We start from the raw sequence: 55857 nt of genomic DNA, 5'->3' as shown, positions 1-55857 counted from the left end.
GGTGTGGATCTCGTTGCGGGCCCGGCTCAGGGTCTGCTGGGCCGTGCTTATGTGGTGGGTCGCCGTCTCAGACTCCTGAGCCGCCTGTTCCGCATAACCCGCCACGCTGACCGCCGTGGTGCTCATCTGATGCATGGCGCTGACCACGCTCTCCAGCTCCAGGCTCTGCTCATCCAGGCTGCTGCGCATGGTGTCGGCCGTCTGCTTCATGCCGCTGGCCTGCTGGTGCACCTGCTGGCCGATCTGCTTGCTGCCCTGCACCATGCCGCGCAGCTTGCCGAGGAAGGCGTTGAGGTGGCCGCCCAGTTCGATCAGCTCCTGGTGGGTGTCTATCTTCATCTGCTGGGTCAGGTCTCCCTCGTGACTGGCGAGGTGAGACACATGGCGGCTGATGAGGGAGAGGGGGGCCGTGATGCTCTGGATGAACCAGATGAGCAACGCCAGCGCCAGCAGGGTGACGACGACGATGGCGATCAACTGCTGCTGCTGGGTGGCCTGCAGCAGGTCGCCCAGCTGGTTGCTGATTGTGTTGGCCTGGCTGAGGGCCAGCGCCTTGGGCACCTTGATCATCAGCCACCACTGGCTGTCGGCGGCATCGATCCTGACCGGTTGCTGCAGGATGAAGTCGCTCTCCGTGCTCTGTGCCTGGCCGGTAGGGGCCGTGAGGCCGGCTTCCGTCAACGGCCGTCCCAGCTTGTCGGCGTGGCGGTTGCTGCCGACGATGAGCCCCATCTTGCTGACCAGGGTGACCTCGGCCTGGTTGTCGTAAAGGCTCTTGCCGAGGCTCTCGGCCAGTTGCTGGAAGATGGGGAGGTTCATGTCGACGCCGGTGATGCCGACAAATTTGCCCGCCTTCAGGATGGGCACCGTCAGGCTGGTCATCAGCATCTGGTTGCCTGGGCTGATTTCGTAGAGATAGGGCTCCATCAGGCAGGGGCGCAGGGTGTCGCGGCCGCACAGGTACCATTCGCTGTTGCGAATGCCGAACTCGTTGACCGAGGTGTCGTATTTGGCGGCACTGCTGGCGGCATCCACCGGCTGCTGGGTGATCTGGCCCCCCTGATCCCGGGTAAAGTAAATCTCCAGGCTGCCCTTGCTGGCGACGGAGTGGGAGGCGCCAGCCATCCAGCTGGCATCCTGACCGTCATACCCGTCGGGCTCAAACTGGGCGTAGATGGAGCTGATACCGCCGGCCTGCTGCAGACGGCTGCGAAGCAGCATTTCGACCTGGGGGCGGCTCAGCAGCCCGTCAGGTTGTGCCATGCCGCCCTCCAGCTGGGCTGCCATGCCCAGCGGCACCTGATAGGACTGTTGCAGCAGGGCGGCTATCTGCACCGCATAGCGCTCGGCTTGAAATTGCAGGGTTCGGGATACCTCCTGCTCCAGCGCCTGGCGGGTCTGGCTCACTATGTCGTTGCGCAGGGAGTTCAGCGAGGAGGATTGCATCAGGGTCATGGCGAGGCCGCTGGCGATAAACAGACCCATGGTGAGCAGCAGCAGCTTGGTTTTGAGTGAACGTTGTTTCATCCGACAACTCCTTTGGCAAGAATGACAACGAATGACATGAGTATATTCGGACGCTTGCACGGCACCTGATTTGTTGATGGGTTTGTGCACGGCTTCTGGTTATAATTTTTGCCTTTCCAAGCGTTGATGGAACAGTCGCAATGAGCAATGCACTGAACAATGTCCCGCCGGTAGTCGAGATGGACTATCCGTTTCCGGCCAAGCCCCTTCCCCTGAGCGCCGAGCAGAAGACGACCCTGATCGCAGACATCAAGGCACTGCTCAAGGAGCGCAAGGCGGTGCTGGTCGCCCACTACTACACGGATCCCGAGATCCAGGCGTTGGCGGAGGAGACCGGCGGTTTCGTCGGTGACTCCCTCGAGATGGCCCGCTTTGGCCGCGATCATGAGGCGCAGACCCTGATCGTCGCCGGGGTGCGCTTCATGGGGGAGACCTCCAAGATCCTGAGCCCCCACAAGCGGGTGCTGATGCCGACCCTGGAGGCCGAGTGTTCCCTCGATCTGGGCTGCCCCATCGAGCAGTTCTCTGCCTTCTGTGACGCCCATCCCGATCACATCGTGGTGGTCTATGCCAATACCTCGGCGGCGGTCAAGGCGCGGGCTGACTGGGTGGTCACCTCCAGCATCGCGCTGGAGATCGTCGAGCACCTGGACAGCCAGGGTCACAAGATCATCTGGGGCCCGGACCGTCACCTGGGGGCCTATATCGAGAAGAAGACGGGCGCCGAGATGCTGCGCTGGCAGGGGCACTGCATCGTCCACGATGAGTTCAAGGCCCGCGCCCTGCGCGAGTTGAAGGAGCAGAATCCGGATGCCGCCGTGCTGGTGCACCCGGAGTCCCCTGCCTCGGTGATCGAACTGGCCGATGCGGTGGGATCCACCAGCCAGCTGATCAAGGCGGCCAGGGAGCTGCCCCAGCAGAAGCTCATCGTGGCGACCGATCGCGGCATCTTCTACAAGATGCAGCAGGCCTGCCCGGAGAAGGAGATGGTGGAAGCGCCGACCGGTGGCGATGGTGCTACCTGCCGCAGCTGTGCCCACTGCCCCTGGATGGCGATGAACGGTCTGGTGGCCATCAAGGAAGCCCTGACCGATGGCGCTGAGCGCCACGAGATCCATGTGGATGAGGCACTGCGGGTGAAGGCTCTGATCCCGCTCGACCGCATGCTTAACTTCGCCGCCGAGCTCAAGCTCAAGACCCAGGGCAACGCCTGATCGTCTCTGATGGCAAGATGCAAAGAGGGCTCCCGCGGGAGCCCTCTTTATTTATCCGTCAGCCGAATCGTCAGATGATGACGGTGGAGAAGCTGTGCCCTTCATCCGGCGCAACGGTCACGCCTGCCTCGCTGGCGATGGCCGCTTCGACGCACAGCATGGTGCGATAGCCGTCATCGCTCATGTCGGCCATGGCACTCGCCCCTTCCAGCCAGGGAGTCCAGACCACCACGCTGTCGTGGTTGCCGCTGACTACCCGGGTCTGACGCTCGCCATCCTGAATGCTGACCTGGGCGTCTGGCTGCCAGTAGACCCTATCCAGCGGCCCGTTCAGGGTCAAGGCGCCCTGCTGCTGGCCATTCTGGCCAGTCAGCTTGTCGGCATAGGGCTCGCCAAGGCCGCTGACGCTCACTGCCTCCGGTGAGCTTATCTGCAGGTAGGTGTGCAGGGCTCCGCCGTAGACAAGGGGCTCTTTACCTGTGTTGCGGGTAGTCAGTACCAGGGCCAGCTCCTTGCCCACCAGCACATCCAGCTCCAGCTCGAAGGCGTGGGGCCAGAGCTGACGAGTGGTCTCGTTGTCGCGCAGAGACAGATGGACGAGCGTACCGTCGCCGTGATCGGAGACGCCGTCCAGCGTCCACAGGCTGGTGCGGGCAAAGCCGTGGGAGGGTTTGCCGCTACCGACGCGGGCCGGCGCCGGGCCAAACCAGGGCCAGCAGAGAGGAATGCCGCCGCGAATGGGTTTGCTGCCATCCAGCACTGCCTTGTCGCTGAGCCAGATGGAGGCGGGTTCATCGTGGCGCTGGTAGCTCAGCACGTGGGCGCCAAACAGGCTGATTTCTGCCCTGGCGTAGCCGTTGTCGATGGTCAGCAGCGGCTGGCCTGCCGGGTGGTGGCTGAGGGTACAGTGGGCAGTCAGAGTGCGTGTCGGTTGCATGAGGACTCCTGTGCTCGCGCACATTCAGAAGAGAGGGGTGGAATAATCCCGGTCCAGAATACAAAAAGGCGGCCCATGGCCGCCTTTTTCAAGCTACTTGATTGCTTATCCCAAATTACTTGGAGATGTGAGCGATCAGGTCCAGAACCTTGCTGGAGTAGCCCATTTCGTTGTCGTACCAGGATACAACTTTAACGAACTTGTCGGTCAGCTGGATACCAGCCTTGGCGTCGAATACGGAGGTCTGACGCTCGCCCAGGAAGTCGGTGGAAACCACTTCGTCTTCGGTGTAGCCCAGCACGCCCTTCATGGCGCCTTCGGAAGCAGCTTTCATCGCTTCGCAGATTTCTGCGTAGGTGGCCGCTTTCTTCAGGTTGACGGTCAGGTCAACAACGGATACGTCCGGAGTCGGAACACGGAAAGCCATACCGGTCAGCAGGCCTTTCAGTTCCGGGATAACGACGCCAACAGCCTTGGCAGCACCGGTAGAGGACGGGATGATGTTCTGAGCCGCGCCGCGGCCACCGCGCCAGTCTTTGGCAGACGGACCATCAACGGTCTTCTGGGTAGCGGTGGTAGCGTGAACGGTGGTCATCAGACCGGATTCGATACCGAAGGTGTCGTTCAGTACTTTGGCGATCGGAGCCAGGCAGTTGGTGGTGCAGGAAGCGTTGGAAACGATGTCCTGGCCAGCGTAGGTAGCGTGGTTAACGCCCATTACGAACATCGGGGTAGCGTCTTTGGACGGACCGGTCAGTACAACTTTCTTGGCGCCGGCAGCGATGTGCTTGCGAGCAGTCTCGTCGGTCAGGAACAGACCGGTAGCTTCGGCAACAACGTCAACACCGATGGCATCCCATTTCAGGTTGGCCGGGTCACGTTCAGCGGTAACACGTACGGTTTTGCCGTTGACAACCAGGTTGCCGTCTTTGACTTCAACGGTGCCCTTGAAGCGGCCGTGAGTGGAGTCGTACTTCAGCATGTAAGCCATGTAGTCAACGTCGATCAGATCGTTGATACCAACAACTTCGATGTCGTTGCGCTCGCAAGCCAGACGGAAGACGAAGCGACCGATGCGGCCAAAACCGTTAATACCTACTTTGATAGTCATAATTGGTTACCTAACTGTTCAGTAGTCAAAGAAAATTCCGCTTGTAAATTTACTAGAACTCCCCCGCGAGTCAACCAACAATCTGTCTGAAATTGCGCTATATCATGAAAAACTGTGAAATTTATTTTCTGTTTATGTAACTGACTACCAGCTTTTGGCGAAATAACTATCGATTGAACCGGCGTGGCAGTTATCAACAATAGTGCCTACTCGGTCACACAACCAGCCAGACAGATGTGTAAAAATGTGCGCGGTTTAGCATGGCCCATAGAGCCACTGTTCAAGTACCACCCATAAAAATTAATCAAAATAGTATAGATAGAATCCACAGCGGGAATTCTCAAACTATGACCACCCTGATTGAACAGCTGGCTGCCGCTAAAGGTATCGCCAGCGAGTATGTTGATGCCTGGGGCCACCCGGCTCAGGTATCCGAAGAGAGCAAGGCCGCCATGCTGGGCGCCATGGGTTACCGCGTCGATGACGAGGCCGCCCTGACCGAGCAGCTTGAGCAGGAACACCGCCAGCACTGGCTGCGTGCGCTGGATCCCGTGATGGTGGTCCGCAGCGGCGAGCCCATTACCCTCGAAGTCCGTCTGCCCATCGAATTCGTCAACGACGCCCTCACCTGGCAGCTCAAGCTGGAGCAGGGCGGCCTGTTGTCCGGTCAGCTTGCCCCCATCGACGGTGAGCTGGTCGGCGTGGCCGAATTCGAAGAGATGGAGTGCCAGGCCTATCGCGTGGCCCTGGATGTGCAGCCAGAGCTGGGTTATCACGATCTGATCCTGCTGGAGGAGGGCAACGACGAGCCGCTCGCCACCATGCGCCTCATCGTCGCGCCCAAGGCGTGCTACAAGCAGCCTCCCATCGCCAATGGCCGCAAGGTGTGGGGCCCGAGCGTGCAGCTCTACTGCCTGCGCAGCCGCCACAACTGGGGCATCGGTGATTTCAGCGATCTGGGTCAGCTGGTCGAGAAGATGGCCGCCTGGGGCGCCCACTTCGTCGGCCTCAACCCGATCCATGCCCTCTATCCGGCCAACCCGGAGAGCGCCAGCCCTTACAGCCCCTCGTCCCGACGCTGGCTCAACGTGGCCTATATCGATGTGGAGGCCGTGCCCGAATTCCAAGGGAACGCAGGCCTCAAGGCGGGAGTGGCAAGCCCCGCTTTCCAGCAGCATCTGAGCGAGCTGCGTGCCAAGGGCAACGTGGATTACACCGGCGTCATCGAGACCAAGCTCGGCATGCTGCGTCAGGTGTTCGATCAGGCCAGCTTGAGTGCCGAGCGTCAGGCCGCCTTCGATGCGTTCGTCGCCGCCGGCGGCGACAGCCTGCAACAACAGGCCGCCTTCGATGCCCTGCAAGCCCACTTCTATGCCAAAGGCGAAAATGCCTGGGGCTGGCCGGTGTGGCCGGAGCCGTTTCGCGACTACCACAATCCTGAAGTGGCGGCCTGGATGGCCGAGCACCGCCAGGATGTGAATTTCTATCTCTATCTGCAGTTCCTGGCCGACGAACAGCTGGCCCGGGCCGACGCCCGTGCCAAGGCGGCGGGCATGGTAATGGGGATCTACCGCGACCTGGCGGTGGGTGTCTCCGAAGGTTCCACCGAGATCTGGGCCAACCGGGATCTCTACTGCCCGAAAGCCTCGGTCGGTGCGCCGCCCGATATTCTGGGCCCGCTCGGCCAGAACTGGGGCCTGCCCCCCATGAACCCGAACCAGCTGTTCGAAGCGGCTTACCAGCCCATGGTGGATCTGTTCCGCGCCAACATGCGTTCCTGCGGCGCCCTGCGCATCGACCACGTGATGGCCTTGCTGCGCCTGTGGTGGGTGCCGCCCGGAGAGTCCGCCGCCAAAGGCGCCTACATCTATTACCCGGTCAACGACCTGCTCGGCATCCTGGCCCTCGAGTCCCACCGCAATCAGTGTCTGCTGATCGGCGAGGATCTCGGTACCGTGCCGGAGGGGATCGATGTGACCCTGAAAGAGAACGGCGTCCACTCCTACAAGGTGTTCTTCTTCGAACGTTCCAAGGCCGATGGCGGCTTCATCTCCCCGGCGCACTATGCCGAGCAGGCGATGTCGGCGCTGACTACCCACGACATGCCGACCCTCAAGGGCTTCTGGCATTGCGACGATCTGGCGCTGGGGCGCGAGCTGGGCTTGTATCCGGATGAAGACGTACTCAAGACCCTGTATGCTGATCGCCACCAGGCCAAGCAGCGCATTCTCGACAGCCTGCACGGCCACGGGGTGATCTCCGGCAACATCAGCCACGACGTGAACTGGGTCGGCATGAACACCGAGCTCAACCACGGTCTGCAACTGCACATGTCCCGCGGCAGCTGCGCCCTGTTCAGCACCCAGCTGGAGGATTGGCTGGAGATGGACAAGCCGGTCAACGTGCCGGGCACCAGTTACGAGTACCCGAACTGGCGCCGCAAGCTCTCCACCGATCTGGAGGATATTTTTGCCAATGAGGCGCTCAAGGCGCTGGCAGGCAAGATGAGCCAGGCCCGTGACGAGGCCAGTCGTTGAGCCACTGCCGACAAAACGTGACTCACTTACATCCGCTTCGGCCCAGGCCGGAGCGGATGCTCAGCTATGAAAGGAAATCTCGATGCTCGTTGAACGTTTGGTTGCAGCCCGCTGTTCCGATCCCTTCTCCCACTTAGGCCTGCAGGCCAACCCGGATGGGCCCGGCCTCAAGCTGACCGTCTGGTTACCCGATGCCCAGGCCGTAAGGGTCAGGGATCTCAAGTCGGGCAAGATTGTTGCCACCCTGGCGCCCACCGATGATTCGGGCCTCTTTGAAACTGTTTTCACCCGCCGTAAAAATCCCTTCCCCTACCAGTTGCTTGCCGACTACCCAGATACCACCGTCGAGGTCATCGACCCTTATCAGTTCCAGGATGCGGGCTGGGCCGGGTTGGCAGAGCTCACCTACCAGCCGGAAAACCTCTACCACACGCTCGGTGCCCAACTGCGCACCGTGGAGCATCTGGACCAGCGAGTGGAAGGGGTGCGCTTTGCGGTCTATGCGCCGAGCGCCACCGCGGTGAGCCTGATCGGCGATTTCAACTTCTGGGATGGCCGTCGTCACCCGATGCAGCGCAGCCAGTGCGGTCACTGGGTGCTGTTCGTGCCGGGCCTCAAGGCGGGGGATCGCTACAAGTTCGAACTGAAAGACCCCATGGGCAACCGGCTGCCGCACAAGAGCGACCCGGTGGGTTTCTACTGCGAGCAGTACCCCTCGTTCGCCTCCGTGGTCTATGACCACGACCAGTACCAGTGGCAGGATGCCGCCTGGCGCGAGAGCCAGCTGAACGACAAGCGGGAGCAGCCGCTCTCCATCTACGAGCTGCACGTCGGCTCCTGGAAGCGCCACCCCAACGGTGACAGCCTGAGCTGGCGCGAGCTGGCGGTGGAGCTGGTCGATTACGTCAAAGAGATGGAATACACCCACATCGAGCTGCTGCCGGTCTCCGAGCACCCGTTCAGCGGCTCCTGGGGCTACCAGCCGGTGGGCATGTTCTCCCCCACCAGTCGCTACGGCAGTGCCGACGACTTCAAGTACTTCGTGGACCAGTGCCACCAGGCCGGGATCGGCGTGATTCTGGATTGGGTGCCCGCCCACTTCCCGTCCGATGCCCACGGTCTGGCTCGCTTCGACGGCACCCCGCTCTACGAGTACGAAGATCCGCGCCGCGGCTGGCATCCGGACTGGAACTCCTACATCTATGACTTCGGTCGCAATACGGTGCGCCAGTTCCTGGTGGCCAGCGCCCTGTTCTGGCTCGACAAATTCCACGTCGACGGCCTGCGGGTAGATGCGGTGGCCTCCATGCTCTATCTGGACTATTCCCGCAACGAGGGGGAGTGGGTACCCAACGTCGATGGCGGCAACCACAACTACGAGGCGATCAGCCTGCTCAAGTGGACCAACGAGGAGGTATACGGCAAGTACCCCCACGCCATGACCATCGCCGAGGAGTCCACCGCCTTTGCCGGGGTCTCCCGTCCCACCTTCCTGGGCGGTCTGGGTTTTGGCTTCAAGTGGAATATGGGCTGGATGCACGACACCCTCACCTACATGCAGAAGGAGCCTATTCACCGTCGCTACCACCACAACGACATGACCTTCTCCATGGTGTACCACTATGACGAGAACTTCATTCTGTCGCTCTCCCACGATGAGGTGGTGCACGGCAAGCACTCCATGCTCTACAAGATGCCGGGGGACGAGTGGCAGCAGGCGGCCAACCTGCGCGCCTACATGGGCTTCATGTATGCTCATCCCGGCAAGAAGCTCAACTTCATGGGCACCGAGATCGCCCAGAGCAACGAGTGGAATCACGATGCCCAGCTGCCCTGGCACCTGCTGCAGTATCCCAAGCATGGCGGCCAGCAGCGACTGATCCACGACCTCAACCACCTCTACCGTCATGAAGCTGCCTTGTATCAGGCGGACTATGAGCAGAACGGCTTCCGCTGGCTGGATCACAACGACGCCGACAACAGCATCTTCGCCTGGCTGCGGGCCGACAAGCAGGGAGCCAACCCGCTGGTGGTGGCCTGCAACTTCACCCCGGTGCCGCGTATCGGTTATCGCCTCGGGGTGCCTGCGGCCGGTCACTACCGGGTGGTGCTCAACACCGACAGCGAGCATTACTGGGGCAGCAACTATGATGTGGGTCTGGTCTTTGTCGCCGAGCCGACCCCCTGGCAGGGGATGGCGCACAGCATAGTGCTGGACTTGCCGCCGCTCGCAACCTTGTTCATCAAACAGGAGCCTTGATGTTTGCAATGGAAAAGGGGCAGGACTACCCGCTGGGAGTGCTGCTCGACAAGACGGGTTGTCACTTCTGCGTCTGGGCGCCGCAATCGGACAAGGTGGAGCTCTGCCTGTTCGACGAGCAGGAGCGGGAGCTGGCTCGTCTCGAGCTGCCCGGCCGGCGCGGCCAGTACCGCTTCGGCTATGTGCGCGGGGTTAGGGCCGGCCAGCGTTACGGCTACCGGGTGCACGGCATCTCCCAGGAGGGGATGCTGTTCGACCCGGACAAGCTGCTGATCGACCCCTATGCCAAGGCACTCAGCCGCCCCACCTATTGGGACGATGCCCTCTATCAGGGGGACAGCGCGGCCATGGTGGCCAAATCGGTGGTGGTGGATGATGCCTTCGACTGGCAGGGGGTGGGCAAGCCCGCCATCGAGCCAGCCCGCACCGTCATCTACGAGGCCCACGTCAAGGGCCTCACCCGCCAGCATCAGGGGGTGCCGAGCGAGCTGCGCGGCACCTATCTGGGGATCTGCCACCCGCTCATCATCGAACATCTCAAGTCCCTCGGCGTTAGCGCGGTGCAGCTGATGCCGGTGGCGGCCTTCATGTCCGAGCCCAGGCTCGAGCAGCTGGGGCTCACCAACTACTGGGGTTACAACCCCATCGCCTTCTTCGCCCCCGAGCCGCGCTATGCGGCGCAGGAGGCGGTGACCGAGTTCAAGACCATGGTGCGCGAGCTGCACAGAGCCGGGCTCGAGGTGATCCTGGACGTGGTCTACAACCACACCGCGGAGGCGGGCTTCGACGGTCCAGTGCTCTCCTTCAAGGGCTTTGACAACGCCGGTTACTACGCCTTCGAGGCGGGGGCCCACGGCCCCGATTACACTCGCCACGCCAACGTCACCGGTTGCGGCAACAGCGTCAATCTGGATCACCCCAACAGCCTGCGGCTGGTGCTCGATGCCCTGCGCTACTGGGTCACCGAGATGCAGGTGGACGGCTTTCGCTTCGATCTGGCGGTCACCCTGGCGCGCGAGGCGGGGGAGTTTGACCCCATGGGGGCCTTCTTCAAGGCCATGATGGCGGATCCCGTGCTGGCGCGAGTCAAGCTCATCGCCGAGCCCTGGGATATCGGCCCGTTCGGTTATCGGCTCGGCCAGTTTCCGAGCCAGTGGCTGGAGATCAACGACCGCTACCGCGACACGGTGCGCGCCTTCTGGCGCGGCGATGCGGGCAAGATGGGGGACTTTGCCACCCGGCTGGTGGGCTCACGGGATCTGTTCCCGAAGAACTGGCGCTCCCCCCATACCAGCGTCAACTACCTCTGCTATCACGACGGCTTCACCCTGGAGGATCTGGTCTCCTACAACCAGCGCCACAACCAGGCCAACGGCGAGGACAACCGGGACGGCCACGGCAACAACCTCTCCTGCAACCACGGCGTCGAGGGGCCGACGCTCGACCCCAGGGTGAACAACCTGCGCCAGCAGCAGAAGCGCAACCTGATCGCCACCCTGCTGCTCTCCCAGGGCACACCGCACTTCCTCGCCGGCGACGAGATGGGCCGCAGCCAGCTTGGCAACAACAACGCCTACTGCCAGGACAACCAGATCAGCTGGGTCAACTGGCAGTGGCGACCGGAGGACGAGCGGCTGCTTGCCTTCACCCAGCAGATGATGGCGCTGCGGGCGGAGTCCACCGTCTTCTCCAACCTGCAGCTGAGCGACGACAGCTGGAATGGCGCCCCCAGCAGCTGCCACCAGGTCAACTGGTATCACCCGGACGGTCATCAGCTCACCGATCAGGACTGGCACGCCCCCATGGGGCAGGCGTTTGCCATGGACATCGGGATGATTGGTTGCTGCGGGGAGCGCTGGTTCGTGCTGTTCAACGCCAGCGACTACGACATCCAGTTTCGCTTGCCGCCGCCGGGGGATGGCATGGAGTGGATCCAGACCATCGACACCGCCACCAATGACGGCTTGCCGTTCCTGCCCGACGACATCAAGCGGCAGGTGGCGGTGGGCCGGGCCCACTCCCTCAAGCTGCTGGAGCGGGTGGCCCTGAGTGCGGTGGCGCTGGCGGAGGAAGAGGCGCTGGCCACTGCGGATGTTGCCGCCGTGTTGCCAACGGGATCACAGTTCCCGCTGGCGGGGTAGAGTGCGGCGCCCTGACTGGGTATGCTGGGCACCGTTATCAGTGGTGAGGAGTCGGAATGAGCAGTAACAACCCCGAACAATGGCGCGACAAGCTGAGCGCCGAGCAGTTTCATGTCTGCTGGGAGAAGGGCACGGAGCGTCCCTACAGCGGCGCCCTGCTCCACAACCGCAAGAGCGGCGACTACCTGTGTGTCTGCTGCAAGAGCGTGCTGTTTCACTCGGACGCCAAGTTTGATTCGGGCTGCGGCTGGCCCTCGTTCGATCGGGCCATCGACGGGACCGTGACCTACACAGAGGACAACAGCCACGGCATGAAACGGGTGGAGATCACCTGCAGTCAGTGCGGCTCCCACCTCGGCCATGTCTTCCCGGACGGGCCGACCGAGACTGGCCAGCGCTACTGCGTCAACAGCCTGAGCCTGGATTTCGATCCAGAACCCTGAGCCTGGCGATAGATATGCATGCAAAAACGGCCCCCTGCCTTGGCAGGGGGCCGTTTCTTTGTGGTCGCCGCCTGGGTCGCTCAGGCCAGCAGCAGGGTGGCGCCCATCAACAGGGTCGCCAGCGCCAGGATGGGCAGCCTGAGTGCCCGCAGCAGGTAGAAGCCGACGGCGGCCAGCGCCAGATCGGTGGGCGCCAGCACGGCGCTCTGCCAGACCGGCTGATAGAGCGCCGCCAGCAGCAGACCCACCACGGCGGCGTTGATGCCGGCCACGGCGCCGGCGAGGCGAGGGCGGGCCAGCCAGCTCTGCCAGCAGGGGCCCATGGCCCACAGCAGCAGAAAACCGGGCAGGAACAGCGCCAGGGTCGCCAGCAGAGCGCCGTCCAACGGGGTGGCCGGCAGCAACTGGGCGCCGAGGTAGGTCGCCAGGGTGAACATGGGGCCGGGCACCAGCTGGGCCAGGCTGTAGCCAGTCAGGAGCTGCTGCTGGCTGAGACTGTGCCCTGCGCTCTCCGCCAGCAGGGGCAGCACCACGTGGCCGCCGCCAAACACCAGGCTGCCGGCCCGGTAGAAGTCGGCGACCAGCTGGCCGACGGAGCCCCCCAGCAGCGGCAAGCCGATAAACAGCAGGGCGAACAGCAGCAGGGTGGGCCAGTGGGGTCGGCTCACAGCGCCGGCAGACGACAAGGGAGTGCCGCTTTGGTCTGCCTGGCGGGCACAGAGCAGGGCGGCGCCCGCCAGCATGACGAGCTGGGTGAGCAGGCCGGGTTGCCACCAGAGGGCAGCCGCAGTGGCGACCATGATCCCCTGATTGCGCGTTGTCTTGCAGAACTGGCGGCTCATGGTGAGCACCGCATCGGCCACCACCACCAGCGCCAGCAGCTTGAGGCCGTGCAGGGCGGCATCGAGCCAGACGTTGTTGCCGAGCTGGCCGAGACCAATGGCGGCGGCCAGCAACAACAGGAAGGAGGGGAGGGTGAAGCCGGCGAAGGCAGCCAGCGCTCCGCCAAGCCCGGCCCGCTGGCGACCGATGGCAAAGCCGAGCTGGCTGGAGGCGGGGCCCGGCAGCAGCTGGCAGAGGGCCAGCAACTGGGCGAATTCGGCCTGGGTCAGCCAGCCCCGCCGCTCGACAAAGGTGCGCTGGAAGTAGCCGATATGGGCGGCCGGCCCGCCAAAACTGACACAGCCCAACCACAGAAATTGCATGAATACCTGTCCCACCTCGTCGCTCTCCTCGCGCATTTCATCAGACGGTGGAGATGATATGACAGGGCGATGACTTTTTTATGACAAATCAGGGGGCTGCTGGTAGGTAGCCGCGCCTTGTCGCCGGCAGGCGATGGCTTATGGGGCCGGCTGGCTCGAGGTTGGCAGGTAGCAACGATTCGCCAGCCAGCAGGCGATGGTTGATGGGGCCGGCTGGCTCGAGGTTGGCAGGTAGCAACGATTCTCCAGCCAGCAGGCGATGGTTTATGGGGCCGGCTGGCTCGAGGTTGGCAGGTAGCAATGATTCGCCAGCCAGCAGGCGATGGTTTATGGGGCCGGCTGGCTCGAGGTCGGCAGGTAGCAACGATTTGCCAGCCAGCAGGCGATGGACTGGCGGCTGGCATCGAAGTGAGGCTCGGGCAGATTGCGTGGGTCGCACCAGACCCAGCCTTCGCACTTCTCCGGCTCCAGCAGTTGGGGCTCTCCCTCTACCTCGGCCAGCAGGGTGACCGAGACATAATGCAGACCGCTTTCACGCCAGGTCTCCAGGTTGTTGGTGACGGCGATGACGCTGGGGTTGCTGATCCGAAAACCCGTCTCCTCGGCCACTTCCCGGATCGCTGCCGATTCGAACGTCTCTCCCAGCTCCAGATGGCCGCCGGCGATGGACCAGTAAGGGGCGTGGCTCCCCTTGCGCTTGCCAAGCAGCACCTGACCCTGGCGGTTGGTGAGGATCACGCCGACACCGACGCGGGGATAGGGAGTTGACATAAGAAGGGCTCCTTGCAGGGATGACGCGGGACAAGCAGGGAACCCATAAGCGGCTCCTTGCACAAACGGCGAATTGCACCATAAAAAACGGGCCCACCTTAGGTCGGATGGGCCCATCATGCAAGCAGTCTGCGGCGTCAGGCGCCAGAGCTGCGGATCACCCCAGCTTGACCAGCATCTTGCCGGTGTTGCGCCCCTCGAACAGTCCGATGAAGGCCTGCGGCATGCTGGCGAGCCCCTGATAAACGGTCTCTTCGGCCTGCAGGGTGCCGGCGTCGAAGGCCGGGGTCACCTCGGCCAGAAACTCGCCGTAATGCTGCCAGTGATCGAACACGATCAGCCCCTGCATGGTGAGGCGCTTGCGGATCACTTGGGAGAGGTTGCGCGGCCCGCTCGCCTCGCTCTGGCCGTTGTACTGCTCGATGAGGCCGCACATCACGATGCGACCGTGCACCACCATGTGGTTGAGGGCGGCGTCCAGCATGGCGCCCCCCACGTTCTCGAAGTAGACGTGGATCCCCTCCGGCGCCAGCCTGGCCAGCTCGGCATCGAGATCCGGGGTCTCACGGTAGTTGATCACCTCGTCGGCCCCCAGGCTCTTGAGGTAGGCCACCTTGTCGGCAGATCCGGTGGAGCCGATGACGCGGGCCCCCGCCCGTTTGGCAAGCTGCACCACCATGGAGCCGACGGCGCCGGAGGCGGCCGACACCAGCACGGTTTCCCCGGCCTGCAGTCTGGCGATGCGGTTAAGCCCGGTCCAGGCGGTCATGCCCGGCATGCCGAGGGCGCCGAGAAAGCGCTGGGGCGGCAGGCGGGTGTCGGGCAGTCTGGTCAGCTGAGCGCCGTTGGCGACGAAGCGATCACGCCAGCCCAGCATGCTGCTCACCCGGTCGCCCACCGCGAAATCCGGGTGGCGCGAGGCCTCCACCACGCCGATGGCGCCGCCATCGAGGGGGCCGTTGAGGGGGAAGGGGGGCACATAGCTCTTGGCCTCGCTCATGCGACCGCGCATGTAGGGGTCCACCGACAGCCACTGGTTGGCGACCTGCACCTCGCCCTCCTGCAAGGGGGGCAGCGGGACCTCGACCAGGGCGAAGTCGGCGGCGGCGGGCAGGCCGACCGGGCGGCGCAGCAGTTGGGTTTGATGGCTGGTGGCATTCATGGCGGTTCTCCCGTTGGATCTGGTACAAGCCTCGCCGGCGACGGGCCGGGCCCTGTCTGTCGGCGGCGCAGGATGATTTTGTTTGCGTGCAAACTAAAATCAGGTTAATCCTGAAACGGAGGGCTGACAACTGTTTTGTGTGCAAATTATTCAGCCCCTCATGCTCCTGGGGTATACTGGCCCCAGTCGTCAGCGAGGTGCCCCATGAGTGAATTGAAAAAGCAGGTCTGTTTTGCCCTCTACAGCGCCTCCAATGCCGTGATGCGGGCCTACCGACCGCTGCTGGACAAGCTGGATCTCACCTACACCCAGTATCTGGTGATGCTGTCGCTGTGGGCGCGGGACGAGGTCAGCCTCAAGGAGATAGGCCAGGAGACCGGGCTGGATGCGGGGACCCTGACCCCCATCGTCAAGCGGCTGGAGAGCAAGGGCTGGCTGACCCGCACCGTCTCCCGCGAGGATGAGCGGCAAAAATGCATTTGTTTGACCGAGGCGGGCCGCCAGTTGCAGCAGGAGGTGCAGGGCTGCTGTCTGGCGGACAACTTGCGCAATCAGGTGGATCTGGCCGATGCTGAACTGGCCCAGCTCAAGCAGCTCTGCGATCGCATCTCGGCCCAGCTGGGGCGTTGAGTTCGACCGACCATCCGTCTGAGGAGCCCTCCATGAGAATCTTGTTGCCCCTGTTTGCCCTGCTGCTGGGTGCCTGCAGCACCAGTTCCCACTCCCCGTCGATGGCCNATCGACGATGCCGATGCCTGGCAGGCGATCTGCAAGGATGGCACCCGGGTGCGGGCCGTGGTGGAGGAGGGGATCTGTGCGGATCATCGCGGTGTTGCCATGTGGACGAATAAGCCAAGGGCCGCACGGATGGCAGAGGAAGCCGCCAAATAGTGTGATCCAGACGCCATAAAATGACACGACCGGCCGATTGGCCGGTTTTTTTCGCGATCCCGTCGGCACTTTGCCACCTTGTTCATGGTGCGCTCAGTTTTCTCTTCCCATACTGGCCCTACAGTTCCAAAAGAGGAGAGACGAGATGCAATCATCGTTGGTTGGGCTCTCCATTCTGTGGGGGCTGGCCAGTTTTGGTGTTCAGGGGGATTTCATCGAGAGCCGTGATTCCGTTGCGCCATCCTGGCAAGCCGAGTCCAGAGTGGAGATGGAAGGTTATCTGATCGAGTCGCTGGGGGAGGATCGCTGGCTGTTCGATAACGGCAGCGAGAGTCTGCTGGTCTCCCTGCCCCAGGGGCAGTGGGTGCCGACCGGCGAGCGGCTGCGGGTCAGCGGCGAGCCGCAGCAGGAGCAGGCCGGCTGGCTCCTGCAGGTGCAGGACGTGAGCCAGGTGGCGGTTTGAGTACCAGCCTGCTCCAGCAGTTTGAACATGTAAAAAGAGGAGGCCCTTGGGCCTCCTCTTTTTTATCTCGCGCTGATCTGGGCGGCCGACGCTCAACCCAGGTGGTTAAGCGGCAGCGCCGTCTTGTGCTTGATCCGGCGCAGCACGAAGCTGGATCGCACCCCGGTCACCCCCGGGATATGGGTCAGCTTGTCCAGCAGGAAGTGCTGATAGTGCTCCATGTCCCGCACCACCACCTTGAGCTGGTAGTCGGCGTCATTGCCGGTGATGAGGTCGCACTCCAGCACCTCCGGCAGTTCGCTGATGGCCCGATCGAAATTCTCGAACCGCTCCGGGGTATGCCGGTCCATGGAGATATGAATGTAGGCGGTGAGGGTCAGCCCCAGCTGGCGAGCGTTGAGCAGGGTGACGTGGGTGTCGATGAGACCGGCATCTTCCAGCGCCTTGACCCGGCGGGAGCAGGGGGAGGGGGAGAGCCCGACCAGCTCGGCCAGCTCCAGGTTGCTGATGCGGCCATTCTCCTGCATCAACTCCAGAATATGCCTGTCAATGCGATCAAGTTTCAGCATTCTCCGTTCCTCGTTGCAATTACTAATTCACTTTTCCTAGATTAAGGGTGAACTATTGCAAAAACAACTGAAAATACATGCTACTTCGCAACCACTCACCGGGCCGGCAGGGGTACCATGGTTACATCTTCCGGTGGCAAGACAGAAACCCAACCCGGTCTCTGTGGCAAATGACTTTACCGGGTCAAGAGCCCCATCAGCCGTCCCACCTTATCGGGCTACGACGGACTGGAACGAGGACATCCCCTCCCCGAAGGCAACAAAGCAGGCATCCCGGCGCCTGCTTTGTTGTTTTTGTGCGCGGCGTTCAGCCCTGCTGCGGCTTGATGCGATAGAGGCAGCGGTGATCCCCCTCCAGCAGATACTGTTCCCGCTCCACCTCGGCCGGCGCCAGCAAGCGGCGAAACAGCGCCAGCTCGCTGCGACAAAAGCCCCGGCAGGCGCTCGCCGCCGCGCAGATGGGGCAGTGACTCTCCCACAGCAGCCAGCTGCCATCCTCCTCCTGGCGCAAGTCAGCCATATAGCCCTCCCGGCAGCGCAGCTCCTTGAGCCTGGCCAGCCGGTCGGCCAGCGCCGGCTGGTTCAGCTCGGCCTGATAGCGGGCCAGCTGCTGCTGTTCCCGCTGGTCGATCAGTCGCTCCATGCCCACCGCGCCAAACAGCTGCTGGATGTTGTCGATAAGCTGCAGGGTCAGCTCGCTGTGGCTGTCGGGGAAGCGCTGCCAGGCCTGCTCGGTGAGGTGCCACAGCCGCACCGGCCTGCCGCGCCCGCGGGCCTCGTCGTTGAAACTTACCCAGCCGTCGGCTTCCATCGTCATCAGGTGCTGGCGGGCGCCCATGGAGGTCATCTGCAGCTGCTCCCCAAGCTCGGCGGCACTCTGGGGGCCTTGGGTCTTCAACAGGTGCAGTATCTTGTCGGTGCTGGCATTCATGGGGCGGCTCTCGTGATCGGCAGGCACGCCAGAGGGGTGGCGCTCAGGTACCCATTATGGGGAGAGGGATTCTTTAAATCAACAATTCGCTTTACTTAATCCCACTCACTGGTCAACATAAATAAACCAATAACTTTATTTAATGGGGCGAAGATGGAGAGGATCAAGGGACAGGCCAGCTTGTGGGTATTGGTGATGACGGTGACGCTGGCGGTGGCGGGCTTCAGCCTGCCATCCCCAGTGCTGGCGCCGCTGTTGCTGGATCCGGCCCAGGGCATGTTGACGCCGGAAGCGTCGGACTGGAGCCGCAAGGTGTGGTTGGGGGTCATCATGGGGCTCTATCCGTTGTTCCAGCTGGTGGGTTCCCCCTGGCTGGGCCGTCTCTCCGATCGCCATGGCCGCAAGCCGGTGCTGACCCTCTGTCTGGTGGGGGTGCTGGTGGGCTATGTCCTGATGGCGCTGGGGATCGCCTGGCGTTCCTTGCCACTGCTGTTGCTGAGCCGGGTGGTGGAGGGCTTCTTCAACGGTGACATCGCCATCGTGCAGGCCATGGCGGCCGACATGAGCACCGCCAAGACCAAGGCGCGCAGCTTCGCCTGGATCAACATCGGCATGAACCTGGGCTGGGTGGTGGGCCCCATGATCGGCGGCTATGCGGCCGTGGTATCCGGTGATTACAGCCTGGCGGCCTGGCTGGCGGTGGCCATGACCCTGGTCAACCTGCTGCTGGTGCTCTGGCTGCTGCCCAATCGGCCGGCGGTGGCCCGCAGTGAGCAGCCGGCACCAGCCCTCTCTTCCCGTCAACTGTTGCTGCAGCCGGTGCTGCTGCCCTACTTCGTGCTGACCCTGCTCAGCTACGGGGCGGTGCAGCTCTATTTCACCTACTTCAACGTCTGGCTGGTGGAGCGGCTGGCCTGGGATCCGGTGCAGCTGGCGCAGGCCGCCGTGCTGGTGAGCGTGCCCATGATCGCGGGATCCTGGCTGGGCTCCCGTCTGGCTCGCCATTGGCGCGGCAGCTCCCTCGGGATCGTCGGTCATCTGGTGATGGCGGCAGGCATGTTGCTCTTCATTCTGCCCAGCCACTGGTGGGGGCTGGCGCTCACCTTTATCCCGGTCGGCATCGGCATGAGCCTGGGGGAGCTGGCTACTTCGGTGGCCGTCTCCAACCGCAGCCACGCCGAGCAGCAGGGGCAGGCGATGGGGCTCTATCGCGGGCTGGCGGTGGGCAGCGAGATCCTGGCGGTAGTGGTCGGCAGCCTGGTGCTGCTGGCGGGTACCGAGTGGCCCTTCTATCTGGCGGCGTTGTGCGGTCTGCTCTGCGCAGCCGGCTTCTATGGCCTGCGCCGGGCGGCGGATCGGCGGCAGCGGCTCGACGCCCAGATGGAAGCCGGCTGACGGGATCACAGAGCGAGACGGAGGGGGCTGCCGGCGCTTGCATCGTGGCGCCGACTCTGGGACGGTATGGCTCTTTGCTTCGCTTGCCCGATCACCCGGTGCTCCCTTGCTTCATCTGTACCTTGCGATGCTCAGCCTTTGGCGGTGGCATGAATCGTTATCAGGCCCTGGCGTTGGAAGCGGGTAGGTATGGCGCCGCATTCGTTTCGACACGCTTGGCGGTGATATGAGTTGTTATCAGGCCCTGGCGTTGTAAGCGGGTAGGTATGGCACCGCATTCGTTTCGACACGCTTGGCGGTGATATGAGTTGTTATCAGGCCCTGGCGTTGGAAGCGGGTAGGTATGGCACCGCATTCGTTTCGACATTTTGGAGGTGATATGAGTCGTTTTCAGGCCATTGCACTGGATATGGATGGCACTCTGCTGACCCGGGATCACAAGATCTCGTCCGCCACCCGGGCCGCACTGGCCCAGGCCCGCGCCCACGGCATCAAGGTGCTGCTGGTGACCGGGCGCCACTTCATGACAGCCCGCCCCTTCCATCACGAGCTGGCCCTCGACACCCCCATCATCTGCAGCAACGGCGCCTACCTCTATGATCCGGTGCAGGAGAGGATCCTGAGCGGGGATCCGCTGGCGGTATCCCCCCTCGGCCGGCTGCTGGCCGAGGTGCAGGCGCACCAGATGGGAGCCCTGTTCCACCTCGATGAGGGGATCGGCTACCTCGGCTGCGAGGAGCATGTGACCCGGATGCGCCACTGGTCGGCGGCCCAGCCGGATCATCTCAAGATCTCCCTGCTGCCGGCGGAGGATCTGGCGAGCTGGCTCAGCCGGCCGGTCTGGAAGCTGGAGCTGTTCAACCAGGATCCCGCTCTGCTCCATCACTTCATGGCAGAGGTGGTCGCGCAGCTGCCCTTCACCTGCGACTGGGCGGCGCCCTATGCGGTGGAGCTGGTGCAGCCCGGCTGCAGCAAGGGTAACCGGCTGGCCCAGTGGGCCGCGAGTGAAGGGATCTCGATGGAGAACGTGGTGGCGTTTGGTGACAACAACAACGACATCAGCATGTTCGAGCAGGTGGGGCTGGCGGTGGCCATGGGCAACGCGGCGTCACAGATCCAGGCGCTGGCGGATCGGGTCACCGCCGAGCACAACGAAGACGGCATCGCGCTGGCGCTGCAGCGCTGGGTTCTGCCCGCCTGAGGGGCAGAAACAGAGAGGGACAGAAACAGAAAGGGGCCCTGTCGGCCCCTTTTGGTTTGTCAGTTCCCGAAGGTGAACTGGATCACCCGATCCGGGAAGCGGATCCTGTTGTAGTCGCGGCGCAGCCCCTCGTAGTGACGGATGGCGCGCTCGCGCTGGGCGCGGTAGTAGTCGCGCTGCTTGCTGTCGTTCTCGTTGCTGATCTGGCGCTCCAGCGTCTCGATGTCGCGCTCGGTCCGCTCCATCTCGCTCTTGAGATCGCTCAGCTGCTTCTCCACCAGGTACTCCTTGCGGCCGCGATCGTACTGGGTCAGGAAGCTGGCATCGTTGGGGCAGACCCCTAGGTACTCGGCGCCGGACTTGCCCTTGCTGTAGGCGAGCTCGGGAATGCAGTAGAGCTCCAGCCCCTTGGCATAGCCCCGTTTCCACTCCGCCTCGTCCACCTTGAGGCCGTATTCGCCGCAGGTCGAGACGTAGTCGCGGGTGGCGCTCGGGGTCTTGCCCTGCTCGCCATCCTGATAACCCAGGTTGTACCAGCTCATGGTGCGGCACTCTTCTTCCGACAGCGAGCTGCAACCGGCGAGCAGGAAGGGCAGGGTCAGCAACAGGATCTTGGGGGACATGGACGACGGGCTCCGAGAGAGATGATGGGGGGCATTCTAGAGAGGATGCTGGGGCAGGACAAGGAATGAAAAGCGGCGTCGGCCGACACCGTTTTTTGAGCGGTTTGTCACTATTTGCGCAGGCTGGCGACGTGGCGGCCCGAGCCCTTTCCTTGTCGCCGGTCACGGGGTAAACTGCGCCATCTTTTAACTGGCGCGTAACAAAAACAATGAAAGTCCTGACCGTCGATTACCGCTCGCCCGATGCGGCGCAGCGCTTCACCGAATCCCTGCGGACCACCGGCTTCGGGGTGCTGACCAATCACCCCATCCCGAAAGAGCTGGTGCAGTCCATCTATGACAACTGGTATCGCTTCTTCATGAGCGAGCAGAAGCAGGATTTCCTGTTCAATCGCGAGACTCAGGACGGTTACTTCCCGCCGTCGGTGTCCGAAGTGGCCAAGGGCCACAGCCAGAAGGACATCAAGGAGTACTTCCACATCTACCCCTGGGGCCAGATGCCGGCCGAGCTGAAAGAGCAGGCGATGGAGTACTACCGCCTCGCCAACGACCTGGCGGCCGAGCTGCTGGGCTGGGTCGAGCAGTACACCCCGAGCGACATCGCCGCCCACTACAGCTGCCCGCTCTCCTCCATGATTGAAGAGAGCCAGAAAACCCTGCTGCGGGTGCTGCACTACCCGCCGTTCGACGGCACCGAAGAGCCGGGCGCCATCCGCGCCGCCGCCCACGAAGACATCAACCTGCTGACTATATTGCCCGCCGCCAACGAACCTGGCCTGCAGGTGAAGGGGTCCGACGGCGAGTGGATGGACGTGCCGTGCGATTTCGGCACTCTCATCATCAACATCGGCGACATGCTGCAGGAGGCCTCCCGCGGCTACTACCCCTCCACTACCCACCGCGTCATCAACCCGACCGGCGGCAGCGCCGCCAAGTCCCGCATCTCCCTGCCGCTGTTCCTCCACCCGCGGCCGGACGTGGTGCTCTCCGAGCGTCATACCGCCCACAGCTACCTGATGGAACGGCTACGGGAGCTGGGGGTGATCTAGTCCCCAAAGCTGTCCCACCACCCTGTAAAACCGGAGCAAAATTGCTCCGGTTTTTATTTGTTGGCAGGATTGTGCGTTAAATAGAATTTAATTAGGTAATGATGCCAATAATGCGCGCTTTATCCAGATAAGTGGCGTTGTGATTGCGCAGCCCTCCCCGTACTCTGAGCGTCATTTTGGGCCCCTTGTGGCGGGCCCCACGGTTGGAGTTCTTATGAAGCAGTCCCAATGGTCATCCCGGCTCGGTTATATCCTGGCCGCCGCCGGTTCCGCAGTCGGTCTCGGCGCTATCTGGAAGTTCCCCTATGTGACGGCCGCCAACGGCGGTGGCGCCTTCCTGCTGGTGTTTCTGCTGTTCAGTTTCACCCTGGGGGTGGCGGTGCTGATGGGGGAGACGCTGCTCGGCAGCCTGAGCCGGCGCGGGGTGGTGGGATCCTTCGGTGAGCTGATGGGCAAGCGCTGGCGCTGGGTCGGCGCCATGGGGCTGCTCAGCAGCCTGCTCATCTACAGCTTCTACAGCGTGGTGGGCGGCTGGACCCTGGGCTACACCGGCATGGCGCTGGCGGGCAGTCTGCAGCACGGCGATGGCGCGGCCCTCACCGCCCGCTTCAACAACTATGTGGGGGATCCGCTCTGGCCGGTGCTGACCCACCTGCTGTTTGCCGGGCTCACCTGGTGGTTCGTGCAGGGGGGCGTGCAGAAGGGGGTGGAGCGCACCCTGCGCTGGATGATGCCGGCCCTCTTCATCATGATCCTGATGCTGGTGGCCTTTGGTCTCACCCTGCCCAATGCCATGGCCGGGGTACGCCACTTCCTGATGCCGGACTTCAGCAAGCTCGGCATGTCCGGCGTGCTCGACGCCATGGGGCTGGCGTTTTTCTCCCTCTCCATTGGTCTGGGCATCCACACCACCTATGGCGCCTACCTGCCCTCCAGCGAGGGGGTCGGCCGCTCCAGCCTCTGGGTGGTATTGCTGGCAAGCCTCATCGCCGTGCTGGCGGGCTTGATGATCTTCCCTGTGCTGGCGGCCACCGGCATCGATCCCGCCTCCGGCCCGGGTCTCACCTTCATGACCATGCCGGCGGTGTTCCAGCAGTTGCCGTTCGGCCAGGGGCTGGCGGTGGTATTCTTCGCCCTGCTGGTGGTGGCGGCACTCTCGTCCGCCATCTCGCTGCTGGAGCACCTGCAGTGCTTCGTCAGCGAGAGTCTGGGCTGGTCACGACGGGCCGCCTGCAGCCTGATCACTGTGCTGGTGATGGCCAACGGCATTCCGGTCAGCCTGTCGTTCGGCCCCTGGGCGGACGTGACCCTGTTTGGCAAGAACATCTTCGAGCTGCTCGACTTCGTCACCTCCAACCTGATGATGCCGATGTTCGGGTTGGCGCTCACCCTGCTGCTGGGCTGGCGGCTCGGTCGCCAGGCACTGCCTGCCGGCTTGGCCCTGCATTGGCACACCCTGCTGATGGGCTGCTGGCGCTGGCTGGCGCCACTGCTCATCGGCGGCATCCTGGTACGCGGGCTGGTATAACCGGCTCAGGGATGAAGGGGGGCCGGTGTCGCCTGCGGGTGGCGGGCCCGCACCTTGTCGACGGCGGCCTGCCAGCGGGCGATCACGGCATCATCCTCGCTCTTCGAGAAGACGATGTAGAGCCAGTTCTCCTGCAGCAGCAACCCGGAGTTCACCACGCTGCGGGGGGAGAACTTCATCTTGGCCAGGATGGCCGGCATGATCTGATCCCCCATGGGGAAGGCGTCTATCTTGCCGAGCACCAGGAGCTCGATGGCATCTTCGATGGTCTGGCAGCGCACCAGGTTGGTGTAACCCTCCCGGGTGAGCAGTTCGTCATCGGCGTTGCCGAGCAGCACGCCGACCCGCGGCAGCTTGCGCAGCTGGGCCAGGTCGGTCAGCGGCTTGCTGCCTCTGGTCTGGTAGATCACCACCCGGTTCGGAAACAGCGGCCCCACCCACTTGAACTGGGACTCCCGATGGGGCGTGCGCAGGATGACGAACAGGGCGAAGCCGGGTTCGACCCGGGTCAGGGCGAGCGCCCGCTTGAGGGGGTAGATCTTGATGGGGTAGTGGACCCCCATCTCCTGCTGGACTTCCTGTACCAGCTGCACCGCCAGCCCGCCGAGCTTGCCGTTACTGGTGTGGGTAAAGGGGGGCAGCTCGTGGCTGATGAGGGTCAGCGGGGGTTGCGGCGTGGCCAGCGCCAGGGCGGGCAGCAGTAGCCAGGGCAGCAGCCAGTTCATCCAGTATCCGGTCAGGTGCGTCACGTCGGTGCATCCATGTTGCGCAAGGGGGTCGCCACGGGCGGTCGCTGACCGGCCTGCCGAGGCTAACTCTATTATTGCTCAAGGGATTGGGCTGCCTGATGATCTTTGCCGGCCGCGGCAGAGAATCCTTTTTTGAAGGGGGGGATGAAAAAAAGTTGATCGCGTTGTGTCAATTTTTCTTTCCATGGTTTAGGCTGTGATCCCGTTTGGCATTCAGGCCCGCTTATTCATGTCACCCCGCTGCGCACTGTTCGGTCGATTTTTTGGCTCGCAAGAGAGGTGACCTTGCACGCACAGCTTGTCTGAATGTTCATTGCAAAGGTCGCCACCAGGCGGCCTTTTTTGTTGCCCGCACCGTGCGGTTATCCATGGAGTATCGATGTGATGTTGTCTTGCCCGGAGGTTGTATGAGCCAGGTTCAGTGGTCTTCCCGTCTCGGTCATGTGCTGGCCGCCGCCGGTTCGGCGATCGGTCTTGGCGCCATCTGGAAGTTTCCCTATGTGACTGCCACCAACGGCGGCGGCGCCTTCCTGCTGGTGTTTCTGCTGTTCAGCTTCACCCTGGGAGTGGCGGTGCAGGTGGGGGAGACCCTGCTCGGCAGCCATAGCCAGCGCGGGGTGCTCGGTGCCTTCCGCAAGCTGGTGGGGCCGAACTGGCGCTGGATGGGTTACATGGGGGTCCTGTGCGGCTTCTTCATCTACAGCTTCTACAGCGTGGTGGGGGGCTGGACCGTGGGGTACGCGGCCCTGGCCATCGGTGGCGAGCTGAACTTGAGTGAGGCGAGCGCCCTCACCGCCCTCTTCACCGGTTACGTGAGCGATCCTCTCTGGCCGGCCATCACCCACCTCATCTTTGCCGGGCTCACCTGGTGGTTCGTGCAGGGGGGCCTGCAGAAGGGGGTGGAGCGGGCGCTGCGCTGGATGATGCTGGCCCTGCTGGTGATGATGCTGCTGCTGGTGGTGACCGGCCTCTCCATGCCCGGCGCCATGACCGGGGTGCGCCAGTTCCTGCTGCCCGACTTCAGCCAGCTCACCGGCCAGGGAGTGCTGGATGCCCTGGGGCTCGCCTTCTTCTCCCTCTCCATTGGCCTGGGGGTACACACCACCTACGGCGCCTACCTGCCCAGCAGTGACGGCGTGCTGCGCTCCGGCGTCTGGGTGGTGACGCTGGCAAGCCTCATCTCGGTGCTGGCAGGGCTGATGATCTTCCCGGTGCTCGCCTCCACCGGCATCGATCCGACCGCCGGCCCCGGCCTCACCTTCATGACCATGCCGGCGGTGTTCAACCACCTGCCGTTCGGCCAGGGGCTGGCAGTGGTCTTCTTCCTGCTGCTCTTGGTGGCGGCGCTCTCCTCCTCCATCTCCATGCTGGAGCACCTGGTGCGCTTCACCACCGAAGAGTGGGGCTGGTCGCGCCGTGGCGCCTGCCGGGTGCTGACCCTGCTGATCATGGCCTGCGGCATTCCGGTGAGCCTGTCGTTCGGCCCCTGGGCCGAGTACACCCTGTTCGGCAAGACCATCTTCGATGTGCTGGACTACCTCACCTCCAACCTGATGATGCCGCTGTTCGGCCTGGTACTGACCCTGTTGCTGGGCTGGCGACTGGGGGATCGCATGGTGCCGGCGGATCTCTCGCCAGTGTTGCGGTTCTGCCTGCTCTGGTGCTGGCGCCTGGTGGCCCCGCTGCTGATCGGCGGGATCCTGGTGCGGGGATTGCTGTAAGAGCGGCCCGGCGCTGGCCGGGCCTGAGGGCCTAGTTGGGGGGCGTGGTGGGCAGGCGGGTATTGAGGTGTGAGCGGATCTGCAGCAGCGTCTTCTGGTACTCCTCGGCATGATGCTCCATGAAGGAGGCGCTGTGGTTGAGGCGCCGCTCCAGCCGGTCTACCAGCAGCGCCACCCTGGGGGCTGCCATGCCGGCCGGCCAGCACAGTTGCAGCAGCTCCAGCAACTGCCAGGCATCGCCAGGCAGGGCCGGGAACTCCTCCTGCAGGGTCAGCGCATACTGCACGGCCAGCTGGTGCTGACCGGCCGCAGCGGCTCGCTGCCGCTCCTGGCGCAGATAGGTCAGCCGCAGCTCGCGCCGCTCCAGTTGTTTCGTCAAGTCGATGACGACCTGCTTGAACAGCTGTTGCAGCAGCGGGGCCGGGGCGACCCTGGCCTGATACTGGCCTAGCTGGGTCAGGTAGCGTTTGGCGTGGTGGGGCAGTCCGCAGAACTGGCTGACGGCGAAGCCGAGCAGCTGGTTGAGGTGGTTGTCCCGCGCACTCTCCGGCGGGTGCTTGGCCAGCAGCAGCAGGGCCTCGTCGAAGCGGTAGTCCAGGCTCAGCATCAGCGCCTTGAGCAGGGCGTCCTCATGAGCTCGCAGGGTGACGGCCTGGTTGAGGTAGCGATACTCCTGCTGCAGTGAGCTGATCCTGGCGGCGCTCGGGTAATGCCAGAGCACCGCCAGGCTGGCATTGAGGATGAAGTTCTCGATGGATACCCGCAGCTTGTGATCGGCAAAGAAGCGCAGGCTGAGGGCATTGGCCTGCTCCAGCGCCTTGCCCTCATCCTTGATCAGCAGTGCCAGCAGGATGGCCGCCTGACGCCACTCCGGTTGCCAGGCGTTTTTTTGCAGCAGATGGCCGAGCACGTCCCAGGCCGCCTCCCACTGCCCCTCGTGCAGCAAACAGGCCAGCGCCAGCTCCAGCTGCAGGGCCGGCGGCAGCCGCTCCCGGTTGCGGGCCAGATCCTTGCGCGCACTCTCCAGCCTGCCGAGTCCCAGCAGGGCGTAGATCAATCCCTTGCGCGGCCACCAGGCGTCATATTCCGTGGTACAGACTGCGTAGTGCTGGGAGGCGTGGAAGTGATCCTGCCATTGCAGCAGCATGTAGCCCTTGCTCCGGTCCAGCTGTTGTCCCAGCTCCCGATACTTCTGCTGCTCATAGAGCAGGTCCTCGCACAGGGCACAGCTCAGTTGCCACTCCCTGAGCCGCATCGGGGCCGGCAGGGCCCGGGTCAGCCCGGTCAGCTGTACCAGCTCGCGCAGGCGGGTGGTCAGTTGCTCCTGGGTAAAGGGGATGGTCAGTTGCAGGGAAAAGTAGAGATCCGAGGGGGGATAGTGGAGTGGCTCCGGGTCTGCATTGAGCAACAACAGCACGCAGCCCGGCTCCAGTAGCCCCAGATAGTGAGCCTCCTGCAGCATGCGCACTCCCTCCAGGTCCTGGTGATGGCTCTGGTGGCAGATGATGGCGTCGAACGACTGCTGGCGCAGCAGGGTTGGCAGGGTTGCCAGTTCCTTGCAGTGGGTCAGCTGGGTTGATGCTATGCCCTGCTGGCTCAGCCCCTGGGAGAGCGCCGTGCTGAGCATGGTGTCGTCTTCGATCAGGAGGATCTGCATCCTTGGCACTCCTTGGCCGGTTCAGGATCGGAACAAGTATGGCATGTGATGGAGTCAAAAAGAGCTATTACTCTGTTACAGAGGTGCCGTGCCGGTCAACCCCTCGTCCGAGCTCACTGCGGTGGGGGGAGGGCGACGGATTGACAAGAAACACCACCACGCCGCCATAGGCCGCCGAGTCGGCCAGCCTGCTTTCCCACGTTTGATCCCACTCACCTCCCTGCACCAGCCCCACCTTGAAGGGGAGGGTCAGCCGCGTCAGCGTTTGCAGGTAGCGCGCGTAGCCCGGCTCGGTGCGGCGGCCACGGTAGGTCTGCACCACCAGCTCGTCGACCGTGCCGGCGAGGGCGTTGAGGGTGGCGACGTCGCCGGTGCGGGTCCAGTCCAGCAGGCCTGTGATGCTGATGGCGCAGCCGGTGGGCAGCTGGCTGCGCAGTTTGCGCAGGAAGTCGCCATAGTCCGCCAGCCGGTGGGTGCGGGCATCGAAGTCTATCTGGATGCCGCGCACCTCATTGCCCTTGCGCTGCCAGGCCGCCAGCTGGTTGGTCAGGCTCTTGAGCAAGACCTCATCCCAGTCGAGCCGCTCCACCCGATAGGCGAGCCAGAGCTCCTTTACCGGCAGCTTGCTCGGCGCTATGCCCTGCCCCTGAAAACGCACGGGCTGGCGCGCATCAAACGGGCCTATCTCCCCCTGATGCAGATAGAGCCGCTCCGCCTGCTGCAGCACCGGCTGGGGCTTGACCCCGGCCCACAGCCAGAACTGGCGGTAGTGGCTCGCCTCGACGGCGGCGCTGACCTCGGCGCTCAATAGCGCCAGCATCACCAGTAATATTTGAGCTGTTTGGCCCACTGGCTCGTTCCGTACTGGCGTTTGAGGGTGTTGAACCAGCCCTTGCGCTGACTGAGGGGGATCTCCTGGCTGCCGCAGCTGTTGTTGCCGCTAGGGGCGTAACAGTTGATGGCGCGGTAGAGGGCGTAGGCCTTCTCCTCCTTGGCGGCCTTGGGGTTGGCGATCACCTGTTGATACCAGTCGAGCCGGCTGCGCTGCTGTCCGGCAAACAGATCCCGGCTGCCCGCCAGAGTGTCGGCCCCCGGCCGCTGCAGGAGCGGATCCCAGTCCAGCCCCTTGCTCAGGAAAAACTCGCCGAGGCAGTTGAGCGCCTTGGGGGATTTGGGGTTGTCCGCCAGGGTGGTGACCACGACCGTGAGCGCCGGGCATTGATACTCCTGGCTCCCTTGCCAGTCGAACGGGGCGGCCAGCGGGGTCAGCGCCAGATCCTGCAGGAAGCCCCGATAGTCGCCGTGGGTCAGCTGCTTGTAGCGCAGGGTGTGGCCGGCGCGCTGGCGCAGGGTGTCGGAGGCCTGCTCATCCTGCACCATGCGGCGCAGCAGAGGGGCCGGCGCCACGTACTCCAGCAGCGGAATGCGGTAGTGATCGCTCTGGATGGGGCTCTCCTTGGCAAACACCTGCTCCAGCCGGCCGGCCCGTTCCAGGGTCATGGCCAGCGCCAGTTGCAGCAGCTGATCCTGCAAGGGGGTGGGCTGGCTGGCGAGCAGGGCGCGCCACTGCTGCTCCGCCTCGGGCAGCGCCTGACTGGCCGCCAGCGCCATGCCCTTGAGCACCTGCTGGCTGAATGCCAGGTTGTCGAGTGGCCCCTTGCCGAGGGCGGGAGCGGCGGCGATGACGGCGGCATAATCCTTGGCCAGATAATAACGCTCGGCCTGTTGCAGGTAGGCGAGCCAGGCCGGGTTGCCGGCAAGCTGGGCGCTTTGCTGGGCCAGCTCGCCGCTTTGCAGCGGCTGCCACTCGTCCCAGCTCTCGTGCAGCCGCAGTCGGCGCAGATCCTGCACCAGGGTCAGCTGCGGCATGGCGGCTGAGCCAGTGAAACCGGGCTGCATCAACAGCTTGAGGTCTATTTCGTTGAGCAGCTCCGGGTTGCCCGGCTGGCGGCTCGCCTGCCGGAACAGGCCGGCCAGCGCCGCCTCGTCCCCCTTGAACCAGGCAAGCCGGCGCAGCAGCCCGTTGGCGGAGTCGAGATAGCGCCCCTCTGGGTAGCGGCTGCGATAGTCGGCGATGAACTGCTCGGCGCGCTGCACGGCAGCCTGGTCAATCAGGTTGCGATCCAGGGTGCCCCAGTCATCGAAGGCGCTTTGTTGGGACTGGTTGAGGGCGACCCGGATCCGCATGTAGTCCGCAGTCTCTTTCAGCCAGGGCTGATCCTGGCCGGCGAGGGCGGCAAATTGCGCATCGGCCTGCGCGAACTCCCCCTGATAGAAGAGTCGGCTGGCGGCCAGGTAGTCGGCAAAGCCCTGGCCGGCGGCTGACAGCGGCGCGGCCTTGTCCTCCGGCGCCGTGGCCGTTTCGGTCTGCTGGGCGCACTGGCCCAGCATGGCCAGCCGCTGGCGGGCCAGCTGGCTGCGCTCGTCGGCGCCAAGGGCTGGGGTGTCGACCAGCGCCTGCAGGAAGGCTTCGGCGGCGACCGGGTTGTTGCTGATGCAGCGCCCCTCGCTCCAGCCGGCGGCCCGCTCCAGGGCGGCCTGGGGGGTGCTCTGCTCGATGCCAAGACCAGCGGCCAGCGCCAGCAGGGGATCCGGCCCGGCGGGGGCCGGCTCGGCCTGGGTCGGGTTGAGCAGGGCCGGGTTGAGCAGATCCTCGATGGCGAAGGGCAGCGGCAGCGGCGCCTTGGGCAGCGAGAAGGCCTGCTCATCGGCCAGCAGCAGCGCCAGGTTGGTGCGGGTGTCGTTGTCGGGGGAGAGGAACGGCAGCCCGTTCAGGTGGCACTGGGCGGCGGTCAGTTGCAGGGTGAGCGGCGTCTCGCAGCCATCCGGGCCGCAGGCCAGGACGGGCAGGCTGCACAGGGCCAGCCACAGGGGAGTCAGTTTCATGGGCGCTTCCAGCAGGAGTCGGGATGCTGGCACGCTACAAGATGCCTTCACCCCTTTCAACTGACCATAGGGGCAGGTCGGCCTGCGGCGGGCCTACTGCAGACCGGGCCCTTTGGCCGAAAAGGGGCAGTCGCGCTGCTGGATAAGTTGCTCCCCCGAGCCCGCCGCCCCCTGCCAGTGCAGGGCGAGCTGGCCGAGGCGGCCCAGGTGGCGCAGCTCGAATTCGTAGCGCAGGCAGGGCTCGGTGAGGGGCAGGCTGGCCATGCCGGCCGGCAGTTGGTAGTCGTAGCGCAGCAGGGGACCGTCTGTCAGCGTGCTGCGGCTGGGCAGCAGCCCTTGTGCCGTGGGGACGGGGGTGGTCAGCCGGCGGCGCAGACTCAAGGGGGCGTCGATCGCCTTCTGGTAATGAAGGCCGTTCATGGCCGCCAGCTCCTCTTCCAGCCGCTGCAACTCCCCCTCCAGCCCGCTCAGCGCCGCCCCCAGCTGTTGATGAGCGGGGGAGGCGCAGCCCCCCAGCAGCAGGGTGAGGAGCAAAAGCGGGGCGCGGGTCGGGTGCATGGGCTCTCCTTTGAGCGCACGGATGGGCTGGGCCGGGGCTGACTATAGCAGGGTATTGGTGGGCGGCGCGGTGCGCAGCAGGCCGGCGAGCCGCTCCAGCGCCTCGGCGACGCGGGCGTCGGTGGCCGGCTGGCTCAGGCTCAGCCGCACCCCCTGGGGCGCTGCGAACTGGCCGGCGGCGAAGTGTTCCCCGCTCGCCACCCCGACGTCAAGGGCGTTGGCGGCCTCGGCAAACTCCTGGCTGCGCCAGGGCTCCGGCAGCGGCAGCCAGGCGTGCATGGAGCCCGCCTGCCAGCAGGCCTCCGGCAACAGGTGGCGCAGCAGCTCGCCGCGACGTGCCAGGATCTGCCGTTGCTGCTCTACAAGAGGCATGATCTGGCGCTGGCTCACCAGCTTGCAGGCCAGCTCGATGAGCAGCGGGCTCACCATCCAGCTCGACAGTCGCATCGCCTGGGCGAAGGCACCGCGCAAGTGGGGCGGAGTCAGCACGAAGCCGACCCGCAGGCCACCGCAGGCGATTTTGGCCAGGCTGCCCAGATAGATGACCCGCTCCGGCGCCAGGTTGACCAGCGGCGTCACCGGCTGCTGGGGCAGCAGGCCGTTGACGTCGTCCTCGATGATCAGCAGATCGTGGCGGCGGGCGATGGCGATGATGGCCTCGCGCCGCGCCAGGCTCATGGTGGCTGTGGTGGGATTCTGCAGGGTCGGGGTGAGGTAGAGCAGCTTGGCGCGGCGGGTGCGGCAGGCCGCTTCCAGCGCGTCGGGCAGCAGCCCCTCCTCGTCCATCGCCAGCCCCACCACCTGATTCTTAAGCTGGCGGGCGTTGCCCAGCATGCCGGGGTAGCTGAGCCCTTCGCACAGCAGGGTCTCCCCCACGCAGCCGGTGGCCAGCAGGGAGAGCATGATGCCGTGCTGGGCGCCGTGGCTGAACAGCAGATGCTCCTCGCTGCCCACTACCCCTTGCTCGGTCAGCCAGTCGATAAAGAGCTGGCGCTGGCCGGGCTGGCCCGCCTCCTTGTCGTAACCGAGCAGGGCGTTGAGATCCCCGTCCGCCACTTCCGCCAGCATGGGCCGGATGATGGCGGCTCGATCCAGCTGCACCGGCAGGTTCTGCCACAACTCGATGCGGTGCCCCTCCTCCTTGCGGATCACCCAGGCGTTGGCCGGATCCTCATGCTCCCCCTTGACCCAGGTGCCGTGCCCGACCCGGGCGGCCAGCAGTCCGCGCCGCTCCGCCTCGCCATAGGCGCGGGTGACGGTGCCGACGGTGACCCCCAGCCTGTCCGCCAGCGCCCTGTGGGTGGGTAGCCGGGTCTGGGGCGGCAGGGAGCCGTCCTGAATGGCCTGCTCGATGGCCTTCACCAGCTTGAGGTAGAGGGGGCCGGCGAAGGGGGGGAGGTCCGGGGTCCAGATTGTCATGGTGACAATAAATCCATTGATCGAAATGTATCGGCAATATAGCGTGATTTTGAACCCGATAACAATCAAAAACAGCACATTGTATCGATACAATGTGCGCAGTTCAGGAGTACAAAGATGACGATCGAATGGTATGCCACCCTGTTTGGTTTTGCGGTGCTCACCTGTGGCACGCCGGGCCCCAACAACCTCATGCTGACCGCCTCCGGCGCCAACTTCGGGGTGCGCCGCACCCTGCCCCATCTGATCGGGGTGGCGGTGGGCCAGCCGGTGCTGCAGATGGTGCTGGCGCTGGGGCTCTACCCCCTGTTCGAGCGCTGGCCGCTGCTGCGCTTCGGCTTGCAGATCTTCGGCAGCCTTTATCTGCTGTGGCTGGCATGGCGCATCGCGGTGGCCGGCGCTCCCGGTGATCCGGCCCGGCGCGCCCGTCCGCTGACCCTGCTGGAGGGGCTGGGCTTTCAGTTTCTCAATCCCAAGGCCTGGATGATGGGGATCTCCGCCATCAGTCTGTTCAGCCTGCCCGGCGCCAGCTACTGGCCGAGCCAGTTCGCGGTGATGGCCATGTTCGTGCTGGTGGCGCTGCCGGTCTGCTTCGTCTGGGTGCTGTTCGGCCATCAGCTCAGCAACTGGATCAGCACGGATCGGGGCTGGCGCCGCCTCAACGGCAGCCTGGGGGCGCTGACTGCGCTCTGCGTGGTGATGCTCTGGTACTGAGCCTTGCCAGAGGCCGCATAAAGATGCGAAGAAAGTGCATTTGCGGCCTTGTCTGACGGGCACCGGCTCTGCATATTAGAAGGCTTGTCGCCGAGCCGGCGCCCTGCATCATCAAGAGGTTGAGATGGATCTGAACTGGTTGCTTCCCCTGGCGGGCTTTGCCCTCATCACTTGCGGCACGCCGGGCCCCAACAACATGCTGCTCACCAGCGCCGGTGCGGCCCAGGGCTTTCGCCGCAGCGTGCCCCTGCTGGTGGGGGTGGTGGGGGGGATCAACCTGATGATCCTGGCCACGGCGCTGGGGCTGGGGGTGATGTTCGAACAGGTGCCGCTGCTGCACGACGGGCTCAAGCTCATCGGCTCGGCCTACCTGCTCTGGTTGGCCTGGAAGGTGGCGACCGCCAGCGGCCCGGCCGAGGGCAATCGGCCGCTGATCCCGGCCCATCAGGGGGCCATGCTGCAGCTGCTCAACCCCAAGGCGTGGATGATGGCGCTCTCCGCCATCAGCGGTTTCACCCTGGCGGGGGAGGCCTACTGGCCCTCCGCCATTTGGGTGCTCGCCATCTTCTTTACTACCGGCCTCTATACCGGGGCCTTCTGGGTGCTGTTCGGTGCCCAGGTGCGCCGCCTCATTCGCACCGCCAGAGGCTGGCGTCGTTTCAATCTCGGCATGGGGATCGCCACGGCGGCCTGCGTGCTGATGATCTGGATTTAGTCCGGGCCTGCGCCCGGGCCTTTACCGGCTGTCTTGTTGGCCCTGCGGGGCCTTTTTTATTCACGGGGCGGTGCCATGACGCGCGCCGCCCCCTGTCTGGTTTGCACGAGCGGTTTACAGAAGGAGGTCCCATGAAATGTATCGGTCTGCTGGGGGGCATGAGCTGGGAGTCCACCGTCAGCTACTATCAGGCGCTCAACCGGGGCGTGCGAGCACGGCTCGGCGGCCTGCACTCGGCGCGGGTGCTGCTGAGCAGCGTCGACTTTGCCGAGATAGAGCGGCTGCAACACGTCGGGGATTGGCCCGCCACCGCCCGTCTGCTGGCGGCCGAGGCGCGGGCCATCCAGGCCGGTGGCGCCGATTTTCTGCTGATCGGCACCAACACCATGCACAAGGTGGCGCCGGAGATTGAGGCCGCCATCGACATCCCGCTGCTCCATATCGCCGATGCCACCGCGCGTCAGCTGCAAGCGGACGGGATACAAAGGGTCGGCCTGCTCGGCACCCGCTTCACCATGGAGCAGGATTTCTACAAGGGGCGCTTGCAGGAGAAGTTCGGGCTGGAGGTGCTGGTGCCTGATGCGGCGCAGCGGGAGCGGGTGCACCGCATCATCTATGACGAGCTGTGCCTTGGCGACATTCGCGACGCCTCACGGGCCGAGTACCTGGCCATCATCCGCGCGCTGGCCGATGCGGGCGCCCAGGCGGTGATCCTCGGCTGTACCGAGATAGCCCTGCTGGTGGGAGAGGCCGAGGCTGCGGTGTCGCTCTACGACACCACTTCGATTCACGCCGAGGCGGCGGTGAGCCTGGCGCTGGCTTGACGATCATGGCTCTGCTGGCAAGCGGATGAGGCAAATAGTGGGTTGGAATATGCCGGCGCCACGGTGCCGCTCTACGACACCACCGCGATTCACGCCGAGGCGGCGGTGAGTCTGGCGCTGGCTTGACGACCATGGCTCTGCTGGCAAGCGGATAAGCCAGAAACTGTCCGGCCGCCGGCTCGGCAGGGCTTGACCTTGCCGCAGGGTTGCTGCATAGGCTGAAGGTCCGCTTTGGCCAACGAGGAGTGACTCATGCAGCGTCGCGATTTTCTCAAACTCTCCACCGCCGTCGGTGTTGCCGGTGCCTTGCCCTGGTGGGGGCGGGCGCTTGCCGCCGAGCGCCCAGCCCTGCCTATTCCTGCGCTGCTGGAGGCGGACGCCAGCGGCCTGTTCCAGCTCAGGGCCCAGCCGGGCCAGATGCAGTGGCGACGTCAGCCGACCCGCAGCTGGGGCTACAACGGCAACCTGCTCGGCCCCACATTGCGTGCCCGCCAGGGGCAGGCGGTGCGAGTCCGGGTCGCCAACCAGCTGGCGGAGACCACCACGATCCACTGGCACGGGCTGGAGGTGCCGGGCACCGCCGATGGTGGCCCGCAGGCCAGCATCCCCTCCGGCAAAGAGTGGCAGGCGGCGTTTCGCATCGAGCAGCCGGCGGCCACCTGCTGGTATCACCCCCATACCCACGGACAGACCGGCCATCAGGTGGCCATGGGGCTGGCCGGGCTCTTCATCCTAGACGACGAGGAGAGCCTGCGGCTGCCGCTGCCCCAGCGCTGGGGGGTGGACGACATCCCGCTGGTGCTGCAGGACAAGCGGCTCGATGGGCGGGATCAGGTGGACTACCAGCTGGACGTGATGAGCGCGGCGGTCGGCTGGTTCGGCGATCTGATGCTGACCAACGGCGCCGTCTATCCGACCCACGACGCCCCCCGCGGCTGGCTGCGGTTGCGGCTGCTCAACGGCTGTAATGCCCGCTCCCTCACGCTGGCGACCAGTGACGGCCGCCCCTTGTATGTGATCGGCAGCGATGGCGGCCTGCTGGCGGAGCCGGTGGCGCTGAGCGAGCTGGCGCTGCTGCCGGGGGAGCGCTTCGAGGTCATGGTGGATGCCCGCAACGGCCAGGCGTTCGACCTGCTCACCCTGCCGGTGCGCCAGATGGGGATGACCCTGGCGCCGTTCGATGCGGCCTTGCCGCTGCTGCGGATCCGGCCCTCCCTCATCGAGGGCAAGGGGCGCCTGCCGGACAGCCTGGCCCGGCTGCCGGCGCTGCCCGCCACTCAAGAGTTGCCGAGCCGCACCCTGACCCTGTCGATGGATCCCGAGCTGGACCGGCAGGGGATGCAGGCGCTGATGAGCCGCTACGGCCACGGCGCCATGGCGGGCATGAGCATGGAGCATGGCGATACGGGCAGCATGGCCGGGATGAAGATGGACGGGCAGGGCGACGGGATGGCCGGGATGTCGATGGCGGGGATGGATCACGGCGACATGGCCGACATGAAGCAAGAGGGCGGCGCGCTGGACTTGCACGGCGGCAACCGTATCAATGGCCAGGCCTTCGCCATGAACGACCCGCAGTTTGCGGTCAAGCGCGGCCGCACCGAGCGCTGGATCATCTCGGGGGAGGGGGACATGATGCTGCACCCCTTCCACATTCACGGCACCCGTTTCCGGATCCTGAGCGAGAACGGTCAGCCGGTGGCCCCCCATCGCGCCGGCTGGAAGGATATCGTCAAGGTGGAGGGCGGGCGCAGCGAGGTGCTGGTGCGCTTCGATCACACGGCGCCGAAGGAGCGGGCCTACATGGCTCACTGTCATCTGCTGGAGCATGAAGACACCGGCATGATGCTCTCGTTCACGGTGGAAGAGTGAAATAATGGCCCGTTCGGGGCCATTGTTTTTTACTGGTCAGATCTCACTATCTGGCTGCGCCGCATACCCCTCGGCATAAAAGCGTGTAAAATTGCGCCCTGAATTTTCCGGCCGGCGTACGCCGGCCGCGACTCCTTACACGCAAGGCTGACATTGTGACAGAAGTAGATAGATTCGCGGACATTCGCCCCTACCGCGATGAGGAAGTACCGGCAGCCATCGAGCGGCTGATCCGGGATGATGAATTCATCGGCGCCATCGCCAAGTATCGCTTCGGCTCCCTGATGAGCTGGCTGGGCTGGGCCATTCGCCCGCTGATCCGCCAGTTCCTGCGCTACAAGTGGTCCAAGGTGACCACCATCCATCAGGTGCAGATGGGGGTGACCCGCTACATGAGCCGGATGATCGCCACCTCCACCCAGGGGGTGACTTTCTCCGGGCTTGAGCATCTTAAAAAAGAGCAGGGCTACCTGTTCGTCTCCAACCACAGGGACATCGCCATGGATCCGGCGTTCGTCAACTGGGGTCTGCACACCCATGGTTTCGATACCGTGCGCATTGCCATCGGCGACAACCTGCTGCGTAAACCCTGCGCCACCGAGCTGATGAAGCTCAACAAGAGCTTCATCGTCAAGCGCTCCGCCAAGGGGCCGCGGGAGATGATGAAGGCGCTCGGCGAGCTGTCGGCCTACATCGGCCAGTCGGTGCACGAAGGCCACTCCATCTGGATCGCCCAGAAGGAAGGGCGCGCCAAGAACGGCGACGACAAGACGGATCCGGCCATCCTCAAGATGTTCTACGTGGACGGCAAGAAGCAGAAGATCGAGTTCGTCGACTACATGCGCAGCCTCAACATAGTGCCGGTCAGCATCAGCTACGAGCTGGATCCCACCGACAAGGCCAAGGCGCGCGAGCTGTACGAGAAGTCCATCAACGGCAGCTACGAGAAGGGCGAGTTCGAGGACATCGAGAGCATAGTCGCCGGCATCGTCGGCCAGAAGGGGCGGGTACACGTCTCCTTCGGCGCCCCCATCACCGAAGGCTTCAGCGATCCGGATGAACTGGCGGCGCTCATCGACAAGGCGATCTGGGGCAACTACCGCCTCTTCCCGGGCAACTACCTGGCTGCGGATGTGGCGGGCCACGCCAATACCATCGAACAGGCTGCTTTCCTGAGCCGTCAGTCGGAGGTACCAGAAGAGCACAAGGCCATCTGGCGTGCCATGTACGCCAAACCGGTGGAGAACGCCGCCAAGGCTTGAATGACACCGGTTTTGACCAGGTGATGCGAAAAAAACGGGAGCTGATGCTCCCGTTTTTGCGTCTGGTCAAAGTCGCCGGCAATGGAGTAGTGAATAATATTGTTTCAGCTGGTACGATCACCCGGCGAACGCGCTTGCCCCGCTTGGCAAGCCGAGGATGAGTGTGTAACAGTGCACTCACCACGCCGGAGAGAGCCATGGCTCCATCCCGGTCTGCACGGATAGCAGACGGTGTGACACAAGGACCTTCAACGGGTCCTTTTTCATTTTGCGGCTAAGATGTCGCCTGAATACACCTAAGGAAGCGCCATGATCACCGGCAGTCTGAATACCTTGCAGCGTACGCCGCTGCCCGCCCCGCTCGACCGCATCCTGGTCGAGGTGGTGCAAAGCGTCGACCGGTGGCGGCATGCCCCGCTCGGCAAGCAGGAGGTCGACGGCCTCAAGCTGTTCTGCCTGGTGAGCGAAGAGCTGACCGAGCCGGCGGCGGATCGCCGTGGCGAGTTCCATCAGCAGTACCTGGACATCCAACTGCTGCTCGCCGGCGAGGAGTGGATCGGGGTCGGCCCGCACACCTACGCGAGCGAAGGGGCGGATCACCCCCATCCCGATCTCTGGTTCGTCGACGACGAACAGACCAGTTATCTGGCGTTGCTGCCCGGCGACTTCGCCATCTTCTGGCCGGGAGAACTGCATCGCCCCCTCTGCACCCCCAACCCGCCGGCCAAGGTGAAGAAGCTGGTGGTCAAGGTGCACCGGGATCTGCTGGCCGGCCTGTAACCGCTGGCGCAGCCTGACTGAGACGAGTGGCCGGAATCATCCGGATTTGCACTTAACATATTGAAAAATTGGGCGCACTTTCCTGCGACCATAAGCCCCCGGCAGGGGAATCCCATCCATGTTGGATGACACGACACTGTCGGCATAAAGCCGAAGCACAGGAAGATGTAGAACATGAGCAAGTTGGTATTGATCCTTAACTGCGGTAGCTCTTCCCTGAAATTTGCCGTAATGGACGCCGAAACAGGTGAGGACATGCTGTCCGGCCTGGCCGAATGCTTCAATCTGGATGATGCACGTATCAAATGGAAACTCCACGGCGTCAAGGGCGAGGCCATGCTGGGCGCGGGTGCCGCGCACCAGGAAGCCCTCGACCACATCGTGGGTCACATCTTGCCGCAGGATCCGACCCTGGCCGAGCAGCTGGTGGCCATCGGCCATCGCATCGTGCACGGCGGCGAGCAGTTCTCCCGTTCCGTTCGCATCGATGACAGCGTGATCGCCGGCATCGAAGCCGCCATTCCGTTCGCTCCCCTGCACAACCCGGCGCACCTCATCGGCATCCGTGCCGCCCTCAAGGTCTTCCCGGCGCTGGCAGAGAAGAACGTGGCCGTGTTCGACACCGCCTTCCACCAGACCCTGCCAGAGGAAGCCTACCTCTACGCGCTGCCCTACAAGCTCTACAAAGAGAACGGCATCCGTCGTTACGGCGCCCACGGCACCTCCCACCGCTTCATTGCAGAAGAGACCGCCAAGGCGCTGGGCAAGCCGCTCGCAGAGCTCAACATCATCAACTGCCACCTGGGTAACGGCGCTTCCGTCTGCGCCATCCGTGGCGGCGAATCCGTCGACACCTCCATGGGGCTGACCCCGCTGGAAGGGCTGGCAATGGGCACCCGCTCCGGCGACATCGACCCCGCCGTGGTCTTCTTCATGCACGACCAGCTTGGTTACAGCGTGGAGCAGATCAACCACACCCTGACCCGTGAGTCCGGCCTGCTGGGCATGACAGAGGCGAGCAGCGACTGCCGCTATGTCACTTCCAACTACGCCACCGACGCCGGTGCCAAGCGTGCGCTGGACGTGTTCACCTACCGGGTGGCCAAGTATGTCGGTGCCTATGCCGCCGCCATGGACGGTCGTCTGGACGCCCTGGTGTTCACCGGTGGTATCGGTGAGAACGCCGCCATGGTGCGCGAGATGGTGCTGGATCGTCTGGCCCTGTTCGGCTTCAAGGTCGACAAGGAGGCCAACAACGCCGCCGTGCTGGGCGGCGAGGGCCCCATCACCGCCGAAGGCAGCCGCCTGGCGCTGGTGATGCCCACCAACGAAGAGCTGGTTATCGCCCGCGATGCCCTGAGCCTGGTCGGCTGACGCCCCCTCGCTCCCAGACAACGCCCGGCCCCTGCCGGGCGTTGTCGTTTGTGGGCCGGTGCCCATTTGACATGGGGTGGCAGATACGTACCCTGACCGCAGTTTCACGCACAGGAGGATGGGATGAAGGAGACGATTTTTCGCTGGCTGGCCGGGCTCGGACTGGAGGTGACCGGCATGACGGGGCTGGTGATCGCCCTCGGCTTCATCGTGCTCACCTCGCTGGTGCTGCACATGCTGCTGCACCGGGTGCTGCTGGTACGGCTGGTGGGCGTGCTCGGCAAGACCATGCAGGTGTGGCTGCCGCCCCAGCTGCAGCAGCGGCTGTTCTACCGGCTCGCCTTCGTGTTGCAGGGGGCCGTGCTGCTGGGGCAGGCCGAGATCTGGCTGCCGCGCGACTCCGAAAGCCTGCAGCTTATAGAGACGGTGGCCCAGCTCTGGATCCTGCTGTTCCTGCTGCTCTCCCTGTTCGCCCTGCTCGACTGCCTGCTGTCGGTGAGCCGCTATACCCGGCTCGGGCGGGATCTGCCCCTGCGCGGCATCTTCCAGGGGGTGAAGCTGGTGGGCAGCATCCTGGTGGGCATCCTGATGATCGCCCTGCTGCTTGGCAAGTCGCCGCTGTTCCTGTTCAGCGGCCTGGGTGCCATGACCGCGGTATTGATGCTGGTGTTCAAGGACCCCATCCTCGGGCTGGTGGCCGGCATCCAGCTCTCCGCCAACCGCATGCTGAGCGTCGGTGACTGGCTGCAGATGGACAAGTACGGCGCGGATGGCGAGGTGACCGACATCGGCCTCACCACGGTCAAGGTGTCGAACTGGGACAAGACCATCACCACCATCCCCACCTATGCCCTCATCTCCGACTCCTTCAAGAACTGGCAGGGGATGACGGAGTCGGGCGGCCGGCGCATCAAGCGCAGCGTCAACATCGACATGACCAGCGTGCGCTTCCTGACGGCGGACGAGCAGCTGCAGCTCAAGCAGGCCCAGCTGCTGGCGCCCTATCTGAGCCGCAAGGAGCAGGAGCTGAGCGCCTACAACCAGCAGCTGAGCGACGCCATCAGTTGCCCCATCAACGGCCGCCACCTCACCAACCTAGGCACCCTGCGCGCCTATCTGGACGCCTACCTGCGCGCCCACCCCGGCATTCGCAAGGACATGACCCTGATGGTGCGCCAGCTGGCGCCGACCACGGACGGCCTGCCGCTGGAGATCTACTGTTTCACGGCGACCACCGCCTGGGCCGATTACGAAGGGATCCAGGCCGACATTTTCGACCACATTTTTGCCATCATCGAGCAATTTCATCTGCGGTTGCACCAATCTCCCACAGGTTACGATATGCGCGCCTGGCAAAAGGGGTGAACGGCCATCAGACCAGGGCTGGCGGCGGATAAAAAAAGCGATATTAATCGCTGACCCGCCGCCACTTGTCAGTTGAAATTTGCCCGGCAGAGGAGAAAAATGGCGGCCTTCTCTTCGCCCCCGGATCGCCTGCCGCTCCCGGGTCAGCCCAGAGTCTTGAACCACGTCATCCATTACAGGAAAGTTATGAAGCTCCTCCACACTACTGCGGCCGCGCTGTGCTGCAGCCTCCTCTTGGGCGCCGCGCCTGCGCTCGCTGTTGAATACGCCCTGCCTGCGGCCAACAGCCGCCTGGTGGGTGAAAATCTGGAATACGTGGTCCCGGCCGAAGAAAACGGCCAGCCGCTGGAGGCCGCCGCCGCCAAATTCCAGCTGGGGCTGACCAACATGCTGGAGGCCAACCCCAAGGCGGATCCTCTGCTGCTGCAGACCGGCGAAAAGCTGATCGTGCCGCACCAGCTGATCCTGCCGGATGCGCCCCGTGAAGGGATCGTGCTGAACGTGGCCGAGATGCGCCTCTACTACTACCCGAAAGGCAAGAAGGTGGTGGAAGTGCTGCCCATCGGCATCGGCCAGCTTGGCACCGACACCCCGGAAAACTGGGTGACCAGCGTGCAGCGCAAGAAGGCGGGCCCGACCTGGACCCCGACCGCCAAGATGCATGCCGAATATGCCGCCCGTGGCGAGACCCTGCCGGCAGTATGGCCGGCCGGCCCGGACAACCCCATGGGGCTGTTCGCGCTCTACATCGGCAAGATGTACGCCATCCACGGCACCAACGCCCAGTTCGGCATCGGCCTGCGGGTGAGCCACGGCTGCGTGCGCCTGCGCAACGACGACATCGAGTACCTGTTCAAGAAGGTGCCGGTCGGTACCCGCGTGCAGTTCGTCAACCAGCCCATCAAGGCCAGTGTCGAGCCGGATGGCCGCCGCTACCTGGAAGTGCATCAGCCGCTCTCCCGCAATCAGGAGGAGTTCAACTCCAGCCTGCCTGCGCCGCTGCCGATGACCCCGGCGGTCACCCGCTTCATCGCCCATGCCGACAGCGACTCCCAGCTGGTCAAGCAGGCGCTGGAGCAGCGCAGCGGCATGCCGATCGCGATCAATCGCTGATTGGCACACTTGCCGACATGGCCCCGACTTCTGGTCGGGGCTTTTTTTTGCCGCCGTGGCGGGATCGAACCCCTGAACATGCCCGGTGGATAAGCAGTTGCTGCGTCAGGATAAAATCTGGCGGAACGGGGTAAAGCTGGTCTGTTGGTTAAAGATGAAACGTTTATATTGTGTTTTCTGTTTGTTAAAAAAGGTTGAGGTCATGGGATCTGCTGATTAAGCTAGGGCGGTTTTTTTAAGGAAGAGTCCGTCGTCAGAACGGGCACACACGTCACATAACGGAGTTTTGAATGACAGCCAGCACACCCATGCTCATCACCTTTCTGGTGTATATCCTCGGGATGGTTCTGATCGGCTTTATCGCCTATCGCGCCACCCGCAACTTTGACGACTACATTCTCGGCGGCCGCCGGATGGGGAGCTGGGTGACCGCCCTCTCCGCCGGTGCCTCCGACATGAGCGGTTGGCTCCTGATGGGCCTGCCGGGCGCCGTCTTTATCGGCGGCATCTCCGAGAGCTGGATCGCCATCGGCCTCACCCTGGGGGCCTACCTCAACTGGCGCTGGGTCGCCGGCCGGCTGCGGGTGCATACCGAGAAGAACCGCAACGCCCTGACCCTGCCGGACTACTTCACCTACCGCTTCGAGGACAAGAGCCGGGTGCTGCGCATCCTCTCCGCCCTGGTGATCCTGCTGTTCTTCACCATCTACTGCGCTTCCGGCGTGGTGGCCGGTGCCCGCCTGTTCGAGAGCACCTTCGGCATGAGCTATGACACCGCCCTCTGGGTCGGTGCCGCGGCCACCATCACCTACACCTTCTTCGGCGGCTTCCTCGCGGTGAGCTGGACCGATACGGTGCAGGCCACCCTGATGATCTTCGCCCTGATCCTCACCCCGGTGTTCGTCATCATCGCGGTGGGCGGCATCGACACCGCCATGGTGCAGGTGGCGGCGCAGAACGCCGGCAACCTCGACATGTTCAAGAACCTGGACTTCATCGCCATCATCTCCCTGATGGCCTGGGGCCTGGGCTACTTCGGCCAGCCCCACATCCTGGCGCGCTTCATGGCGGCGGACTCCCACCACTCCATGACCAATGCCCGTCGCATCAGCATGACCTGGATGGTGCTTTGCCTCGGCGGCGCCGTGGCCATCGGCTTCTTCGGCCTCTCTTACTTCTCCACCTTCACCGAGCAGGCTGGCGGCGTGACTGCCAACCCTGAGCGGGTCTTTATCGAGCTCTCCAAGATCCTGTTCAACCCCTGGATCGCCGGCGTGCTGCTCTCCGCCATCCTGGCGGCGGTGATGAGTACCCTCAGTTGCCAGCTGCTGGTCTGCTCCAGCGCCATCACCGAGGATCTCTACAAGCCGTTCCTGCGCAAGAACGCCTCCCAGCAGGAGTTGGTGTGGGTCGGCCGCGCCATGGTGCTGGTGATCGCGCTCATCGCCATCGCCGTTGCCATGAACCCGGAAAACCGGGTGCTGGGGCTGGTGAGCTACGCCTGGGCCGGCTTTGGCGCCGCCTTTGGCCCCGTGGTGCTGCTCTCCGTGCTCTGGTCACGGATGACCCGCAACGGCGCCTTGGCGGGCATGTTGGTGGGCGCCCTGACCGTCATCGTCTGGAAGCAGTTCGGCTGGCTGGGACTCTATGAAATCATCCCTGGCTTCCTCTTCTCCGGACTCGCCATCCTGGTGTTCAGCCTGTTGGACAAGGCCCCCTCCAAGGCCATGCTGGAGCGCTTCGACGACGCCGAGCGCGAGTTCCAGACCCCGCCGGATGCTCTGGGTCAGCCGGTTGCCGTCAACTGAGTCAGTTACTGTCGATAACAAAAAGCCCCGCAATGCGGGGCTTTTAAATACAGTATTGGAAAGGGTGGGGCCCAGACCTCTGTAAATGAAAATAGACCTAGCCGAGAGCTTGGATTGAGCACCGTCGTATTAGTTAAAACAAGGCACCGGCTCAAGGCCGGTGTCAGGTGATAACGAGATCTGTACATTCAGTGCATGGTGAAAATATTACGCGTTGCGAATCTATCTTAAACAATTTGCTAGATACTAGTCCTCAACATCATCCCAATTACGCTGTCTGTTATAGTAGCAACTAAACTCGGACAAAGAACAAACTCTGAATGCTAGCTCACGATCTAGTTCTAAGAACATTGCTATATCTGATAAGTGTCCATAATTTAGCTCAAACCACTCACCTCTAATACAAAATTCAGAATAGTTGTTGTGCAAAAAACTTTCTAAGTAGGAAATTTCTTTGCCCAAGTAGTCATCTAAATCTGCTTCGAAGTAGCAAATAAGCTTAAGTTTATATGGACACCCTGTCTGGTGAGTGGCAAGACGCTTTTCAAGATCGTTAGTAACACCAATTTTATAGTACTTACTTCTTCCGCAACGGATAATATACAAGTACCTTGGAGCATTGTCATTTTTCAAATAATTATTATATTTTTTGTACGCAAGCTTCAAATCATCTTCTGTTGCTTGCGAATAATCAAACAGAGCTGCGATCTTTAGAGCATGTGCCTTTGTGAAACGAATTGAACTATACCAACGGCTCAATCTTTCCTCCTGCTATTTAACACCCTGTTAAGGGGCTAGCAACGAATACAGATGTCGCTACATACCACCTTAAGAATTAAACGCAACGCATGATAAAAATGCCATGCTTTGCGAGTCACTCTTAAAAAGTTTGTAATGCTATTTTTTGTCTGTAATAGCTTCAACACCTCGGATAGAGAAACGTTTGCTGTAATGAGGCGATTTGTATAGAGCTTTAGTTTTTTTCTCAGCGGTCGTAATTAAAAGTTCCATTGCTTCGGCTAAACCTTTTTCCTTGTATGCTGTAGACAGATCATTACTAAAACTCATATCTGGATTTGCCGTTATGCACGGCACTTTAGGATGACCAATTTGCTCCAAGTACGCATAAAAAGCATCTTTTGAAATGACAAGGCCAAACTCGCGCCACGCATATTTCTTACCCCAGTAATAACCATCTGTGGCTTTGTGTGTGACCCTTTCGTCATTTTTTTGTTTGTTAACTTTATGTCTAGCTTTAGAAAACTCTTTTGCATACATGTAGGATAGCATCGGGTTTACACTGTCTGATTTTGAAATACACGACAGGTCGACGATCTTACGGCCATCTTTATCCTCGCGGAATCCGATATTATACCTTTCGCCTTCTTCCATTTCGGCAACTCCATTTGCCTCGAACTGATACAAGGTATTAGTTGTTTTTGGTTTAAATGTGTGCAAAAAACGACCTTCATCAATATAAGTCGTTGTGTACTCAGTGACAATAACGTCATAGATTGTTTTTAAATCTCTTGATTTCATAAATACCTAACCATTTCTACTGACATGTTTAAAATTACATAACGTGGATTTTCATGGGGGACGCTTAGCTGCGACCCAGGCCCACTTTCGGGCTGAATGGCACGCCTGGTTAGGCTACCACTAAGCCCACCATGGAACATAAAATAGACCTGTCGCACCAGGAGAACATGACTTTTTCAGATTACATTGCTTGCAAAGCAATTGGAAATTTGACGGATCATTTGTTCCCCAACGAGCTAATGGAATAATGTGGTCAAAATGTAATTTTCTATCCGTTGCCAGTAACCCACTTAAATCTGCTAAACAAAAGACACAACGCCCATGATCCCGGTAAAATACTGCTTTCTTTAGCCAGATAGGAAGTCTATTACATCTTTTTATTTTCCTGCCTTTATCGAAGACCTTCTCATTGATATAATTCTTGTTATATTCAACATACTCAGCCAGTGATTGCGAAAATTGAAGCAAAAACCTGCGATTTGAAAATACTATGTGAAATACATCTTCAGTTACCTTTTCCCAATACTCCATAAATATATCTTCGTTCGATAAAAACCATCGATAAAACATATCTCCATCATCAACCTCTTCAGACGATATTTCATATTCTTCTAGGGGTATGAGTGATAGTCCATACTCACTGAAGACTTGTATTAAGTGATCTATATCTTCTTTATCGTATAGTTCAGAATTTTTTCTGTAATCACGAGATATATGAGTTCTTATCATTGCGAATATGTATTCGTGAAGAATGCTTATCTTATCTGGCTTCTGGAGCCGATTGGCGATTTCATTATACTCCTCCATTCTTACCTCAAGAAAGGAGCCAGAGTCAGAAATACATGACTCAACAATCGAAACGTAATTATAAATGTCACGTTGTACAAGTTGTCGTACGGATGAATTCATTGGTCCCCCGTGTCTAATCGTGATTGGATGGAAGGCGGTGCTAACACATTAATACCGCCTTCCATCTAACGCCACTTAAGTCTGATACAGGCTGCGATAAATGATTTTTAAAATCATTTTGTTATCATCACCCGTATGAAACTGGTCGTATTCGCTTGCTCTCTTCTTTGTGTACAACCATTACGACTGCATAGAAAAGTCGTATGACCTTGGGCATGGCAAGTACCAGGATGGCTACCGCCCTGAATTTCAGCCCTCAGTCTGCTGCGCGTACCTGCGGGTGGATTGGCATGGCTCATGGGGAGACTCCGACGAAGCGTATGTTGCCAATTGGCTATATTAACGACCTATCAGCGAAGGGAAAGGGGAAAATGGTGAATTGCCGAGCAAGATCAATAAATTAATAGATATGGCGAGAGCAGAGGGGGCGGGCAGGAGAAGGCGGCGTGGATGCCGCCGCCCCAAGTGATCGGCTTCTGGATTAGCGCTGCGTGCAGGTGAGAGTTGGCTGGCCGACACGCTCCAGCCTGGCTTCGCCCCCCTTGGTAAAGAGGGTGAGGTTTTGCCCTTCATAACGAGCACCGCTGGCGCTGGGGGTTTCATAGGCGAGCACCTGCAGCGGGTCAGTACCCTCACCCTCGTCCAGGTTGATCACCGCGGCGGGCCGCTTGGCCTCGTTGTAGAAGTAGGTGGAGAGAGTGACGTTTTTGCCGCACAGGTAGTTCACCGGTGCCGGCACCATCAGCTGGCCCCCTTTTATCTGCAACTCGGTGATCCGCAGCTGGTAGCTCTCTTCCACGCACTGGCGCAGATCGCCCGCCTTCCAGCAGTCGTTGCGCCCCTTGAGCCAGCCGCGCTGGATGGCGCGCTCGGTTTTCTGCTGCTCGGGTGAGAACGCGGCAATTGCCTTGGGGTAGAGGGCCGCCAGCTCGTTATCCAGCGCCGCCAGCGCGGCATCCTTGCAGATCAGGGTTTCGGCGGCGCCTTTCGCCTTGGCGCAATCGAAGGAGGGGGTGGCAGCGGTGGCCAATAAAGGGGCAAACAGCAGAGTGGCAAGCAAGGTCTTGTTCATCGAGGGGGCTCCAGCAAGGGGGACCCGGCTACTAAAGCACAATGGCGCTGGGCCGCCGAGCATTTTTTGCGCCGGGCGGCCCCAGACAAGGGGAGGGAGATCAGGCCAGCGCCAGGGACTGGCGGGCGCGCCACAGCCGCTCGTGGAAGAAGAACACGACGGTGTTGATGGCAGGCTCGATCATCGCCATCACGCCGCCGGTGAGCAGCTCGCCGCTCAGCAGGTAGGCGACGCCGAAGGCCACCGAGAAGTGCACCAGGGCGAAGCTGCTGGTCTTGGCCTGCAGGCTGTGGTGGGGCTTGAGCTTGTGCCAGCCGAGATCGTGGAAGTAGAAGGCGACCGTGTTGACGGCGGGTTCGATCAGGGCGATCAGGCTGGCGGTGAGCAGTTCACCGGTCAGCAGGTAAGCCACGGTGAAGGCCACGGTGAAGTGCAAAACGGCAAAGCTGATGGTCTTTTTCATGATGGCGGCTCCCTCTGGTGATGAGCAGAGTATCCCCCGAAACCCCACTAAATGAAAACTATTCTCATCTAATGGTTGAATAGGGAGGGCCTATCAAGTGAGAACACCCTCACCGGATTGGGAGTTGCCTGGGGCCACAGCGGCGTTAGAGTGAGCCTTTGCCATGAAAAAGGAGCTTTCATGCATATGAATATCAACGCCACCCTGATGGGGCAGTTTATCCTGTTGCTGATGATCATCGTCGGCGTCGTAGCCTGGCGACTGGCCCGCCGCAAGAGCAAGCATCCGGCGCTGATCACAGTGCTGTGCATGCTGCTCAGCCTGGCCCCGCCTTTCGCCCTGCTGGCGCTGCTTATTCTGGCGCTCTGGCGGGATCTCCCCGCAGAGGTTGGCACCCGGCAATAGCAGTCCCTTTAGCCACAACTGCCGCAGTAATAGAAAAGCCCCTCGCGGGGCTTTGTCGTTTTTGTGGCGGATGAACGGTCAGGCCTCGGCCTTGTTCAGCCACTCCACCTTGTACTGGGCGCCGGCGCCCTGGGCCAGTTTGGCGCACAGAGGTTTGAGGAAGGCTTCAATCTGCTCGTCCAGCATCCAGGGGGGGCTCACTATCAGCATGCCTGAGCCATTCATGCCCCAGTCGGCGGTTTGGCCGGCCACTTCCAGCTCGGCCACCAGGACGTTGCCGAAGTTCTCCCGCTTGATGGCGCGCAGCATGTCGCGGGACTTGTCCGCCTCTTCCCCCAGAATGGGATACCAGAGGGCGTAGATGCCGGTGGCCCAGCGTTTTTGCGCCTTTTTCAGGGTATCGACTACCGCGAAGTAGTCTTCTTTCAGCTCATAGGGCGGGTCTATCAGCACCAGGCCGCGGCGCGGGGTGGGCGGCAGCAGGGCCACCAGCCCCTCAAAGCCATCGCGATGGTGCACGGCGACGCGGGGGTCGTAACCCATGTTGGCGCGCAGGTCCTCCACCTCGTTGTTGTGCAGCTCCATCAGCGCCAGCTTGTCCTGCTCGCGGGCGAGGCGGCGCGACAGTTCCGGCGAGCCGGGGTAGTAGCGCAACTGACCATCGCTGTTCATCTCCTCGATGACGCCGAGATAGGGGGCCATGGCCGGCCACTGGGCCCGCTCGTCCCACAGCCGGCCAATGCCGTCGGCGTATTCCGCCTTCTTCTGGGACCAGTCGCCGCGCAGGTCGTAGAGACCGCCGCCAGCATGGGTGTCCAGCACGATGAAGGGTTTCTCCTTCTTCTTGAGGGACTCGATGATCAGGGCCTGAACGGCGTGTTTCAGCACGTCGGCGTGGTTGCCGGCGTGAAAGGCGTGGCGATAACTCAGCATATTAGGTCTCTGAGAGGGCCCTGCTGGGCCCCCAGTAACGATAGATAGTTCAACAGGTTGCGGCTGTTGCCGCGAAACAGGGTGAGGCTGCGCAGGGTCTGCAGCAGCACCCCTTGTTGCAGCCGCTCCAGCTCCAGCTCGTGGGCCAGCATGGCCTGATACTCCTGCTCGCCGAGCCGCGCCTTGGCGCTTGAACGCAGGGTGCGCCAGGGGCCGAGCACCGCCTCGGTCTGCACCAGCGCCGGTTGCAGGTCGGTGAGATCGACCGGGATCCCGCACTGATCCAGCCGGTGCAGCAACAGGGCCAGGTTGACGTTGCCCCCCAGCGCCTGCACGCTGAGCCAATCCTGGCTGCGCGCACCGTAGGTTTCGCCGCTCCAGTGCCAGAAGTCGAGCGGGCCCGGCAGTTCGTGGGCGTCGATCCGCTCGCTCGTCATCAGCTGTTCGTCACGCAAGGAAGGCCTGCTCCATGGTTTCCAGCTCCTCAGAGAGGCTCATCCACTCCAGCTCCACCCCTTCCAGCTCCTCCTTGATGGGGCCCTGGGACTTGAGCAGTTCGGAGAGCTTCTGCTTGGCGCTCTCTTCATAGATGGCGGGGTCGGCCAGCTGCTCTTCCACCGCGGCCAGCTTGGCCTGCAGCTTCTCCATGCTGGTTTCGAGCTTCTCCAGCTTCTGGCGCAGCGGTCGGGTCTGTTGCCGGAACTCCGCCTCACGCCGCTTCTGATCCTTGCGCGCCACTGCCGAGTTGGCGGAGACGACGCCGTCATCCTGTTTGGCGTTGGCCTCTTTCTCCTGCTCGCCGAGCCACTTGTGGTAGTCGTCCAGATCGCCGTCGAAGGCCTCGACCCGGCCACCGTGCACCAGATAGAAGTCATCGGTGGTGGTACGCAGCAGGTGACGGTCGTGGGAGACCACCACCATGGCGCCCTCGAAGCCTTGCAGCGCCATGGTCAGGGCGTGGCGCATCTCCAGATCCAGGTGGTTGGTCGGTTCATCCAGCAGCAGCAGGTTGGGCTTTTGCCAGGTGATGAGGGCCAGCACCAGTCGCGCCTTCTCGCCACCGGAGAAGGGGGCCACCTTGTCGAGCGCCTTGTCACCATGAAAGCCGAAGCTGCCCAGATAGTTGCGCAGCTCCTGCTCGGTCTTGTCCGGTGCGAGGCGCACCAGATGATCGAGGGGGGAGTCATCCAGGCGCAGGGTCTCCAGCTGATGCTGGGCGAAGTAGCCGATGCTCACCCCGGCGCTCACTTCCAGCTTGCCGGAGAGCGGCGGGTTGGAGCCCGCCAGCATCTTGATGAAGGTGGATTTGCCGGCGCCGTTGCGACCGAGCAGGCCGATGCGTGAACCCGGTACCAGGTTGAGTTTGATCTTCTCCAGGATCACCTTGTCGCCGTAACCGGCGCTGAGGTTTTCCATGGCAATCAGCGGGGTCGGCAGGGCCGACGGCTCGCGAAACTCGAAGCTGAATTCGGAGTCGGCGTGGGCGGGCAGGATCTTCTCCATCCGCTCCATGGCCTTCAATCGGCTCTGGGCTTGGCGCGCCTTGGAGGCCTTGTAGCGGAAGCGATCCACATAGGATTGCATGTGGGCCATCTCCCGCTGCTGCTTCTCGTACATGGACTGCTGCTGGGCCAGGTGTTCGGCGCGCTGCAGTTCGAAGTCGGAGTAGCCGCCGCTGTATTCGTTGAGCTTGCCGTTCTCGATATGGATGATGCGAGTCACCACAGAGTCGAGGAAGTCGCGGTCGTGAGAGATGAGCACCAGCGTGCCCTGATAGCCCTTGAGCCACTTCTCCAGCCAGATGACGGCGTCGAGATCCAGGTGGTTGGTCGGTTCATCGAGCAGCAGCAGATCGGAGCGGCAGAGCAGCGCCTGGGCGAGGTTGAGGCGCATGCGCCAGCCACCAGAGAAGCTGCGCACCGGCGAGCCGAGCTGCTCGTCGCCAAAGCCGAGGCCGTGCAACAGCTCGGCGGCGCGAGCGCGGATGCTGTAGGCACCTATGGTGTCGAGCTTGCCGTGCAGCTCGGCCACCAGCAGACCGTTGTCATCCTGCTCGGCCTGGGCCAGCTCGGCCTCCAGCGCGCGGAACTCCTTGTCGCCGTCGATCACGTAGTCGAGGGCGGAGCAGTCCAGCGCCGGGGTCTCCTGTGCCACCCCGGCAATCTGCCAGCCGGCGGGCAGGCTGAAGCTGCCGCTGTCGATGGCCAGCTCGCCCCGTACCAGTGCAAAAAAGGTGGACTTGCCACAGCCGTTCTTGCCCACCAGACCCACCTTGTGGCCGGGGTGAATGGTGGCGGATGCGTTGTCCAGCAGCTTGCGGCCGCCGCGGATCAGTTCGATTTGACTGGCAACTATCATGGATTGGTCTGCTTGGCTCAAATGAAGGAGAAAAACTGGCGCGGATCTTACGTGAAATGGCGCCGGTTTGCACTTTAGGTACGGGCCTGCTACTGGCTGGCACCACAAAAACATGTCATAACAGAACTATCAAACAGTATGACGGTGGAGGCTAGCATGCTGCATATCAGGGACATCATGACGACCCGGGTCGCCACCGTATCCATGGACGACAGGTTGAGCGTCATCAAGGAGATCTTCGAGCAGGCCCACTTTCGCCATCTGCTGGTGCTGGAAGAAGAGGAACTGGTAGGAGTCATCTCCGATCGCGACCTGTTTCGCGCCATCAGCCCCTATCTCGACTCCGAGGCCGAGATGAGCCGCGACACCGAGACCCTCAACCGGCGCGCTCACCAGATCATGAGCCGTCACCCCATCACCATCGCCCCCCAGCTCACGGTGCGGGAGGGGGTCAAGCTGATGCTGGAGAAGAACGTCTCCTGTCTGCCGGTGCTGGAAAACGGCGCCCTGGTCGGCATCATCAGCTGGAAGGATCTGCTGCGCGCAGCCCTTGACAGCGACGCCTTCTAACCCGCCGGTACGGATTGCAAGAGAATGAAAAAGGGCTCCGCGGAGCCCTTTGCTGTTTTTGGTCACAGGCGCCTGCCCTCGTGTCAGGGCAGCGGCTCTACCAGCAGGATATGGGAGTCATGCCCCGTCACCCGCACCTTGCTGCCGGCGAGCAGTGGCTGGCTGCAGCGCACCGTCCAGGCGGTGTCGTCCAGGTGTACCCGGCTCATCCCCTGAGTCACGTCATCCAGCAGCACCAGCTCGCGCCCCAGATACCCCTGCATCCGCTCGTTGATGGGGGCGGCGGCATCCTGCTCCGATCGATCCTGGCGGTGCTGCCAGCGCCACCAGGCCCAGGTGGTGAGCAGGGATTGCAGGGCGAACAGCAGCAGCTGGGCCTGCCAGCCGAAGGGCCAGACCAGCAGCAGCAGGCCCACCTCCAGCGCGGCGATGCCGGTCCAGAGCAGAAAGCCCACCGAGCCCAGCACCTCGATGGCCAGCAGCACGAAGCCGAGCCCCAGCCAGTGCCAGTGGGTCAGCCCCTCGAACAGGGCTGTCATGATTTGCCGCCCTTGCCATCCTTGAACAGCTCGGCCATGCCGGCCACGGCGCCGATCAGGCTGCCCGCCTCCAGCGGCATCATCACCACCTTGCTGTTGGGGCCTTCACCGATGCGGGCCAGCGCCTCTGTGTATTTCTGGGCCACGAAGTAGTTGATGGCCTGCAGATCCCCTTCGGCGATGGCTTTTGACACCATGTGGGTCGCCTTGGCTTCCGCTTCGGCGGCCCGCTCCCGCGCCTCGGCGGCGAGGAAGGCGGCTTGACGCTCACCCTCGGCCTTGAGGATCTGGGACTGCTTCTCACCTTCCGCTTTCAGGATCTTGGACTGGCGCACCCCTTCGGCTTCCAGCACCTCGGCCCGTTTCTGGCGCTCGGCCTTCATCTGGGCGTTCATGGCTTCGACCAGCGCCAGCGGCGGACGTACATCCTTGATCTCGATCCGGGTCACCTTGATGCCCCAGGGGGCGGTGGCCGCATCCATGGTGCGCAGCAGCTTCTCGTTGATGGTGTCGCGCTGGGAGAGCATCTCGTCCAGCTCCATGGCGCCCAGCACGGTCCGCATATTGGTCATGGTCAGGTTGCGGATGGCGCTGGTGAGATCGTTGACCTCGTAGCCTGCCTTGCGGGCATCCACCACCTGCACGAAGCTGATGGCGTCTATGGTGACGTTGGCGTTGTCGCGGGAGATCACCTCTTGCGCCGGGATGTCCAGCACCTGCTCCATCATGATGATCTTGTGGCCGATGCGATCTATGTAGGGGATCAGCAGGTTGAGGCCGGGGGAGAGGGTGCGGGTGTAGCGGCCGAAGCGCTCCACGGTCCAGTTGTAACCCTGCGGCACTATCTTGATACCGGCGCTCAGGGTGAGAAGTACCAGAAACACAAAGATCCCCAGCACAATCAATGACTCATTCATCATTTAGCTCCTTATGAAACACTTTCACTAGCCTATGGCCTTGCGTGCGGCACCACAAGCGCCTTTGTCATCATACGGCTTTGTTAATTACTAAAATGCATTAAAAAGCATTTTTTATTATTTTGAGGGATAAGCAGCCCTGCCTATAGTCGCCCCATATTAGTCGTGTTCCGAGGGATGGGCCGAAATGGATTATTTGCCGATGTTTGCCAAGTTGGACGGTCGCCCGGTGCTGTTGGTGGGAGGGGGCGAAGTGGCCCTGCGCAAGGCGCGCCTGCTGTTGGCGGCCGGTGCCAGGCTGACCCTGGTCTCCCCCGAGCTGGAACCCGACTTCCATGAATTTGCCGGTCGCTTCACTCATCTGGCGGAGCGCTTCTTACCTGCCCATCTGGCCGGCCAGATCCTGGTGGTGGCCGCCACCGACGACCTCGAGGTGAACGCCCTGGTCTATCAGAGCGCCAACCAGCTCGGTCTGTTCGTCAACGTGGTGGACGACCCCAAGCGCTCCAGCTTTATCTTCCCCTCCATCATCGATCGCAGCCCCATCATGGTGGCTGTGTCCAGCGGCGGCAAGGCGCCTGTGCTGGTGCGTCTGCTGCGCGAGCGGCTTGAGAGCCTGCTGCCGCGCCACCTCGGCGGCCTGGCCGAACTCTCGGGTCGGGTACGCGACCGGGCCAAGCGGGTGCTCTCCTCAATTTCCGACCGTCGCCGCTTCTGGGAGCGCGCCTTTGCCTCCAACACCCTGGCCGGTTTGATTGAGAAAGCCGATTGGCAGGGGGCCGAGCAGTGGCTGAACGAGGGTCTGGACAAGGCCCAGACCGAGGTGGGCGAGGTGGTGTTGGTAGGAGCGGGCCCCGGCGATCCGGGCCTGTTGACCCTCAAGGCGCTGCAACAAATTCAGCAGGCCGAAGTGGTGCTCTATGACCAGCTGGTCTCGCCCGAGATCCTGGACCTGGTGCGCCGCGATGCCACTTTGGTGTCGGTCGGCAAGAAGGCCGGCGCTCACAGCGTGCCGCAGGAGGAGACCAATCGCCTGCTGGTGGAATACGCCAGGGCGGGCAACCGGGTGGTGCGGCTCAAGGGGGGCGATCCCTTCATGTTCGGCCGTGGCGGCGAAGAGCTGGAAGTGCTGGCCGAGGAGGGCATCCCCTTCTCGGTGGTGCCCGGCATCACGGCCGCTGCCGGCGCCACTGCCTATGCCGGCATTCCGCTGACTCACCGCGACCATGCCCAGAGCGCCGTCTTCATTACCGGCCACTGTCAGAAAGAGGGCAAGGAGCCCGACTGGCAGCAGCTCGCCGCCACCAGCCAGACCCTGGTTATCTACATGGGGCTGATGCGCTCCGAGCATATCCAGCAGCAGCTGGTGAACCATGG

At 62.7% G+C, this 55857-nt stretch carries 50 protein-coding genes and 1 pseudogene (2 of these 51 cut by a window edge); 26 read left to right on the top strand and 25 right to left on the bottom strand.

Going from position 1 to position 55857, the window contains the following annotated elements; all coding sequences use genetic code 11:
* A protein-coding gene (locus tag AB5Y95_RS05190; protein WP_095591424.1) for a methyl-accepting chemotaxis protein crosses the window boundary here: on the bottom strand, positions 1–1527 show its 5' portion. The gene continues 579 nt to the left of window position 1, outside the view; the window shows 1527 of its 2106 coding nt (coding positions 1–1527); it begins with the start codon at positions 1525–1527; its stop codon lies beyond the left edge, outside the window.
* A gap of 140 nt (positions 1528–1667) precedes the next feature.
* Here AB5Y95_RS05190 and nadA point away from each other — a divergent pair, with 140 nt between their 5' ends.
* Positions 1668–2741: a quinolinate synthase NadA gene (gene nadA, locus AB5Y95_RS05185; RefSeq protein WP_017787586.1), complete on the top strand. Its 1074-nt coding sequence runs from the start codon at positions 1668–1670 to the stop codon at positions 2739–2741.
* A gap of 70 nt (positions 2742–2811) precedes the next feature.
* Here the strand turns inward: nadA and AB5Y95_RS05180 are convergent, their stop codons facing one another.
* Positions 2812–3678, bottom strand: coding sequence for a D-hexose-6-phosphate mutarotase (locus AB5Y95_RS05180; RefSeq protein WP_368159808.1), 867 nt, complete (start codon positions 3676–3678; stop codon positions 2812–2814).
* A 115-nt stretch (positions 3679–3793) separates the two neighbouring features.
* Positions 3794–4789 carry a type I glyceraldehyde-3-phosphate dehydrogenase gene (gene gap / locus AB5Y95_RS05175; RefSeq protein WP_005304894.1) on the bottom strand — a complete coding sequence of 332 codons (996 nt, stop codon included), beginning with the start codon at positions 4787–4789 and terminating at the stop codon, positions 3794–3796.
* A 347-nt stretch (positions 4790–5136) separates the two neighbouring features.
* On the opposite strand from gap, the gene malQ reads away from it, so the two are divergent.
* From malQ to msrB, 4 genes are all read left to right on the top strand, one after another.
* Positions 5137–7326, top strand: coding sequence for a 4-alpha-glucanotransferase (malQ, locus tag AB5Y95_RS05170; protein ID WP_368159805.1), 2190 nt, complete (start codon positions 5137–5139; stop codon positions 7324–7326).
* Between the two features lie 82 nt (positions 7327–7408).
* On the top strand, positions 7409–9586 hold the full coding sequence (gene glgB, locus AB5Y95_RS05165) for a 1,4-alpha-glucan branching protein GlgB (RefSeq protein ID WP_043171911.1): 2178 nt from the start codon (positions 7409–7411) through the stop codon (positions 9584–9586).
* Positions 9586–11727, top strand: a complete 2142-nt coding sequence (gene glgX, locus AB5Y95_RS05160; RefSeq protein WP_368159802.1) for a glycogen debranching protein GlgX — start codon at positions 9586–9588, stop codon at positions 11725–11727. The genes glgB and glgX overlap by 1 nt, the downstream gene beginning before the upstream one ends.
* 56 nt (positions 11728–11783) lie before the next feature.
* On the top strand, positions 11784–12170 hold the full coding sequence (gene msrB / locus AB5Y95_RS05155; RefSeq protein ID WP_005304887.1) for a peptide-methionine (R)-S-oxide reductase MsrB: 387 nt from the start codon (positions 11784–11786) through the stop codon (positions 12168–12170).
* Positions 12171–12250: 80 nt separating this feature from the next.
* Here msrB and chrA read toward each other — a convergent pair whose 3' ends face one another.
* The 3 genes from chrA to AB5Y95_RS05140 all read right to left on the bottom strand — a co-directional run bounded on the left by chrA (position 12251) and on the right by AB5Y95_RS05140 (position 15308).
* Positions 12251–13411 (bottom strand): chromate efflux transporter, encoded by a 1161-nt coding sequence (chrA, locus tag AB5Y95_RS05150; protein WP_368159799.1) that lies wholly within the window; start codon positions 13409–13411, stop codon positions 12251–12253.
* A gap of 291 nt (positions 13412–13702) precedes the next feature.
* On the bottom strand, positions 13703–14146 hold the full coding sequence (locus tag AB5Y95_RS05145) for an NUDIX hydrolase (RefSeq protein WP_042051380.1): 444 nt from the start codon (positions 14144–14146) through the stop codon (positions 13703–13705).
* A 157-nt stretch (positions 14147–14303) separates the two neighbouring features.
* Positions 14304–15308 (bottom strand): NADP-dependent oxidoreductase, encoded by a 1005-nt coding sequence (locus AB5Y95_RS05140; protein WP_324054333.1) that lies wholly within the window; start codon positions 15306–15308, stop codon positions 14304–14306.
* A gap of 204 nt (positions 15309–15512) precedes the next feature.
* Between AB5Y95_RS05140 and AB5Y95_RS05135 the strand changes: the two genes are divergently transcribed.
* The 3 genes and pseudogenes from AB5Y95_RS05135 to AB5Y95_RS05125 all read left to right on the top strand — a co-directional run bounded on the left by AB5Y95_RS05135 (position 15513) and on the right by AB5Y95_RS05125 (position 16662).
* Complete coding sequence (locus tag AB5Y95_RS05135; protein WP_211048406.1) at positions 15513–15938, top strand: MarR family winged helix-turn-helix transcriptional regulator; 426 nt, start codon at positions 15513–15515, stop codon at positions 15936–15938.
* A 32-nt stretch (positions 15939–15970) separates the two neighbouring features.
* A pseudogene (locus tag AB5Y95_RS05130) lies at positions 15971–16199 on the top strand (hypothetical protein).
* Between the two features lie 145 nt (positions 16200–16344).
* Positions 16345–16662: a hypothetical protein gene (locus tag AB5Y95_RS05125; protein ID WP_005304873.1), complete on the top strand. Its 318-nt coding sequence runs from the start codon at positions 16345–16347 to the stop codon at positions 16660–16662.
* A 92-nt stretch (positions 16663–16754) separates the two neighbouring features.
* Here AB5Y95_RS05125 and AB5Y95_RS05120 read toward each other — a convergent pair whose 3' ends face one another.
* Together AB5Y95_RS05120 and AB5Y95_RS05115 are read right to left on the bottom strand one after the other, a co-directional pair.
* A complete protein-coding gene (locus tag AB5Y95_RS05120) occupies positions 16755–17231 on the bottom strand; it encodes an Lrp/AsnC family transcriptional regulator (protein WP_005304871.1) in 477 nt (158 codons plus the stop codon).
* Between the two features lie 307 nt (positions 17232–17538).
* Positions 17539–18162: a metalloregulator ArsR/SmtB family transcription factor gene (locus AB5Y95_RS05115; protein ID WP_042007094.1), complete on the bottom strand. Its 624-nt coding sequence runs from the start codon at positions 18160–18162 to the stop codon at positions 17539–17541.
* Between the two features lie 153 nt (positions 18163–18315).
* On the opposite strand from AB5Y95_RS05115, the gene AB5Y95_RS05110 reads away from it, so the two are divergent.
* Both AB5Y95_RS05110 and AB5Y95_RS05105 read left to right on the top strand, forming a co-directional pair.
* Positions 18316–19557, top strand: a complete 1242-nt coding sequence (locus AB5Y95_RS05110; RefSeq protein WP_368159794.1) for an MFS transporter — start codon at positions 18316–18318, stop codon at positions 19555–19557.
* 379 nt (positions 19558–19936) lie between these two features.
* Positions 19937–20758 carry a Cof-type HAD-IIB family hydrolase gene (locus tag AB5Y95_RS05105; RefSeq protein ID WP_368159792.1) on the top strand — a complete coding sequence of 274 codons (822 nt, stop codon included), beginning with the start codon at positions 19937–19939 and terminating at the stop codon, positions 20756–20758.
* Positions 20759–20817: 59 nt separating this feature from the next.
* On the opposite strand, the gene AB5Y95_RS05100 is transcribed toward AB5Y95_RS05105, so the two are convergent.
* Complete coding sequence (locus AB5Y95_RS05100) at positions 20818–21381, bottom strand: DUF2799 domain-containing protein (protein WP_368159790.1); 564 nt, start codon at positions 21379–21381, stop codon at positions 20818–20820.
* A gap of 209 nt (positions 21382–21590) precedes the next feature.
* On the opposite strand from AB5Y95_RS05100, the gene AB5Y95_RS05095 reads away from it, so the two are divergent.
* Both AB5Y95_RS05095 and AB5Y95_RS05090 read left to right on the top strand, forming a co-directional pair.
* Positions 21591–22430 (top strand): isopenicillin N synthase family oxygenase, encoded by an 840-nt coding sequence (locus tag AB5Y95_RS05095; RefSeq protein WP_010636209.1) that lies wholly within the window; start codon positions 21591–21593, stop codon positions 22428–22430.
* A gap of 214 nt (positions 22431–22644) precedes the next feature.
* Positions 22645–23958 (top strand): sodium-dependent transporter, encoded by a 1314-nt coding sequence (locus AB5Y95_RS05090; protein ID WP_368159788.1) that lies wholly within the window; start codon positions 22645–22647, stop codon positions 23956–23958.
* 5 nt (positions 23959–23963) lie between these two features.
* Here the strand turns inward: AB5Y95_RS05090 and AB5Y95_RS05085 are convergent, their stop codons facing one another.
* Complete coding sequence (locus AB5Y95_RS05085; protein WP_005304833.1) at positions 23964–24683, bottom strand: ABC transporter substrate-binding protein; 720 nt, start codon at positions 24681–24683, stop codon at positions 23964–23966.
* A 431-nt stretch (positions 24684–25114) separates the two neighbouring features.
* On the opposite strand from AB5Y95_RS05085, the gene AB5Y95_RS05080 reads away from it, so the two are divergent.
* A complete protein-coding gene (locus AB5Y95_RS05080) occupies positions 25115–26428 on the top strand; it encodes a sodium-dependent transporter (protein ID WP_368159785.1) in 1314 nt (437 codons plus the stop codon).
* 31 nt (positions 26429–26459) lie between these two features.
* Here the strand turns inward: AB5Y95_RS05080 and AB5Y95_RS05075 are convergent, their stop codons facing one another.
* The 5 genes from AB5Y95_RS05075 to AB5Y95_RS05055 form a co-directional block, all read right to left on the bottom strand.
* Positions 26460–28085, bottom strand: coding sequence for a hypothetical protein (locus AB5Y95_RS05075; RefSeq protein ID WP_005304827.1), 1626 nt, complete (start codon positions 28083–28085; stop codon positions 26460–26462).
* Between the two features lie 67 nt (positions 28086–28152).
* Positions 28153–28935 (bottom strand): DUF3142 domain-containing protein, encoded by a 783-nt coding sequence (locus tag AB5Y95_RS05070; RefSeq protein ID WP_368159782.1) that lies wholly within the window; start codon positions 28933–28935, stop codon positions 28153–28155.
* The gene (locus AB5Y95_RS05065; RefSeq protein ID WP_368159780.1) at positions 28905–30971 is read right to left on the bottom strand and encodes a hypothetical protein; all 2067 of its coding nucleotides are present in this window, start codon (positions 30969–30971) and stop codon (positions 28905–28907) included. The genes AB5Y95_RS05070 and AB5Y95_RS05065 overlap by 31 nt, the downstream gene beginning before the upstream one ends.
* A gap of 93 nt (positions 30972–31064) precedes the next feature.
* Entirely contained in the window at positions 31065–31529 is a 465-nt protein-coding gene (locus tag AB5Y95_RS05060; RefSeq protein WP_258118786.1) for a hypothetical protein, read from the bottom strand.
* 42 nt (positions 31530–31571) lie between these two features.
* The gene (locus AB5Y95_RS05055; RefSeq protein ID WP_368159778.1) at positions 31572–32948 is read right to left on the bottom strand and encodes a PLP-dependent aminotransferase family protein; all 1377 of its coding nucleotides are present in this window, start codon (positions 32946–32948) and stop codon (positions 31572–31574) included.
* Positions 32949–33065: 117 nt separating this feature from the next.
* Here AB5Y95_RS05055 and AB5Y95_RS05050 point away from each other — a divergent pair, with 117 nt between their 5' ends.
* The 10 genes from AB5Y95_RS05050 to putP all read left to right on the top strand — a co-directional run bounded on the left by AB5Y95_RS05050 (position 33066) and on the right by putP (position 44775).
* Complete coding sequence (locus tag AB5Y95_RS05050) at positions 33066–33662, top strand: LysE family translocator (protein ID WP_368159776.1); 597 nt, start codon at positions 33066–33068, stop codon at positions 33660–33662.
* A gap of 124 nt (positions 33663–33786) precedes the next feature.
* Complete coding sequence (locus AB5Y95_RS05045; RefSeq protein WP_368159774.1) at positions 33787–34377, top strand: LysE family translocator; 591 nt, start codon at positions 33787–33789, stop codon at positions 34375–34377.
* Between the two features lie 131 nt (positions 34378–34508).
* Positions 34509–35201: an aspartate/glutamate racemase family protein gene (locus AB5Y95_RS05040; RefSeq protein ID WP_368159772.1), complete on the top strand. Its 693-nt coding sequence runs from the start codon at positions 34509–34511 to the stop codon at positions 35199–35201.
* Between the two features lie 252 nt (positions 35202–35453).
* Positions 35454–37073, top strand: a complete 1620-nt coding sequence (gene cueO, locus AB5Y95_RS05035; RefSeq protein WP_368159769.1) for a multicopper oxidase CueO — start codon at positions 35454–35456, stop codon at positions 37071–37073.
* A gap of 155 nt (positions 37074–37228) precedes the next feature.
* Positions 37229–38335, top strand: a complete 1107-nt coding sequence (locus tag AB5Y95_RS05030) for a 1-acyl-sn-glycerol-3-phosphate acyltransferase (RefSeq protein ID WP_010636222.1) — start codon at positions 37229–37231, stop codon at positions 38333–38335.
* A 309-nt stretch (positions 38336–38644) separates the two neighbouring features.
* Complete coding sequence (locus AB5Y95_RS05025; protein ID WP_368159767.1) at positions 38645–39115, top strand: YhcH/YjgK/YiaL family protein; 471 nt, start codon at positions 38645–38647, stop codon at positions 39113–39115.
* A gap of 174 nt (positions 39116–39289) precedes the next feature.
* On the top strand, positions 39290–40489 hold the full coding sequence (locus tag AB5Y95_RS05020; protein ID WP_123247351.1) for an acetate kinase: 1200 nt from the start codon (positions 39290–39292) through the stop codon (positions 40487–40489).
* Between the two features lie 123 nt (positions 40490–40612).
* Positions 40613–41854 (top strand): mechanosensitive ion channel family protein, encoded by a 1242-nt coding sequence (locus tag AB5Y95_RS05015; protein WP_019840872.1) that lies wholly within the window; start codon positions 40613–40615, stop codon positions 41852–41854.
* 186 nt (positions 41855–42040) lie between these two features.
* On the top strand, positions 42041–42967 hold the full coding sequence (locus tag AB5Y95_RS05010; RefSeq protein ID WP_005304791.1) for a L,D-transpeptidase family protein: 927 nt from the start codon (positions 42041–42043) through the stop codon (positions 42965–42967).
* A 290-nt stretch (positions 42968–43257) separates the two neighbouring features.
* Positions 43258–44775 carry a sodium/proline symporter PutP gene (putP, locus tag AB5Y95_RS05005; protein WP_324002650.1) on the top strand — a complete coding sequence of 506 codons (1518 nt, stop codon included), beginning with the start codon at positions 43258–43260 and terminating at the stop codon, positions 44773–44775.
* Positions 44776–45021: 246 nt separating this feature from the next.
* On the opposite strand, the gene AB5Y95_RS05000 is transcribed toward putP, so the two are convergent.
* The 5 genes from AB5Y95_RS05000 to AB5Y95_RS04980 all read right to left on the bottom strand — a co-directional run bounded on the left by AB5Y95_RS05000 (position 45022) and on the right by AB5Y95_RS04980 (position 48758).
* On the bottom strand, positions 45022–45534 hold the full coding sequence (locus AB5Y95_RS05000) for a GIY-YIG nuclease family protein (protein ID WP_368159764.1): 513 nt from the start codon (positions 45532–45534) through the stop codon (positions 45022–45024).
* Between the two features lie 138 nt (positions 45535–45672).
* Positions 45673–46314, bottom strand: coding sequence for a hypothetical protein (locus tag AB5Y95_RS04995; RefSeq protein WP_368159761.1), 642 nt, complete (start codon positions 46312–46314; stop codon positions 45673–45675).
* A gap of 120 nt (positions 46315–46434) precedes the next feature.
* The gene (locus AB5Y95_RS04990; protein ID WP_368159760.1) at positions 46435–47223 is read right to left on the bottom strand and encodes an HNH endonuclease; all 789 of its coding nucleotides are present in this window, start codon (positions 47221–47223) and stop codon (positions 46435–46437) included.
* Between the two features lie 481 nt (positions 47224–47704).
* Complete coding sequence (locus AB5Y95_RS04985; protein WP_279485293.1) at positions 47705–48295, bottom strand: MliC family protein; 591 nt, start codon at positions 48293–48295, stop codon at positions 47705–47707.
* A 100-nt stretch (positions 48296–48395) separates the two neighbouring features.
* Entirely contained in the window at positions 48396–48758 is a 363-nt protein-coding gene (locus tag AB5Y95_RS04980) for a DUF2061 domain-containing protein (protein WP_005304770.1), read from the bottom strand.
* Between the two features lie 186 nt (positions 48759–48944).
* Here AB5Y95_RS04980 and AB5Y95_RS04975 point away from each other — a divergent pair, with 186 nt between their 5' ends.
* On the top strand, positions 48945–49163 hold the full coding sequence (locus tag AB5Y95_RS04975; protein WP_019841112.1) for a hypothetical protein: 219 nt from the start codon (positions 48945–48947) through the stop codon (positions 49161–49163).
* A 78-nt stretch (positions 49164–49241) separates the two neighbouring features.
* On the opposite strand, the gene AB5Y95_RS04970 is transcribed toward AB5Y95_RS04975, so the two are convergent.
* From AB5Y95_RS04970 to AB5Y95_RS04960, 3 genes are read right to left on the bottom strand one after another with little or no spacing between them, the layout of a single operon-like run.
* Entirely contained in the window at positions 49242–50096 is an 855-nt protein-coding gene (locus tag AB5Y95_RS04970; protein WP_368159758.1) for a 23S rRNA (adenine(2030)-N(6))-methyltransferase RlmJ, read from the bottom strand.
* Positions 50090–50551: a DUF2390 domain-containing protein gene (locus AB5Y95_RS04965; RefSeq protein WP_167385407.1), complete on the bottom strand. Its 462-nt coding sequence runs from the start codon at positions 50549–50551 to the stop codon at positions 50090–50092. Before AB5Y95_RS04965 ends, AB5Y95_RS04970 begins: the two co-directional genes overlap by 7 nt.
* Complete coding sequence (locus AB5Y95_RS04960) at positions 50544–52454, bottom strand: ABC transporter ATP-binding protein (RefSeq protein WP_201883085.1); 1911 nt, start codon at positions 52452–52454, stop codon at positions 50544–50546. The genes AB5Y95_RS04965 and AB5Y95_RS04960 overlap by 8 nt, the downstream gene beginning before the upstream one ends.
* Positions 52455–52610: 156 nt before the next feature.
* Between AB5Y95_RS04960 and AB5Y95_RS04955 the strand changes: the two genes are divergently transcribed.
* Entirely contained in the window at positions 52611–53024 is a 414-nt protein-coding gene (locus AB5Y95_RS04955; RefSeq protein WP_005304756.1) for a CBS domain-containing protein, read from the top strand.
* A gap of 83 nt (positions 53025–53107) precedes the next feature.
* On the opposite strand, the gene AB5Y95_RS04950 is transcribed toward AB5Y95_RS04955, so the two are convergent.
* A complete protein-coding gene (locus AB5Y95_RS04950; RefSeq protein WP_216973381.1) occupies positions 53108–53563 on the bottom strand; it encodes an NfeD family protein in 456 nt (151 codons plus the stop codon).
* The gene (locus AB5Y95_RS04945) at positions 53560–54480 is read right to left on the bottom strand and encodes an SPFH domain-containing protein (protein ID WP_005304750.1); all 921 of its coding nucleotides are present in this window, start codon (positions 54478–54480) and stop codon (positions 53560–53562) included. The genes AB5Y95_RS04950 and AB5Y95_RS04945 overlap by 4 nt, the downstream gene beginning before the upstream one ends.
* A 187-nt stretch (positions 54481–54667) precedes the next feature.
* On the opposite strand from AB5Y95_RS04945, the gene cysG reads away from it, so the two are divergent.
* Positions 54668–55857, top strand: partial view of a siroheme synthase CysG gene (gene cysG, locus AB5Y95_RS04940; RefSeq protein ID WP_368159756.1) — the 5' portion only. The gene runs 235 nt beyond the window's last position; the window shows 1190 of its 1425 coding nt (coding positions 1–1190); its start codon is at positions 54668–54670; its stop codon lies off the right edge, out of view.

This window comes from Aeromonas sp. R5-3, from assembly GCF_040908225.1.
In the GTDB taxonomy this organism is placed as follows: Bacteria; Pseudomonadota; Gammaproteobacteria; order Enterobacterales; family Aeromonadaceae; genus Aeromonas; species Aeromonas dhakensis.
The sequence above is the reverse complement of the archived record's forward strand: the minus strand, read 5'-3'. Positions and strand labels throughout refer to the sequence as shown.

Coding starts and splice junctions, on each gene's coding strand:
- malQ (WP_368159805.1), top strand. CDS start 5,137: ATGACCACCCTGATTGAACAGCTGGCTGCCGCTAAAGGTATCGCCAGC.
- AB5Y95_RS05180 (WP_368159808.1), bottom strand. CDS start 3,678: ATGCAACCGACACGCACTCTGACTGCCCACTGTACCCTCAGCCACCAC.
- AB5Y95_RS05065 (WP_368159780.1), bottom strand. CDS start 30,971: ATGAAACTGACTCCCCTGTGGCTGGCCCTGTGCAGCCTGCCCGTCCTG.
- AB5Y95_RS05145 (WP_042051380.1), bottom strand. CDS start 14,146: ATGTCAACTCCCTATCCCCGCGTCGGTGTCGGCGTGATCCTCACCAAC.
- glgX (WP_368159802.1), top strand. CDS start 9,586: ATGTTTGCAATGGAAAAGGGGCAGGACTACCCGCTGGGAGTGCTGCTC.
- AB5Y95_RS05105 (WP_368159792.1), top strand. CDS start 19,937: ATGAGTCGTTTTCAGGCCATTGCACTGGATATGGATGGCACTCTGCTG.
- AB5Y95_RS05050 (WP_368159776.1), top strand. CDS start 33,066: ATGACGATCGAATGGTATGCCACCCTGTTTGGTTTTGCGGTGCTCACC.
- AB5Y95_RS04950 (WP_216973381.1), bottom strand. CDS start 53,563: ATGACAGCCCTGTTCGAGGGGCTGACCCACTGGCACTGGCTGGGGCTC.
- AB5Y95_RS05075 (WP_005304827.1), bottom strand. CDS start 28,085: ATGCAGATCCTCCTGATCGAAGACGACACCATGCTCAGCACGGCGCTC.
- AB5Y95_RS05080 (WP_368159785.1), top strand. CDS start 25,115: ATGAGCCAGGTTCAGTGGTCTTCCCGTCTCGGTCATGTGCTGGCCGCC.
- gap (WP_005304894.1), bottom strand. CDS start 4,789: ATGACTATCAAAGTAGGTATTAACGGTTTTGGCCGCATCGGTCGCTTC.
- AB5Y95_RS05090 (WP_368159788.1), top strand. CDS start 22,645: ATGAAGCAGTCCCAATGGTCATCCCGGCTCGGTTATATCCTGGCCGCC.
- msrB (WP_005304887.1), top strand. CDS start 11,784: ATGAGCAGTAACAACCCCGAACAATGGCGCGACAAGCTGAGCGCCGAG.
- AB5Y95_RS04975 (WP_019841112.1), top strand. CDS start 48,945: ATGAATATCAACGCCACCCTGATGGGGCAGTTTATCCTGTTGCTGATG.
- chrA (WP_368159799.1), bottom strand. CDS start 13,411: ATGCGCGAGGAGAGCGACGAGGTGGGACAGGTATTCATGCAATTTCTG.
- AB5Y95_RS05110 (WP_368159794.1), top strand. CDS start 18,316: ATGGAGAGGATCAAGGGACAGGCCAGCTTGTGGGTATTGGTGATGACG.
- cueO (WP_368159769.1), top strand. CDS start 35,454: ATGCAGCGTCGCGATTTTCTCAAACTCTCCACCGCCGTCGGTGTTGCC.
- AB5Y95_RS05120 (WP_005304871.1), bottom strand. CDS start 17,231: ATGCTGAAACTTGATCGCATTGACAGGCATATTCTGGAGTTGATGCAG.
- AB5Y95_RS05060 (WP_258118786.1), bottom strand. CDS start 31,529: ATGCACCCGACCCGCGCCCCGCTTTTGCTCCTCACCCTGCTGCTGGGG.
- AB5Y95_RS04985 (WP_279485293.1), bottom strand. CDS start 48,295: ATGAACAAGACCTTGCTTGCCACTCTGCTGTTTGCCCCTTTATTGGCC.
- glgB (WP_043171911.1), top strand. CDS start 7,409: ATGCTCGTTGAACGTTTGGTTGCAGCCCGCTGTTCCGATCCCTTCTCC.
- AB5Y95_RS04955 (WP_005304756.1), top strand. CDS start 52,611: ATGCTGCATATCAGGGACATCATGACGACCCGGGTCGCCACCGTATCC.
- AB5Y95_RS05140 (WP_324054333.1), bottom strand. CDS start 15,308: ATGAATGCCACCAGCCATCAAACCCAACTGCTGCGCCGCCCGGTCGGC.
- AB5Y95_RS05045 (WP_368159774.1), top strand. CDS start 33,787: ATGGATCTGAACTGGTTGCTTCCCCTGGCGGGCTTTGCCCTCATCACT.
- AB5Y95_RS05100 (WP_368159790.1), bottom strand. CDS start 21,381: ATGTCCCCCAAGATCCTGTTGCTGACCCTGCCCTTCCTGCTCGCCGGT.
- AB5Y95_RS04980 (WP_005304770.1), bottom strand. CDS start 48,758: ATGAAAAAGACCATCAGCTTTGCCGTTTTGCACTTCACCGTGGCCTTC.
- AB5Y95_RS05135 (WP_211048406.1), top strand. CDS start 15,513: ATGAGTGAATTGAAAAAGCAGGTCTGTTTTGCCCTCTACAGCGCCTCC.
- AB5Y95_RS05040 (WP_368159772.1), top strand. CDS start 34,509: ATGAAATGTATCGGTCTGCTGGGGGGCATGAGCTGGGAGTCCACCGTC.
- AB5Y95_RS05095 (WP_010636209.1), top strand. CDS start 21,591: ATGAAAGTCCTGACCGTCGATTACCGCTCGCCCGATGCGGCGCAGCGC.
- AB5Y95_RS05010 (WP_005304791.1), top strand. CDS start 42,041: ATGAAGCTCCTCCACACTACTGCGGCCGCGCTGTGCTGCAGCCTCCTC.
- AB5Y95_RS04960 (WP_201883085.1), bottom strand. CDS start 52,454: ATGATAGTTGCCAGTCAAATCGAACTGATCCGCGGCGGCCGCAAGCTG.
- AB5Y95_RS05020 (WP_123247351.1), top strand. CDS start 39,290: ATGAGCAAGTTGGTATTGATCCTTAACTGCGGTAGCTCTTCCCTGAAA.
- AB5Y95_RS05085 (WP_005304833.1), bottom strand. CDS start 24,683: ATGAACTGGCTGCTGCCCTGGCTACTGCTGCCCGCCCTGGCGCTGGCC.
- AB5Y95_RS05055 (WP_368159778.1), bottom strand. CDS start 32,948: ATGACAATCTGGACCCCGGACCTCCCCCCCTTCGCCGGCCCCCTCTAC.
- AB5Y95_RS04945 (WP_005304750.1), bottom strand. CDS start 54,480: ATGAATGAGTCATTGATTGTGCTGGGGATCTTTGTGTTTCTGGTACTT.
- AB5Y95_RS05115 (WP_042007094.1), bottom strand. CDS start 18,162: ATGAATGCCAGCACCGACAAGATACTGCACCTGTTGAAGACCCAAGGC.
- AB5Y95_RS05015 (WP_019840872.1), top strand. CDS start 40,613: ATGAAGGAGACGATTTTTCGCTGGCTGGCCGGGCTCGGACTGGAGGTG.
- AB5Y95_RS04970 (WP_368159758.1), bottom strand. CDS start 50,096: ATGCTGAGTTATCGCCACGCCTTTCACGCCGGCAACCACGCCGACGTG.
- AB5Y95_RS04990 (WP_368159760.1), bottom strand. CDS start 47,223: ATGAATTCATCCGTACGACAACTTGTACAACGTGACATTTATAATTAC.
- nadA (WP_017787586.1), top strand. CDS start 1,668: ATGAGCAATGCACTGAACAATGTCCCGCCGGTAGTCGAGATGGACTAT.
- AB5Y95_RS05125 (WP_005304873.1), top strand. CDS start 16,345: ATGCAATCATCGTTGGTTGGGCTCTCCATTCTGTGGGGGCTGGCCAGT.
- AB5Y95_RS05025 (WP_368159767.1), top strand. CDS start 38,645: ATGATCACCGGCAGTCTGAATACCTTGCAGCGTACGCCGCTGCCCGCC.
- putP (WP_324002650.1), top strand. CDS start 43,258: ATGACAGCCAGCACACCCATGCTCATCACCTTTCTGGTGTATATCCTC.
- AB5Y95_RS04995 (WP_368159761.1), bottom strand. CDS start 46,314: ATGAAATCAAGAGATTTAAAAACAATCTATGACGTTATTGTCACTGAG.